At 63.6% G+C, this 55284-nt stretch carries 54 protein-coding genes and 2 tRNA genes (1 of these 56 cut by a window edge); 34 read left to right on the top strand and 22 right to left on the bottom strand.

Annotated features, from left to right (window positions below; translation table 11 throughout):
• Together LHL23_RS00525 and LHL23_RS00520 are read right to left on the bottom strand one after the other, a co-directional pair.
• Positions 1-669 carry the 5' portion of an ABC transporter permease gene (locus tag LHL23_RS00525; protein ID WP_226428408.1) on the bottom strand. Its footprint begins 1749 nt before the window's first position, so 669 of the gene's 2418 nt are visible here — the first part of the coding sequence; the start codon lies at positions 667-669; the stop codon falls past the left edge of the window.
• Positions 666-1322 carry an ABC transporter ATP-binding protein gene (locus LHL23_RS00520; RefSeq protein ID WP_226428407.1) on the bottom strand — a complete coding sequence of 219 codons (657 nt, stop codon included), beginning with the start codon at positions 1320-1322 and terminating at the stop codon, positions 666-668. Before LHL23_RS00520 ends, LHL23_RS00525 begins: the two co-directional genes overlap by 4 nt.
• 197 nt (positions 1323-1519) lie before the next feature.
• Between LHL23_RS00520 and LHL23_RS00515 the strand changes: the two genes are divergently transcribed.
• The gene (locus LHL23_RS00515) at positions 1520-1969 is read left to right on the top strand and encodes a potassium channel family protein (protein WP_222475776.1); all 450 of its coding nucleotides are present in this window, start codon (positions 1520-1522) and stop codon (positions 1967-1969) included.
• On the opposite strand, the gene cls is transcribed toward LHL23_RS00515, so the two are convergent.
• Positions 1966-3381: a cardiolipin synthase gene (gene cls / locus LHL23_RS00510; RefSeq protein ID WP_222476296.1), complete on the bottom strand. Its 1416-nt coding sequence runs from the start codon at positions 3379-3381 to the stop codon at positions 1966-1968. The two genes, LHL23_RS00515 and cls, sit on opposite strands and share 4 nt — an antisense overlap.
• Before the next feature lie 144 nt (positions 3382-3525).
• Here cls and LHL23_RS00505 point away from each other — a divergent pair, with 144 nt between their 5' ends.
• The gene (locus tag LHL23_RS00505; protein ID WP_226428406.1) at positions 3526-4392 is read left to right on the top strand and encodes a YihY/virulence factor BrkB family protein; all 867 of its coding nucleotides are present in this window, start codon (positions 3526-3528) and stop codon (positions 4390-4392) included.
• 129 nt (positions 4393-4521) lie between these two features.
• Positions 4522-4710 (top strand): hypothetical protein, encoded by a 189-nt coding sequence (locus LHL23_RS00500; protein ID WP_222475779.1) that lies wholly within the window; start codon positions 4522-4524, stop codon positions 4708-4710.
• A gap of 6 nt (positions 4711-4716) precedes the next feature.
• Here the strand turns inward: LHL23_RS00500 and LHL23_RS00495 are convergent, their stop codons facing one another.
• Positions 4717-5433, bottom strand: a complete 717-nt coding sequence (locus tag LHL23_RS00495) for an RlmE family RNA methyltransferase (protein WP_222475780.1) — start codon at positions 5431-5433, stop codon at positions 4717-4719.
• Between the two features lie 76 nt (positions 5434-5509).
• Positions 5510-6622, bottom strand: a complete 1113-nt coding sequence (locus tag LHL23_RS00490) for a Ppx/GppA phosphatase family protein (protein WP_222475781.1) — start codon at positions 6620-6622, stop codon at positions 5510-5512.
• Between the two features lie 285 nt (positions 6623-6907).
• Here LHL23_RS00490 and LHL23_RS00485 point away from each other — a divergent pair, with 285 nt between their 5' ends.
• Genes LHL23_RS00485 through LHL23_RS00475 form a run of 3 tightly spaced genes read left to right on the top strand, consistent with a single transcriptional unit; the run spans position 6908 to position 9237 of the window.
• Complete coding sequence (locus LHL23_RS00485) at positions 6908-7204, top strand: virulence factor (RefSeq protein WP_226428405.1); 297 nt, start codon at positions 6908-6910, stop codon at positions 7202-7204.
• A gap of 27 nt (positions 7205-7231) precedes the next feature.
• Positions 7232-8158 (top strand): methylenetetrahydrofolate reductase, encoded by a 927-nt coding sequence (locus LHL23_RS00480; protein WP_226428404.1) that lies wholly within the window; start codon positions 7232-7234, stop codon positions 8156-8158.
• Between the two features lie 17 nt (positions 8159-8175).
• Positions 8176-9237, top strand: coding sequence for a methyltetrahydrofolate cobalamin methyltransferase (locus LHL23_RS00475; protein WP_222475784.1), 1062 nt, complete (start codon positions 8176-8178; stop codon positions 9235-9237).
• Between the two features lie 127 nt (positions 9238-9364).
• Here LHL23_RS00475 and LHL23_RS00470 read toward each other — a convergent pair whose 3' ends face one another.
• Together LHL23_RS00470 and LHL23_RS00465 are read right to left on the bottom strand one after the other, a co-directional pair.
• Positions 9365-9796 carry a BLUF domain-containing protein gene (locus LHL23_RS00470; RefSeq protein ID WP_226428403.1) on the bottom strand — a complete coding sequence of 144 codons (432 nt, stop codon included), beginning with the start codon at positions 9794-9796 and terminating at the stop codon, positions 9365-9367.
• Between the two features lie 269 nt (positions 9797-10065).
• Positions 10066-10155 (bottom strand) — tRNA-Ser (locus tag LHL23_RS00465).
• A 119-nt stretch (positions 10156-10274) separates the two neighbouring features.
• On the opposite strand from LHL23_RS00465, the gene LHL23_RS00460 reads away from it, so the two are divergent.
• The 7 genes from LHL23_RS00460 (at position 10275) to LHL23_RS00430 (ending at position 16581) form a co-directional block, all read left to right on the top strand.
• Positions 10275-11126, top strand: a complete 852-nt coding sequence (locus LHL23_RS00460) for a DUF2059 domain-containing protein (protein WP_226428402.1) — start codon at positions 10275-10277, stop codon at positions 11124-11126.
• Between the two features lie 201 nt (positions 11127-11327).
• The gene (gene rplU / locus LHL23_RS00455) at positions 11328-11891 is read left to right on the top strand and encodes a 50S ribosomal protein L21 (RefSeq protein ID WP_222475789.1); all 564 of its coding nucleotides are present in this window, start codon (positions 11328-11330) and stop codon (positions 11889-11891) included.
• 11 nt (positions 11892-11902) lie between these two features.
• Positions 11903-12172: a 50S ribosomal protein L27 gene (gene rpmA, locus LHL23_RS00450; RefSeq protein ID WP_222475790.1), complete on the top strand. Its 270-nt coding sequence runs from the start codon at positions 11903-11905 to the stop codon at positions 12170-12172.
• 282 nt (positions 12173-12454) lie between these two features.
• The gene (locus LHL23_RS00445; protein WP_226428401.1) at positions 12455-12991 is read left to right on the top strand and encodes a GNAT family N-acetyltransferase; all 537 of its coding nucleotides are present in this window, start codon (positions 12455-12457) and stop codon (positions 12989-12991) included.
• A gap of 120 nt (positions 12992-13111) precedes the next feature.
• Positions 13112-14146, top strand: a complete 1035-nt coding sequence (gene obgE, locus LHL23_RS00440) for a GTPase ObgE (RefSeq protein WP_226428400.1) — start codon at positions 13112-13114, stop codon at positions 14144-14146.
• Positions 14134-15240 (top strand): glutamate 5-kinase, encoded by a 1107-nt coding sequence (proB, locus tag LHL23_RS00435; RefSeq protein WP_226428399.1) that lies wholly within the window; start codon positions 14134-14136, stop codon positions 15238-15240. The genes obgE and proB overlap by 13 nt, the downstream gene beginning before the upstream one ends.
• Before the next feature lie 75 nt (positions 15241-15315).
• A complete protein-coding gene (locus LHL23_RS00430; RefSeq protein ID WP_226428398.1) occupies positions 15316-16581 on the top strand; it encodes a glutamate-5-semialdehyde dehydrogenase in 1266 nt (421 codons plus the stop codon).
• A 63-nt stretch (positions 16582-16644) separates the two neighbouring features.
• On the opposite strand, the gene LHL23_RS00425 is transcribed toward LHL23_RS00430, so the two are convergent.
• Positions 16645-17241 (bottom strand): histidine phosphotransferase family protein, encoded by a 597-nt coding sequence (locus LHL23_RS00425; protein ID WP_222475797.1) that lies wholly within the window; start codon positions 17239-17241, stop codon positions 16645-16647.
• 34 nt (positions 17242-17275) lie between these two features.
• Between LHL23_RS00425 and LHL23_RS00420 the strand changes: the two genes are divergently transcribed.
• From LHL23_RS00420 to tsf, 5 genes are all read left to right on the top strand, one after another.
• Positions 17276-17458 (top strand): DUF3553 domain-containing protein, encoded by a 183-nt coding sequence (locus LHL23_RS00420; protein WP_039145992.1) that lies wholly within the window; start codon positions 17276-17278, stop codon positions 17456-17458.
• 106 nt (positions 17459-17564) lie between these two features.
• Positions 17565-18326, top strand: a complete 762-nt coding sequence (locus LHL23_RS00415; protein ID WP_226428397.1) for a GNAT family N-acetyltransferase — start codon at positions 17565-17567, stop codon at positions 18324-18326.
• Entirely contained in the window at positions 18323-19153 is an 831-nt protein-coding gene (locus tag LHL23_RS00410; protein WP_226428396.1) for a lysophospholipid acyltransferase family protein, read from the top strand. The genes LHL23_RS00415 and LHL23_RS00410 overlap by 4 nt, the downstream gene beginning before the upstream one ends.
• A gap of 188 nt (positions 19154-19341) precedes the next feature.
• Positions 19342-20112, top strand: coding sequence for a 30S ribosomal protein S2 (gene rpsB / locus LHL23_RS00405; protein ID WP_226428395.1), 771 nt, complete (start codon positions 19342-19344; stop codon positions 20110-20112).
• 79 nt (positions 20113-20191) lie between these two features.
• Positions 20192-21067, top strand: coding sequence for a translation elongation factor Ts (gene tsf / locus LHL23_RS00400; protein ID WP_226428394.1), 876 nt, complete (start codon positions 20192-20194; stop codon positions 21065-21067).
• A 474-nt stretch (positions 21068-21541) separates the two neighbouring features.
• On the opposite strand, the gene LHL23_RS00395 is transcribed toward tsf, so the two are convergent.
• Together LHL23_RS00395 and aroQ are read right to left on the bottom strand one after the other, a co-directional pair.
• Complete coding sequence (locus LHL23_RS00395; RefSeq protein ID WP_226428393.1) at positions 21542-22297, bottom strand: LuxR family transcriptional regulator; 756 nt, start codon at positions 22295-22297, stop codon at positions 21542-21544.
• Positions 22294-22743 carry a type II 3-dehydroquinate dehydratase gene (aroQ, locus tag LHL23_RS00390; RefSeq protein ID WP_226428392.1) on the bottom strand — a complete coding sequence of 150 codons (450 nt, stop codon included), beginning with the start codon at positions 22741-22743 and terminating at the stop codon, positions 22294-22296. Before aroQ ends, LHL23_RS00395 begins: the two co-directional genes overlap by 4 nt.
• A gap of 239 nt (positions 22744-22982) precedes the next feature.
• Between aroQ and LHL23_RS00385 the strand changes: the two genes are divergently transcribed.
• Both LHL23_RS00385 and LHL23_RS00380 read left to right on the top strand, forming a co-directional pair.
• On the top strand, positions 22983-24194 hold the full coding sequence (locus LHL23_RS00385; RefSeq protein WP_226428391.1) for a serine hydrolase domain-containing protein: 1212 nt from the start codon (positions 22983-22985) through the stop codon (positions 24192-24194).
• A 69-nt stretch (positions 24195-24263) separates the two neighbouring features.
• Positions 24264-25127, top strand: a complete 864-nt coding sequence (locus LHL23_RS00380; protein WP_226428390.1) for an acyl-CoA thioesterase — start codon at positions 24264-24266, stop codon at positions 25125-25127.
• Positions 25128-25445: 318 nt separating this feature from the next.
• On the opposite strand, the gene LHL23_RS00375 is transcribed toward LHL23_RS00380, so the two are convergent.
• The 5 genes from LHL23_RS00375 to pdxH form a co-directional block, all read right to left on the bottom strand.
• The gene (locus tag LHL23_RS00375) at positions 25446-29090 is read right to left on the bottom strand and encodes a vitamin B12-dependent ribonucleotide reductase (protein WP_226428389.1); all 3645 of its coding nucleotides are present in this window, start codon (positions 29088-29090) and stop codon (positions 25446-25448) included.
• A 723-nt stretch (positions 29091-29813) separates the two neighbouring features.
• Positions 29814-29890, bottom strand: a tRNA-Pro gene (locus tag LHL23_RS00370).
• 43 nt (positions 29891-29933) lie between these two features.
• Entirely contained in the window at positions 29934-30365 is a 432-nt protein-coding gene (locus LHL23_RS00365) for a DUF192 domain-containing protein (protein WP_226428794.1), read from the bottom strand.
• 46 nt (positions 30366-30411) lie between these two features.
• Complete coding sequence (locus tag LHL23_RS00360; protein ID WP_222475815.1) at positions 30412-30951, bottom strand: cold-shock protein; 540 nt, start codon at positions 30949-30951, stop codon at positions 30412-30414.
• Positions 30952-31086: 135 nt separating this feature from the next.
• Positions 31087-31692 (bottom strand): pyridoxamine 5'-phosphate oxidase, encoded by a 606-nt coding sequence (gene pdxH, locus LHL23_RS00355; protein ID WP_226428388.1) that lies wholly within the window; start codon positions 31690-31692, stop codon positions 31087-31089.
• A gap of 134 nt (positions 31693-31826) precedes the next feature.
• On the opposite strand from pdxH, the gene fabI reads away from it, so the two are divergent.
• The 5 genes from fabI to trpE all read left to right on the top strand — a co-directional run bounded on the left by fabI (position 31827) and on the right by trpE (position 38018).
• On the top strand, positions 31827-32630 hold the full coding sequence (fabI, locus tag LHL23_RS00350; protein WP_222475817.1) for an enoyl-ACP reductase FabI: 804 nt from the start codon (positions 31827-31829) through the stop codon (positions 32628-32630).
• Positions 32631-32702: 72 nt separating this feature from the next.
• Positions 32703-33206 carry a xanthine phosphoribosyltransferase gene (gpt, locus tag LHL23_RS00345; RefSeq protein ID WP_174144832.1) on the top strand — a complete coding sequence of 168 codons (504 nt, stop codon included), beginning with the start codon at positions 32703-32705 and terminating at the stop codon, positions 33204-33206.
• A 151-nt stretch (positions 33207-33357) separates the two neighbouring features.
• Entirely contained in the window at positions 33358-34533 is a 1176-nt protein-coding gene (locus LHL23_RS00340) for an aminotransferase (RefSeq protein WP_226428387.1), read from the top strand.
• Positions 34534-34648: 115 nt separating this feature from the next.
• The gene (locus LHL23_RS00335; protein WP_226428386.1) at positions 34649-36490 is read left to right on the top strand and encodes a peptidylprolyl isomerase; all 1842 of its coding nucleotides are present in this window, start codon (positions 34649-34651) and stop codon (positions 36488-36490) included.
• Between the two features lie 16 nt (positions 36491-36506).
• Positions 36507-38018 carry an anthranilate synthase component I gene (trpE, locus tag LHL23_RS00330; protein WP_226428385.1) on the top strand — a complete coding sequence of 504 codons (1512 nt, stop codon included), beginning with the start codon at positions 36507-36509 and terminating at the stop codon, positions 38016-38018.
• A gap of 84 nt (positions 38019-38102) precedes the next feature.
• Here the strand turns inward: trpE and LHL23_RS00325 are convergent, their stop codons facing one another.
• Positions 38103-39650: a divergent polysaccharide deacteylase family protein gene (locus tag LHL23_RS00325; protein WP_226428384.1), complete on the bottom strand. Its 1548-nt coding sequence runs from the start codon at positions 39648-39650 to the stop codon at positions 38103-38105.
• 188 nt (positions 39651-39838) lie between these two features.
• Here LHL23_RS00325 and LHL23_RS00320 point away from each other — a divergent pair, with 188 nt between their 5' ends.
• The 7 genes from LHL23_RS00320 (at position 39839) to lexA (ending at position 45454) form a co-directional block, all read left to right on the top strand.
• Positions 39839-40420: an anthranilate synthase component II gene (locus LHL23_RS00320; protein ID WP_226428383.1), complete on the top strand. Its 582-nt coding sequence runs from the start codon at positions 39839-39841 to the stop codon at positions 40418-40420.
• A complete protein-coding gene (gene trpD, locus LHL23_RS00315) occupies positions 40417-41436 on the top strand; it encodes an anthranilate phosphoribosyltransferase (RefSeq protein ID WP_226428382.1) in 1020 nt (339 codons plus the stop codon). The genes LHL23_RS00320 and trpD overlap by 4 nt, the downstream gene beginning before the upstream one ends.
• Positions 41433-42104 carry a uracil-DNA glycosylase gene (locus LHL23_RS00310; RefSeq protein WP_226428381.1) on the top strand — a complete coding sequence of 224 codons (672 nt, stop codon included), beginning with the start codon at positions 41433-41435 and terminating at the stop codon, positions 42102-42104. The genes trpD and LHL23_RS00310 overlap by 4 nt, the downstream gene beginning before the upstream one ends.
• Positions 42101-42913 (top strand): indole-3-glycerol phosphate synthase TrpC, encoded by an 813-nt coding sequence (trpC, locus tag LHL23_RS00305; RefSeq protein WP_226428380.1) that lies wholly within the window; start codon positions 42101-42103, stop codon positions 42911-42913. The genes LHL23_RS00310 and trpC overlap by 4 nt, the downstream gene beginning before the upstream one ends.
• Positions 42914-42924: 11 nt before the next feature.
• The gene (moaC, locus tag LHL23_RS00300; RefSeq protein WP_226428379.1) at positions 42925-43395 is read left to right on the top strand and encodes a cyclic pyranopterin monophosphate synthase MoaC; all 471 of its coding nucleotides are present in this window, start codon (positions 42925-42927) and stop codon (positions 43393-43395) included.
• Positions 43396-44568 (top strand): molybdopterin molybdotransferase MoeA, encoded by a 1173-nt coding sequence (locus LHL23_RS00295; protein ID WP_226428378.1) that lies wholly within the window; start codon positions 43396-43398, stop codon positions 44566-44568.
• A 178-nt stretch (positions 44569-44746) separates the two neighbouring features.
• Positions 44747-45454, top strand: coding sequence for a transcriptional repressor LexA (gene lexA / locus LHL23_RS00290; protein ID WP_222475832.1), 708 nt, complete (start codon positions 44747-44749; stop codon positions 45452-45454).
• On the opposite strand, the gene LHL23_RS00285 is transcribed toward lexA, so the two are convergent.
• On the bottom strand, positions 45448-47511 hold the full coding sequence (locus LHL23_RS00285) for a ComEC/Rec2 family competence protein (protein WP_226428377.1): 2064 nt from the start codon (positions 47509-47511) through the stop codon (positions 45448-45450). The genes lexA and LHL23_RS00285 overlap by 7 nt on opposite strands.
• A gap of 79 nt (positions 47512-47590) precedes the next feature.
• On the opposite strand from LHL23_RS00285, the gene gltX reads away from it, so the two are divergent.
• Both gltX and LHL23_RS00275 read left to right on the top strand, forming a co-directional pair.
• Positions 47591-48991 carry a glutamate--tRNA ligase gene (gene gltX, locus LHL23_RS00280; RefSeq protein WP_226428376.1) on the top strand — a complete coding sequence of 467 codons (1401 nt, stop codon included), beginning with the start codon at positions 47591-47593 and terminating at the stop codon, positions 48989-48991.
• A 129-nt stretch (positions 48992-49120) separates the two neighbouring features.
• Complete coding sequence (locus tag LHL23_RS00275; RefSeq protein ID WP_222475836.1) at positions 49121-50416, top strand: citrate synthase; 1296 nt, start codon at positions 49121-49123, stop codon at positions 50414-50416.
• A 150-nt stretch (positions 50417-50566) separates the two neighbouring features.
• Here LHL23_RS00275 and LHL23_RS00270 read toward each other — a convergent pair whose 3' ends face one another.
• From LHL23_RS00270 to LHL23_RS00250, 5 genes are all read right to left on the bottom strand, one after another.
• Positions 50567-51346 (bottom strand): enoyl-CoA hydratase-related protein, encoded by a 780-nt coding sequence (locus LHL23_RS00270; protein ID WP_226428375.1) that lies wholly within the window; start codon positions 51344-51346, stop codon positions 50567-50569.
• Between the two features lie 109 nt (positions 51347-51455).
• Positions 51456-51938 carry a cytochrome c-type biogenesis protein gene (locus LHL23_RS00265; protein ID WP_226428374.1) on the bottom strand — a complete coding sequence of 161 codons (483 nt, stop codon included), beginning with the start codon at positions 51936-51938 and terminating at the stop codon, positions 51456-51458.
• Positions 51935-53899, bottom strand: a complete 1965-nt coding sequence (locus tag LHL23_RS00260; protein WP_226428373.1) for a heme lyase CcmF/NrfE family subunit — start codon at positions 53897-53899, stop codon at positions 51935-51937. Before LHL23_RS00260 ends, LHL23_RS00265 begins: the two co-directional genes overlap by 4 nt.
• Before the next feature lie 78 nt (positions 53900-53977).
• On the bottom strand, positions 53978-54553 hold the full coding sequence (locus LHL23_RS00255) for a holin family protein (protein WP_226428372.1): 576 nt from the start codon (positions 54551-54553) through the stop codon (positions 53978-53980).
• Positions 54544-55155 (bottom strand): holin-associated N-acetylmuramidase, encoded by a 612-nt coding sequence (locus tag LHL23_RS00250; protein ID WP_226428371.1) that lies wholly within the window; start codon positions 55153-55155, stop codon positions 54544-54546. The genes LHL23_RS00255 and LHL23_RS00250 overlap by 10 nt, the downstream gene beginning before the upstream one ends.
• Positions 55156-55284: the final 129 nt, after the last annotated feature.

Below are 55284 nucleotides of genomic sequence, written 5' to 3'. Positions count from 1 at the left end.
AGTAAGCCGCGCGGTGTCGGAGGCGGCTGACCGGGCCGCTGCAAGCCTCAGCTCGGGGGCAAGTTCCTTGAGCGGTGACAACCCGGGGCGCTGGTCCGGCAGCACCAGCAGGTAGCTCAGGCTGTCCGGCCGCCGCAGCAGTGTACTGGCGAGACTGATGTCGGCCACGGCCACGCCGCGCGGCAGATCCGCCAAAGCAGTCACCGGGTGCTCAGTCTGGGAGGCCTGCAGCAGAACCGCCGTTTCAGGATGCGCAAAGAGCCGTCCGGGCGGCAGAAGCGCATCCAGGGGCGGAACACCGTCTTGCTCTGCGGCTTCGGACAGCGCGGCTGCCAGCGGGTGCTGCAGCAGGTCAACCCCCATGATATCAAAGCTTTGCCGCTCGAACCTGACAGTGCCTTCCAGCACCGGCGCGAGCAGCCATCCAGCCCGGCGCAATGCCGCATACTGGCCAAGCGGGATCATTCCCGTCTCTGGCATCAGCCGATCCGCCCCTGCGGTGCCAAGCTGTTCCGCCGCCCGGGCATAACTGGCGCGGGCTTCAGTGTTGATCGCCTGCACCGCCGACCACAGGCCGGTCGCCAGCGCGATACCCAGGATCAGAGTTGCCAGCTGCAGCGGGTGCCGCCGCCAGTGCGACAGGATGGCCAGCAGCGCAGCGCTGGTCATTCAGCCAAGCCGTTTTGCAGATGCAGGCTCCGGTCCAGCATTTGCGCAATGGCCGATGAATGGGTCACCAGGAACAGCGCCGTGCCGCTTTCCCGCACCAGTTCCAGCATCAGCTCCATCACCCTGGCGCTGGCCGTTTCATCCAGGTTGCCGGTAGGCTCATCCGCCAGCAGCAGCTTGGGCCGCAGGGCCAGTGCCCGCGCGATCGCCACGCGCTGCTGCTGCCCGCCGGACAGCTGCTCGGGGTAGTGTTCCAGCAGGCCGGAGAGGCCCAGTTGGCTGGCCAGATGCTGCCCCCAGTCCTCGTCCCATCTGTTTCCCAGCCGGGCGTGCAGCGCGATATTTTTTCGGACATCAAGTGAAGGGATTAAATTAAACTGCTGGAAAACAAGAGAAACCTTGTGCCGCCTCAGCGCTGCCCGCTGGCGGTCCCCCAGGCTCGAGAGGCGGGTTCCGTCAATCTCGATTTCGCCGCTGTCGAAGTGGTCCAAGGCCGCAGCCAGATGCAGCAGTGTGCTCTTGCCGGAGCCGCTGTCGCCAGTCAGCGCCAGGCTGCTGCCTGCTGCCAGGTCCATTGACACCCCGCGCAGCACGGCCGTTTCCGCCTGCTGGCCGGGATAGGACTTGGTCACATTGCGGATCGTCAGAACCATTATCGGCAACTTTCCGGGCGCTTGGATTGCACTTGCTGCAAGGGCACTCAATACCCAAGACCCCGGGATGTCCAGCCCGCTACCGGCGCGGCAGCGGACCTGCGGCAAGACGGAACGCGGCAATTTTCGTATTGCAGACAGCGGAGCCAAGGTGCAGCTATGGGTTGCCAGAGCACGATCAGAACGGGAGGTCCGGCATGACGCTGTGGAACCAGCTGCTGTGGGGGTCAATTTATCTCAGCGCCTGCCTGATCCTGGAAATCTCAATCCTGGTCTGGTGCGCCTCTGTGCTGAACAGGTTGTCCTGCAAGTTTGCAAAACCCTACAGGCCCTGGCAGCTTGGCCTGATCCTTGTAGTGGCAATTTTCATAATCCTTGGCAGCCACACCGCGCAAGTCTGGATCTGGTCCTCGGCATTTGTGCTGGTCGGCGCGATCGAGGACTGGAACACCTCGGTTTATTTCTCGCTGGTGACCTATACCACGCTTGGCTACGGCGATGTCGTTTTGGGACCAGCGCTGCGGATATTCGCCGCTTTCGCTGCGGTGACCGGCCTGTTCGGTTTCGGGATCAGCACCGCGTTTCTCGTCAGCGCGATGGGGCGCCTGTTTTCCTTTAACGGCCAGCGTTCTGGCAGCAGCAGTTAAAGCACGGGCGCCAGCAGCCGCGCCGCCGGGGCCAGCAGACGGATTGCAATGGTCTGCTGCTCAAGGCTGGCGGAAAGTTCTGTCGAACGCCTGAAATCCTCGGCCAGCATGTCCGCAATGGCCGATGCCGTCGCCTGGTCAAAAAACAGAGCCATGGTTTCGAAGTTGAGCCGGAAAGAGCGGTTGTCCAAGTTTAAGGTGCCGACACCGCCAATCGTGTCATCGACCACAAAACACTTCTGATGCATAAAGCCGCCCTGGTAGCGCAAGATATGCACGCCGGCCGCCCTTAATTCATCAAAGAATGCGAAACCAGCCAGCCAGGGCAGGTAATGGTCGATTGTCTCTGGCAGCAGTATCCTGACATCGACACCGCGCAAGCCTGCGTGTTTCAGGGCAGCAAAAACGTCCTGGTCGGGCACGAGGTAGGGGGATGCAATCCAGATCCTGGACTGGGCCGCGGTGATTGCAGAAAAGTAGAGCATGGACCCGTTGCCGATAGTGTCGCCCGGTCCGGTGGAGGCAATCAGGGCAGGGCGATCCTGGGGCGACGCCTCAGGCTCCCAGTTCAGCAGATCCAGGATCGGTTCCTGGGTGCGCCAATGCCAGTCTTCGGCAAACGACAGCTGAAGCTGCTGGACAACAGGGCCGGACAGCCTCACATGCGTGTCCCGCCAAGGGCCGAACCCCGGGTCCAGCCCCATGTACTCATCACCGACGTTCAGGCCGCCAGTAAACCCGACGCGGCCGTCTGCAATGACGGTTTTCCTGTGATTGCGGAAATTAATGCGCAGACGGTGCCAGGGGCCTCTTTGGACAGCAGGGTCGATCATGTTGACACCCGCAGCTTCCAGCGCGCGCTTGTACTCGCGGGGGAGCTTCCGGCTGCCGATGCTGTCGGTCATGAACCAGACGGTCACGCCGCGCTCTGCTGCGGCAATCAGCCGGGATTGCAACTGTGCTCCCAGATCGTCAGCGTGCAGAATGTAATATTGTACAAGGACGTACTCTTGCGCGTTTTCAATGGCTTCGAAGATAGAATTGAATGTTTCTGAACCGTTAATTAGCAGCTCCATGCCGTTACCGCGGCAAACCTGCAGACCTGCAATGGCTTCAAAAGGGGCGGTTTTGACGCTCAGCGCCGGCACATCTTCGGATTGGGCAGAGGTGTAATTGCGTTTTGCGATTACCGCCTGTTCCGCCGCCCGTCGGGCTTTCCAGTAACCTCTGAACCGGTGGTGGCCAAAAATCAGATAAGCTGGCAGCGCGAGGACGGGGGCTGCCAGCAGGAATACCACCCAGCCGATCGCCCCCTGCGGGGTGCGCGCAGTGCGGGCCGCGCTGAGCGCGGCAAGCCCGGCAGCCGTCCAGGTTGCGGCCAGGGCGGCGGTGCTGAGAACGATCCCGAACATCGATGGCTCCAAAAACTGCCTTAGAGTCAACCTAATGCCGAATGCAGCTGCCTGCCATACCCGGCGCCGTCGCGTGCAGGGCTGTTTTGCGGAAGGGGTGCTTTGCCGCTGGCATTTTTCCTGCAGTTGTGGAACCTTGCCGCTATGCCGATCTTGCCGCCAATCCGCATGTGGCCAGCCGCTTTGCTGACTGCCGCCCGCCGTTTCAACCGGAAAAACGGCTGGGTGATGAGCAGCCATATTGCCATGTCGATGATGCTGGCGCTGTTTCCCTTTGTTCTGTTTACCGTCGCACTGGCGGGCACGGTGGCCGGGCTGCTGTCGCAGGAATTTGCAATGGAAGCGATGACAGAGCAGGTGTTCAGCGTCTGGCCGGATGCGGTGGCCCGCCCGATCCTGCGCGAGCTGCAATCTGTTCTGGAAAAGTCCAATACGCAGCTTGTCACCCTGGGTGGCCTGTTTGCCCTCTATTTTGCCTCAAACGGGGTCGATGCCGTTCGGACGGCCATGGTGCAGGCCTATCACGACACCGACACGCGGCCATTCTGGCGGTCGCGTGCTTTGTGCATCGGGCTGGTCATCCTGGGCGGGGCCGGCATTCTGGCGGTCACCGTTTTCGAAGTGATCATGCCGCTGTACGTTCGCCACATTACGAAATTGCTGCCGTTTGCCACTGTGCCGCAAGGCTGGGAACCGGGGCTGAGAGGTTTGCTGGCGCTGGCCTTGCCTGTTGGAGCCGTGCTGGCGTTTCACGTCCTGCTGCCGGGCCGCGTGCACCGGTTGCGGCGGATCCTGCCGGGGGCGGTTCTGACACTTGTTCTGTGGCTGGCCTGCGGCAGCGGGTTTGCGGTTTATGTGGGCTCATTTGCACAATATTCCGCCACCTACGCCGGTCTTGCCGGCGCCATGGCGGCGATGATATTTCTGTACCTGAATTCCGCCATCCTGATCCTGGGGGCGGAATTTAACGGTGCGCTGATCGACATGGCCAACGGCATGGGGCGGACATAGCAGCTGCGGCTTACGTGCAACTGTTTCCGTTTATTCAACAATAAGGCAACGTTGCCACAATTGCGCCCATCTGAGATCCCAATTGCCCCTTAGTTCTGCTGGAAAGCAGACGATCCAGAAGGGGCCACCATGACAAAATTGCACAGCAAGCTTCGCCATATGCGCCTGTTCGAACTGATGCGCCAGCGCGGGATGGCCGGCCATGCCAGCCGCAAGCTGCGGGTGTCCCGGCTGACCGAAGAAGAAGGCGAGGAGGCCGTCATGCTGCGCACTCTGGCGGCGCGGTCGCTGACCGTTCCGCACAGCCGCCGGGTCTGATCCGGCTCAGCCGCGGAAACCGGTTGCCACCACGAATTTCTCAGAGCTGTCCGACCGCGAGGAGGGCGGCTTGATGTTCATCACCTTGGTGAACTTCTGCTTCAGCAGCTTCTGCAGCTCACCCTCGGCACCGCCGGCCAGAACCTTGGCGACAAAGGTGCCGCCTTCTTCTAGCACGTCAAAGGCGAAGTAGGCAGCGGTTTCGCACAGCGAGATGATCCGCAAATGGTCGGTCTGCTTGTGGCCGGAGCTGGCCGCCGCCATGTCCGACATCACCACATCCGCCTTGCCGCCAAGCCATTCCTTGACCTGTTCGTCAGCGCCGTCATCCATGAAGTCGAGCTGGTGGAATTCGGCCCCCGCCAGCGGTTCGACCTCCTGCAGGTCGACACCGATGATGCGGCCGACGGCCTTGCCCGGCTTCTCGCCCAGGGAATTGATCCGCTTCACAGCCACCTGCGCCCAGCCGCCCGGTGCGCAGCCAAGGTCGACAACCCGGGCGCCGTTCACCAGAAAGCGGAACTTGTCGTCCAGCTCCATGATCTTGAAGGCCGCGCGGCCACGGTAGCCTTCGGCCTGGGCGCGTTTCACATAGGGGTCGTTCAGCTGCCGCTGCAGCCAGCGGGTCGAGCTGAGCTTGCGCCCGCGCGCCGTTTTCACGTTCACTTTCAGATCGCGTTGCCCGCGTCCCGAAGTATTCTTTCCTGTCGGTGTCTTTGCCATGACTGCCACCATTTGCGCCGGGTGCCCGGAGTTTCGACACCTCCGGCCCGGAAAAATCCAATACTACAGGCCCTGGTTAATAAGGGCCGTCTTCCAGAACGCCATCCGCGCTCATCTGCGCATAAAGCAGACCTTCACGCAGGCCGCGGTCCGCGACCGACAGCCGGTCGGTGGGCCAGCAGCGCAACAGTGCCTGCAGAATGGCGGAGCCGGACATGATCAGCGCCTGCCGGTCCTCGCCGATGCGGGGGTCGCGGCGGCGGCCCTGAGGGCCGAGTTCTAGATAACCGCGGATCACTTTGTCAATCTGATCGCTGGTCATCCGCAGGCCATCGACCTTGGTGCGGTCGTAGCGCTTCAGACCCAGATGCGACGCGGCCACGGTGGTGACCGTGCCGGAGGTGCCGACGATCTGAAAGCCCTCGCGCGCCTGTTCGTCCTTGTAGGGGGCGAAATCGGCGAGGTTCTCCTCGAAGAACCAGCTCATCAAAGCAAAGCGCGCGGCGTCGTCCTCCACATCGTTGAACTGGTCGCGCAGTGTGGCAACCCCCAGCGGCACCGAGATCCAGTCTACCACCTTGGCGGCGGGGAAGGGGCTTTCGGTCGGGTGGAACCCGTTGTGCAGCCGCATGATGGCGGACGGGCGGTCGCGCCGCGGCACAGAAGAGACGTCGATCCAGACCAGTTCGGTGGAACCGCCGCCGATATCGACCACCAGCAGCTGCTCGGTCTTGGTGGAGACCAGCGGCGCGCAGGAGATCACTGCCAGCCGCGCTTCCTCCTCCGGCTGGATGATTTCCAGTGTCAGCCCGGTTTCCCGTTTCACCTGGCGGATGAAGTCGCGCGCGTTTTTGGCCCTGCGGCAGGCTTCGGTCGCCACCAGCCGCATCCGCTTGACCTTGTTGCGCTTGAGTTTCTGCTGGCAGATCCGCAGCGCCTGAATGGTGCGCGCCATCGAGGACCGCGACAGCCGTCCGGTCCGCTCCAGCCCGGCGCCGAGCTGCACCGACTTGGAGAAACTGTCGACCACATGAATGCCGCTGCCCTTGGGCTGGGCGATCAGCATGCGGCAGCTATTTGTACCCAGATCCAGCGCCGCATACAGCGCATCAGGATCGGGACGGGCCGGTGCAGGGGTCTCAACCGCCTTGGGAAACGCGCCCGCACCTTTCGAGCGCCTGGGCGCCATGATTCACGCCCTCCGATTATCGTGTTAACTGTGACAATAGGTGCGCAGATACGGCGGCGCAAGCGCCCCGGAGGCAGAAGTGAAGCAATTTCCGCCGCTTCCCGGAAAACTCATAATCCACATGAATATTTTGGCACCAAGCCGCTGTGGCATTCGCAGGTGTACAAAGCTAGTGTCGCGGCAGCAAAACGTCGCTCAATCCCATCGTGTTGTCGAAAATCGACCAACTTGCGGCGCGCCACCGCACTAGAACGTGGTCTATCCAGGCTAGGAGGAAAGCAAGGCATGCCCGACGTTACGATCGTATACTGGCGCGATATCCCCGCGCAGGTCATCGTTGGCAAAGGCCGCCGCGGCGCCAAACGGCAGCTCGAAGAGCGGTTCGAGCAGGCCATTGACCGCGCGGCCATGAAGGTGAACGCCAAGGACGCAGACGCCTATCTCGCCGAGTGGCGCAAGGCCGAGCCTTTCGCTGCCGAGGGCGAGGCTGCCGAGATTGCCGAGGCCGAAGCAATCCGCCTGGAAACGGAATACGATCAGGACCGCCTGAAGGCGCTGATCGCAAATGACGGATGGGCGTGAGCCTGACACCACTTATGGGAGGCCGTGATGGCTTTGCTGAACTTTAAAAAACGTGACTCTGGCGCTGCCCAGCCCGTCAACCCGCAGGTCGAGGCCTTCCTGCAGGGCTATTCGATCGAGGTGATGCCGCGCACCGCCGAGAAGGTCGACGATTTCCGCGACCTGCTGCCGGCCGGCACCCGCGTTTACATCGCGCACATCGAAGGCACCCCGATCGAGGACATGGTCGCCACTGCCAAGCGCCTGAACGCGGAAGGCTTCCCTGTGATGCCGCACTTCCCGGCGCGCATCATCAAGGACGAGGCCACCCTGGCCGACTGGATTGCCCGCTACCAAGGCGAAGCCGACGTCAAGCAGGCGCTGATGCTGGCAGGCGGCGTTGCCAAGCCGCACGGCGATTTCCACAGCTCCATGCAGCTCTTGGAAACCGGCTTGTTCGACAAGGCGGGCTTCACCAACCTGCACGTTGCCGGCCACCCGGAAGGCAACAAGGACATCGACCCGGACGGCTCCACCAAGAACGTCTCCGAGGCAGTGCAGTGGAAGCAGAAGTTCTCCGAGCGCACCGACGCCAAAATGGCGCTGGCCACCCAGTTCGCCTTTGAGGCCAAGCCGATCATCGAATGGGCAAACGGGCTGAAGGCCGCGGGCGTGGACCTGCCGATCCACATCGGCATCGCCGGCCCGGCCAAGCTGCAGACCCTGATCAAATTCGCCATCGCCTGCGGTGTCGGCCCGTCGCTGAAGGTTCTGCAGAAGCGTGCAATGGACGTGTCCAAGCTGCTGCTGCCCTACGAGCCGACCGATGTGGTTGCCGAGCTGGCCGCCTACAAGGCGGAAAACCCGGACTTCAACATCACCAACGTGCATTTCTTCCCGCTGGGCGGCATCAAGACCAATGCCACCTGGGCCATCAACAACGGCGGCGCCTCGGCAAAGCCGGTCAACTCCTAAGACCCTAAGGATCAAAAATGACCCGTACAGTCGTAGAATCAAAAACCAAAACCGCGATCCTGGGCTTTGATCAGCCGTTCTGCGTGATCGGCGAGCGGATCAACCCGACCGGCCGCAAGAAACTCGCAGCGGAACTGGAAGCCGGCGATTTCTCCACCGTCGAGAAGGACGCGCTGGCCCAGGTGATGGCAGGCGCCAACATCCTCGATATCAACGCGGGCGTGGTCTACAACTCCAACCCGAACCCGAACGAGACCGAGCCGCCGCTGATGACCAAGATCGTCGAGCTGGTGCAGGGCCTCACCGATGTGCCGCTGTGCATCGACTCCTCGGTTCCGGGCGCGCTGGAAGCCGGCCTGCAGGCTGCCGAAGGCCGGCCGCTGCTGAACTCCGTCACCGGCGAGGAAGAGCGCCTGGAGCACGTTCTGCCGCTGGTCAAGAAGTACAACGTGCCGGTTGTGGCGATCTCCAATGACGATACCGGCATCTCGGAAGACCCCGATGTCCGTTTCGCGGTGGCCAAGAAGATCGTCGAGCGCGCGGCCGATTTCGGCATCCCGGCGCATGACATCGTGGTCGACCCGCTGGTGATGCCGATCGGCGCCATGGCGACCGCCGGCCAGCAGGTGTTTGCCCTGGTGCGCCGCCTGCGCGAAGAGCTTGGCGTGAACACCACCTGCGGCGCGTCCAACATCTCCTTCGGCCTGCCGAACCGCCACGGCATCAACAACGCCTTCCTGCCGATGGCAATGGGCGCGGGCATGACCTCTGCGATCATGAACCCGGTGGCGCTGCCGGTGACCCAGAAGGCAATCGCCGAGAAGAAGGCCCTGGTCGAAGCGGCCGGCATCATCCTGCCGGAAGGCATGGACGACGAGGCGTTTGTGACCATGTTTGGCCTGGGCTCGACCAAACCGCGCGCGGGCAAGGAAATGGAGGCCATCCGTGCCGCCAACCTGCTGACCAACAACGACCCGCACGGCGGCGACTGGATCAAGTTCAACAAGCCTCCGGCAGCGGAAGGCGAAGAAGGCCGCGGTCGTGGCGGCCGCGCCGGCGGACGCCGCCGCCGCGCCTGATTTGCCGTCAGCGCAATAAACGAAAGGCCAGGCGGTTTGCCTGGCCTTTTTCGTTTCCGGATAAACCGGTTGCTGCCCTCGTTTTACATGGCATTGTTTTGGCCGTTCGGCGGCCCGATGCCGCCGCCTATCTCAGCGAAAGCAGAAACGTCTTGAGGAAGGCCTTGGTCACAGGATCATTCTCTGCCCGTTTCATCGTGTCGCTGGCCTGCAAGTCCCGGATATTGTGAAAGCTGTCCTGGGCTTCGCGGGATACTTGACTGAACGGGAGCGACGCCATCTCCCATTCGCTAAAAATCCGGCTGTCGACGTCCTTGCTGCCCATCCTGGCGATCTGGTGGTGCCGCTGGTCGCTGACAATCCTGGCGTAGCAGGCTTCCACTGCTGCGCGCGGGCCTTCCAGAACCTGCAGGAAGGATCCGTCATGGAACAGCATAAGCCCGGTGATCCCGTCCTGCGCATTGCGCTGCCGGGCCGTGGCGAGGATCGCTTCGATGTCGGAGTCTGACAGCGCCCGGGCGGCCGAGCTGAGGTAAACAATCCGGTGCAGTATTTCCATCTGTCACTTTGCCTCCGTCTGCGAATTCCTGTCCGCTGCAGCCCAATGCCCTAAGACCGGTCAGGCGAAGCGCCGGTAAGGGTCGGGTCCGGCCAGCAAATTGAAACAGCTTGGACTTAAGGTTGAGTAAAGCCAATTCCTGCAACTAAAAGATAGCTTCGTCGGCTGCCAGCCATGACAAAACCGTCTGATGAAAACAGGCTAGGAGTGAAGGCGTCCGTGACTCCAAGGGCGATATCAAAAAATCAGAAGCGATCTGTAAGGGAAAGTGGCGGAGAGACAGGGATTCGAACCCTGGGTGGGCTTGCACCCACAACGGTTTTCGAGACCGCCCCGTTCGACCACTCCGGCACCTCTCCGCGGGGGGTGAGGCGCGGTTTAATGTTGATTCCGGACCGGCGCAAGGGGCGAATTGCAGCTTTGGCAAAAAAAGCCGGATTTCCGTTGCCAGCCAAGGCTTTTTGCCTAAATTTGCAATATGCAGATGATCCTCTCAATTCCCGCTTTTCCGCTGCGCATCCTTGCCGCTCTGTGCTTGGCCTGCTGGGCAATGGCCCACTCGGCCTTGGCCGCAGACCGCGAGCGGGTCGAGGCGTTTCTGGAGGTCACCGGGTTTGATGTGGCGCTCGACAGCATCGCGCTGTCGGCTTCCAGCGCCCCGGATATGCTGGGCGTCGATGCGGGCGCCTTCGGCAGCCAGTGGACCGAAATGTCTGAGGAAGTCTTTGATACCACGCAGATGCGCGGCCTGGCCCTGGATATCCTGGAAAGCACCCTGGATGACGAGGCGCTGGATCACGCCGCCGCCTTTTATGCCAGCGATCTCGGGAAGCGGCTGGTGCGGGCGGAAAACTCCTCGCACCTGGTGGAGGATGACGAGGTCAAGCAGCTGGCCGGCAACCGCATCATTTCCGATCTGGTCAAGGCCGGCAGCAAGCGGGTCGCGATGTACCAGCGGATGGGATCGGCGATTGATGCTGCCGGCACCGGCGTGAAGGCGCTGCAGCAGATCCAGTTCCGGTTTCTCATGGCGGCAGCTGCGGCGGGCGTGATCGAACTTGAGCTGGACGCGGATGAGCTGCGCGCGCTGATGAAGGATCAGGAGGGCGAGTTGCGGCTCAGCCTGCAGGCGTCAAGCCTTGCCGCAGCTGCCTATACCTATCAGGAATTTACCGATGCCGAGGTTCAGGCCTATGTCGAGGCGCTGGAGGAGGCGCCGATGCAGCGGGTTTACGAGCTGCTGAACGCAGTGCAGTACGAAATCACCGCAAACCGGTTTGAGGAACTGGCCCACCGGATGGCGGAGCTGACACCGGGTGAGGATATCTGAGTTCCGCGGGTTGTTTGAAAAGCCTGTGGAAAACGGTTGACACACCGCTTGTTCCGAACCATAAGCCCGCATCCCGGCCCGGAATCCGTGCGCCGGGGTTTATTTGTCATACGCCCATCCAAGGGCGCGCTGTTCGAGGCGGCATTTGCCGAAACGCCCGCAAGGGGGCCGTAGGACGCGGTTAGAAAAGGAAAGACGCACATGTTTGCGGTCCTCAAGACTGGCGGCAAGCAGTACAAGGTTCAGGCGGGCGACGTGCTCCGCGTTGAGAAACTTGCTGCAGATGCCGGCGACACCATCCAATTCGACGAAGTTCTGATGCTGGGCGGCGACGCTCCGGTTGTCGGTGCTCCGCTGGTTGACGGCGCAGCCGTCAAGGCAGAAGTGATCGAGCAGATCAAAGGCGAGAAGCTGATCCACTTCGTCAAGCGCCGCCGGAAGCACTCCTCCAAGCGCACCAAAGGCCACCGTCAGAAACTGACCCTGGTCCGGATCACCGAGATCCTGGCTTCGGGCGCAACCAAAGCCGCTCCGAAAGCTGCTGCCAAAGCCAAGGCCGCTCCGGCTGCTGAAGCTGCTGCAGGTTCGGACGACCTGACCCAGCTGACCGGCGTCGGCCCCGCAGCTGCCAAGAAACTGGCAGAAGCAGGCCTCACCAGCTTTGCTCAGATCGCAGCCTTGTCCGCAGACGACATTGCTGGTATCGAAGCAATCAAAGTGAAGCCCGAGTGGGTTGAGCAGGCCAAAGAGCTGGCCAAAGGCTAAGGAGAGAGAGAATGGCACATAAAAAAGCTGGCGGTTCCTCCCGTAACGGCCGCGACTCTGCCGGTCGCCGCCTTGGCGTGAAACTCTACGGTGGCCAGGCGGCCATCGCAGGCAACATCATCGTGCGTCAGCGCGGCACCAAGTTCTGGCCGGGCGAAGGCGTGGGCATTGGCAAAGACCACACTCTCTTTGCAACTGCTGACGGTGCTGTAAGCTTCCGCAAGGGCCTGAAAGGCCGCACCTTTGTATCGGTTCTCCCAGTGGCGGAGGCCGCTGAGTAAGCCGACCCGAAGGGTGAAGAAATCTTTAGGGGGATCGGCTATAAGGCCGGTCCCCCTTTCTGTTTTGTAACTTGAGCTTGTGATGAGTTTTCCATTGGTGGCCGTAACCAAGCACAGTGCAGTGTCCCAGCCTGGTGTTCACGCCGGGCAAACGGGAAGTTTTGCAATATTTGAAGGCCGCGTGACTTGCCGTGACGGCTTGGCATGCACATCTGGAATTCGTCGCAACAACAACAAAGGCGTTTGCCGCCACATAAATTTAGGCAGAGGAGGAGCACATCCATGAATTTGGAGCAGATCGTGTGCCAGCAGGTGATTGAAACTGAGCGTTTTGTCCTGCGGCCACTGCGAAAGTCCGACGCCGGCCTGATTGAACACTATGTCAGCGATGCGCGCGTTGCCCGCATGACCCGGTCGGTTCCGCACCCGCTGCCGCCCGGCGCGGCTGAGGCCTTTGTGGCCCGCGCCATGGCGGAAGAGCGGGACGAGGACGTCTGGGTGATCGACGGCACCGTCGAGGGCGATTCCGAGCTGAAAGGCGTCATCGGCCTCAAGCGGATGGACCGCAACCAGTCTGAAGTATCCTATTGGACGGCGCCGCCGTTCTGGAACACCGGGCTTGCCTCTGCGGCGCTGAAGGCGCTGGTTGATGCCAACCCGCAGAAGAACGACGCGATGTTTGCGTCCGTCTTTCAGGACAACCCGGCCTCGGCCCGGGTGCTGATCCATTGCGGCTTTGATTATCTCGGCGATGCCGAAAGCTATTCGGTGGCGCGTGACGCCTCCGTCCCAACCTGGACATACAGCCGAAAACTGTGATTGGCGCGGCGCGCGCTTTGCGGTAAGGCAATCGAAACAGTCCCGCCATGGCCTTGGGCTTTGGCGGGACACTTGTACTGCACGGGCGGGCACAGGGGCCTGCCGCATTAAGGAGCTGTCATGAAATTCCTCGATCTGGCAAAGGTCTACATCCGCTCGGGCGCCGGCGGGAACGGCTGCGTCAGCTTCCGCCGTGAAAAGTACATCGAATACGGCGGCCCGGACGGGGGCGATGGCGGCAAGGGCGGCTCGGTCTGGGCTGAGGTCACCGAGGGGCTGAACACCCTGATCGACTTCCGCTACCAGCAGCATTTCTTTGCCAAGAACGGCCAGTCCGGCATGGGCCGCCAGCGCACCGGCAAGGACGGCGACGATATCGTGTTGCGCGTGCCTGTGGGGACCGAGATCCTGGACGAGGATGAGGAAACCGTTCTGGCGGACCTCACCGAACCCGGGCAGCGCGTGCTGCTGGCCAAGGGCGGCAATGGCGGCTTTGGCAACCTGCACTTCAAATCCGCCACCAACCAGGCGCCGCGACGCGCAAATCCGGGGCAGGAGGGTGTCGAGCGCACCATCTGGCTGCGGCTCAAGCTGATCGCCGATGCGGGCCTCCTGGGACTGCCGAACGCGGGTAAATCGACCTTCCTGTCGGTCACCTCCAACGCACGTCCCAAGATTGCGGATTACCCCTTTACCACGCTGTACCCGAACCTGGGCGTGGTCGGCATCGACAACACCGAATTTGTGGTGGCTGACATCCCGGGCCTGATCGAAGGCGCGCATGAGGGCAAGGGGATCGGCGACCGGTTCCTGGGCCATGTGGAGCGCTGCGCGGTGCTGCTGCACCTGGTAGACGGCACCTCCGACACTGTGGTCGAGGATTACGAGACCATCATCGGAGAGCTGGAGGCTTATGGCGGTGTTCTCGCCACCAAGACCCGGATCACCGCGCTCAACAAGGTTGATGCCATCGACGCGGAAGAGCTGAACGAGAAACGTGCCGCCCTGGAAGCGGCCGTGGGCGGTCCGGTTTATCTGATGTCCGGCGTCAGCCGCGAAGGGGTGAACGAGATCCTGCGCGCCCTGCGCAATGAGATCGACGACGACCGCCTGCGGATGAAGCCCGCCGAGGAGGAAAAGCCTTGGCAGCCCTGACGTCGGCAAAACGGATTGTCGTCAAGATCGGCTCGGCCCTGCTGGTCGACCGTGACAGCGGCGAATTGCGCGCAGGCTGGCTGCATTCGCTGGCCAATGACGTTGCCTGGCTGAAGTCGCGCGGCACCGATGTGGTTCTGGTTTCCTCCGGCTCCATCGCCCTGGGCCGCGGCGTTTTGGGCATGCCGCGCGCCGACCTGCCTCTGGAGCAATCCCAGGCTGCCGCCGCGGTTGGCCAGATCCGTCTGGCCCGCGCCTATGAGGAGGCGCTGGCGCCGCACCGGATCACCACGGCGCAGGTGCTGGTGACGCTGGAGGACAGCGAAAACCGTCGCCGCTACCTGAATTCCCGCGCGACGCTGGAAACGCTGCTGGCAATGGGGGCCGTGCCCATTGTCAACGAGAATGACACCATCGCCACGGATGAGATCCGCTATGGCGACAACGACCGTCTGGCGGCGCAGGTCGCGGTGACGGTCGGGGCCGACTGCCTGATCCTGCTGTCCGACGTTGACGGCTTTTACAGCGCCAACCCGGCGCTGAACCCGGACGCCAAGCGTTTTGACCGGATTGACGCGATCACCCCGGAGATCGAGGCGATGGCCGGCGATGGCGTCTCCGGCCTGTCCAAGGGCGGAATGATCACCAAACTGCTGGCCGCCAAGATGGCAACCGCCGCAGGCTGCGCCATGGCGATCACTGAAGGTTCTCCCTTGAACCCTCTGAAAACACTTCAAGAAGGCGCGCCTTGCACCTGGTTTGCAGGGCAGGGTGATCCGCAGGCCGCGCGCAAGCACTGGATTGCGGCGATGAAGACCCGCGGCGTGCTGACGATCGATGAGGGCGCCGCCCGCGCGCTGATGTCCGGCAAGAGCCTGCTGCCCGCAGGTGTTCGTCATGTGGAGGGTGACTTTGGCCGCGGCGATCCGCTGGCCATCCTCGGCCCAGACGGGCGCAAACTGGGGCAGGGTCTGTCGCGCTACACCGCCGATGAGGCCCGTGCCATCCAGGGGCGCCAGTCGCAGGAGATCGAGGCCACGCTGGGCTATCCCGGCCGCGCCGCGCTGATCCACCGCGATGATATGGCGCTTTGACCGCATCCACTGATGGTTTATTCCAGCCGGGACGGCACCCAGTGCCAGACAGGGACCGGCAAGGGCACGAGACATATGAAAGAAAATGAAAATATCCCCGCCGTGATGGCGGAGCTTGGCAAACGGGCAAAGCAAGCGGCGCAAATCCTGGCGACAGCTAGCGCGGAACGCAAACACGCGGCGCTGATCGGCGCCGCAGAAGCGGTCTGGAGCCGCCGAGCAGAGATCATCGCCGCAAACGCCAAGGATCTTGAGTTCGGCCGCGGCAAGGGCCTGTCGGACGCGATGATGGACCGGCTGATGCTGGACGAAGCCCGCATTCAGGGCATCGTCGACGGTTTGCGCGCGGTCGCGGAACAACGCGACCCGGTGGGCGAGGTGATGGAGGAGTGGGAACAGCCCACCGGCCTGAAAATCCAGCGCGTCCGCACCCCGCTGGGCGTCATCGGCGTGATTTATGAAAGCCGTCCCAATGTGACCGCCGATGCCGGCGCGCTGTGCCTGAAATCGGGCAACGCGGTGATCCTGCGCGGCGGCTCCGAAAGCTTCCATTCGTCGCAAGCCATCCATGCCTGCCTGGCAGAGGGATTGAAATCCGCAGGCCTGCCGGAAGACGCCGTGCAGCTGGTGCCGACCCGCGACCGCGCTGCGGTGCAGGAGCTGCTGACGATGACGGACTATGTCGATGTCATTGTTCCCCGCGGCGGCAAGGGGCTGGTCGGCCTGGTCCAGCGCGAGGCGCGGGTGCCGGTCTTTGCCCACCTTGAAGGCATCGTGCACATCTACCTCGACAAGGCTGCCGATCCTCAGAAGGCGCTGGATGTGGTCTTGAACGCCAAGACCCGCCGCACCGGCATCTGCGGCGCCGCGGAATGCCTGCTGATCCATCAGGACATTGCGCCGACGCTCGGCAAGATGGTTCTGGAGGCTTTGGCCTCTGCCGGCGTTGAAATCCGTGCCGAGGCGGGGATGCCCGGACCGGACGGCATGACCGCTGCCACGGCCGAGGACTGGGGCAAGGAGTATCTGGATTCCATTATTGCTGCCAAGCAGGTGGCAGGCATTGATGAAGCGATCCAGCACATCCGCACGCATCACTCGCAGCACACCGATTGCATCATCACCGAGGACGAGGACGCGGTTCAGAAGTTCTTTGCCGAACTCGACAGCGCTATCCTGATGCACAACGCTTCGACCCAGTTTGCCGATGGCGGCGAGTTCGGGATGGGGGCGGAGATCGGCATTGCCACCGGCAAGATGCATGCCCGGGGTCCGGTCGGCGCAACGCAGCTCACCAGCTTCAAATACCTGGTGCGCGGCAACGGAACCACCCGCGCCTGACCAGCACAAAAAGCAAAACGCCGGGCGGGCAGCCCGGCGTTTCCATGCAGGGGATCCGGCTGCTCAGAACTGCAGCGTGATCTTCTCCAGGTTCAGCTCCAGCCGCACCGTGCGGTCGGCTTCCTTGGCGGCCTCTGGCAGCAGCGCAAATTGCACCAGCGCCGGGGTGATTTCCGCGTTCGAGGTGCCGCCGCTGACCCGCGCCCACAGCTCATCATCGACGGTCACTTTGCGGCCTTCGCCCACCACGGTCCATTTGCCGTCTGCGGAGAAGATCTTGACCGTGCCGCCATATGGCAGGGCCGATTCCAGGCACAGCGCCGACAGCAGCGCCAGCCGTGCTTCGCTTCGGGTGCAGCCCTCCAGCGGCGACCACTGGTACTGGATCCGTCCGCCCTTGCTGACGTCCTCCAGAACCGAAACCACCTCGGCCCGGCCCATCTGCTGGTCGCCCGCGGCGCCAAAGGCGATGCGGAAGAAGCGGATGCGGGCATTGGCGTTTGCAACGCTGTCGGAAATCAGCTCCAGCTCCGGCCCCGACATGCTGCCGGCCATACCCAGAAGTTCCAGGCCGTTGTTGATGGCGCCGACAGGGCTGATCAGATCGTGGCAGATCCGGGACCCTACCAATGCGGCCAGATTGGCGTTATCTACACCCATAACGTATACTTCCTCCGAACTGGGCCACCCGCATATGAATGACCTTAACGCTATTTTAGCCCCCGGCATGTTTGTCCGGCACCCGGACCACCCCGAATGGGGCGTCGGCCAGGTGCAGTCGAACGCGGGCGGCAAGATCACGGTGAACTTTCCCGATCAGGGCAAGCTCGTGATTGACGGAGCGCGTGTCTCCCTTATTCCCGTCTTTGATCCATAACGGTTTATGAAGAGTTAACGAATTCCCTCAAATTCTCCCGATTTGCTGCGCGTTCTTTGCCTCATTGGCGGAAGGCGCTCAAGCCTGAACTACGCTAGGTGACCGAATGCCAGACGCCGCCCCGGAATTTTCCGTAAAGATCGCCGAAACGGAGGACGAGCTGCAGGCCGCGCAGGCGCTGCGGTATGACGTGTTCGTGCGCGAACTGGGCGGCGGCGGCGAGATGGTCGATCACGAGGCCGGGCTGGAGCGGGACCGGTTCGACCCGTTCTTTGACCACATGCTGGTGACGGATGAAGCCAGGGGTGCAGTGGTGGGCGTGTACCGACTGTTGCGCGATGACCAGGCGGCAAGGGCTGGGCAGTTCTACTCCGAGGATGAATACGACCTGAGCGTTCTCAAGGCTTCGGGCCGACGTCTGCTGGAACTGGGGCGCTCCTGCCTGCACCCCGATTACCGCGGCGGCATGGCGATGTTTCACCTCTGGTCCGGCCTGGCGGAGTATGTCGAGCACCACGGGATCGAGATCCTGTTCGGCGTTGCCAGCTTCCATGGCACCGATCCGCAGCAACTGGCCAATCCGCTGGCCATGCTGCATCACAACCACCTGGCGCCACCGGAGCTGCGCGTCAGGTCGAAAGCGTTGCAGTCCATGGACTTGGTTGCCGCTGATGATCTGGACCGAAAGCGCGCGATGGTGGATACGCCCGCGCTGATCAAGGCCTACCTTCGGCTTGGCGGATTTGTTGGCGAGGGTGCCTACATTGACCATGCGTTCAACACCACCGACGTCTGCCTGATCCTGGACACCGCGCGGATGAACGAGCGGCAGCGCAAGATCTATACCGGCGGAAAGGGACGCGGATGAGTATCAGCTGGCAAAGCGAGGACAGGCCTGATCCGGTCCGGATCAGGCCGCTGGGCTGGGTTCTGGTGCTGCTGCGCGGCCTGCCGCTAGCGCTGCTGGTGTTCGGCGGGCTGCTGGTTTTGCTGACCGTGCGGCTGGCCGAGCGGCCGCTGTTCGGGCACCAGCGGCCGGTCACACCGTTCATCACCCAGTTCGTCTGCCGTAATGCCTTCCGTATCATGGGGATCCGCTACCAGACCCGCGGCACGCTGATGCGGCAGCGCGGGCCGGTCGTTGCCAACCACTCCTCCTGGCTGGATATTTTCGCCCTGAACGCGCGAAAGCGGATTTACTTCGTGTCCAAGGCCGAGGTTGCCGGATGGCCGGGCATCGGCTGGCTGGCGCGGGCCACCGGCACCGTGTTCATCGAGAGAAACCCAAAGAAAGCCCGGGAGCAGGCAGAGTTGTTCGAGCAGCGGCTGCAGGCAGGGCATAAGCTGCTGTTCTTCCCGGAGGGCACGTCGACGGACGGATTGCGGGTTCTGCGTTTCAAAACAACACTCTTCGCCGCGTTTTTCACCGATCAGCTCCGCAACGGCCTGTTTGTTCAGCCGGTTTCCGTGGTGTACCACGCGCCAAAGGGAGCGCCCGACCGATTCTACGGCTGGTGGGGGGAGATGGACTTCGGCCCCCATCTTCTCAAGATTCTGGCCGCCCCGCGCCAAGGCGGGGTGGAGCTGATCTATCACCCGCCGCTGAAGGTGGCGGATTTCCCGGACCGCAAGGCGCTGGCTGCCCGGGCTGAGGCATTGGTGCGCAGCGGTCATCAAGAGGCCCTGAAGGCCTGAAATGCGGGGCAGGGCGCCGATTTCTGCGGGACGGCCCTTGCCAGCCGGCAATTTCTGATCTATAGGCGCGCCTACGAACCCGCAGGCGGGGTTTGGCCTGATCAGGGGAGACATCCCTGACGGACCCCCGGTTGGAGCAAATGCTCTGAACCCCCGCCGAGGATAGAAACCGGAAAGGATAGAATAGCATGGCTCTTCCCGAGTTCACCATGCGTCAGCTGCTGGAAGCTGGCGTTCACTTCGGCCACCAGACTCAGCGCTGGAACCCGCGCATGTCGCCGTTCATCTACGGCTCGCGCAACGGCATCCATATCATGGACCTGACCCAGACTGTTCCGATGCTGGACCAGGCTCTGCAGGTTGTCCGTGACACCGTCGCCAAAGGCGGCCGCGTGCTGTTCGTCGGCACCAAGCGTCAGGCAGCCGGCCCGATCGCCGAAGCCGCCGAGAAGTCCGCTCAGTACTACATGAACCACCGCTGGCTGGGCGGCACCCTGACCAACTGGAAAACCGTTTCCCAGTCGATCAACCGCCTGAAGGAAATCGACGAGAAAATGGCGGGCGGCGCCGAAGGCCTGACCAAGAAAGAGCGTCTGGGCATGGAACGCGACCAGGAGAAGCTGCAGGCCTCCCTGGGCGGCATCCGCGAAATGGGCGGCGTGCCGGACCTGCTGTTCGTCATCGACGTGAAAAAAGAAGCACTGGCAATCGCCGAAGCCAAGAAACTGGGCATCCCGGTTGTGGCCGTCGTCGACACCAACTGCTCCCCCGATGGCGTGGACTACATCATCCCGGGCAACGACGACGCATCGCGCGCCATCTCGCTGTACTGCGACCTGGTTGCCCGCGCAGCTCTGGACGGCATGTCGGCTCAGCTGGGCGCAGCAGGCGTTGACCTGGGCGCGCTGGAAGAGGCACCGGCTGAAGAAGCCGTGGCTGAAGAAGCCGCCGAAGCCTGATCCGTCCTGTCACGGAACTGACATGCGGGGCAGGGTATCACCTGCCCCAAATCTGTTTTTGAATTGAGGAGAGCCTAAGATGGCAATCACTGCAGCAATGGTGAAAGAACTGCGCGAATCCACCGGCGCAGGCATGATGGACGCGAAGAAAGCACTGGTCGAAAACAACGGCGACATGGAAGCCGCTGTTGACTGGCTGCGTACCAAAGGCCTGGCGAAAGCCGCCAAGAAATCCGGCCGCACCGCAGCCGAAGGCCTGGTGGCCGTTGTCGTCGAAGGCGGCAAAGGCGTTGCTGTTGAGGTGAACTCCGAAACCGACTTTGTTGCCAAAAACGGCGAATTCCAGGAAATGGTCGGCAAGATCGCCACCGCAGCCCTGGGCGCCGGCGACATCGAAGCGCTGGCCGCTGCCGACCTGGGCGGCAAATCCGTTGCCGACACCCTGACCGACAAGATCGCCACCATCGGCGAGAACATGTCGCTGCGCCGCATGGAGAAGCTGGAAGGCGAAACCGTCATCTCCTACGTCCACAACGCGGCGACCGCCGGCATGGGCAAGATCGGCGTTCTGGTTGCCATGAACGGCGGCGACGAGGCCATCGGCAAGCAGGTTGCAATGCACATCGCAGCCGTGAACCCGGCCGCGCTGTCCGAAGCTGACCTGGACGCGTCCGTTGTTGAGAAGGAAAAGCAGGTCCAGATGGACATCGCCCGCGAATCCGGCAAGCCGGAGCAGGTGATCGAGAAGATGATCGAAGGCCGCATGAAGAAATTCGTGGCTGAGTCGACCCTGCTGAACCAGCAGTTCGTGGTGAACCCGGACCTGACCGTGGAAGCCGCTGCCAAGGAAGCTGGCGCCACCATCACCGGCTTTGTCCGCGTGGAAGTGGGCGAAGGCATCGAAGTCGAGAAAGAAGACTTCGCAGCCGAAGTGGCCAAGGCTGCCCAGGGCTGATCGGCCCCGGAAATCCGGAAATGATAGGCCGGCGGGACATCAGTCCCGCCGGTTTTTTTGTGCGCATACGGCCGCCCGTTCCGCACGAGGACCAGCATGCCTTGATTGGATGTGTCTTGGGAGAAGAGCGAGGGGCCCCGCTGATGGGGATGGGCAGGGCCCCTCAAATATCGGGGCAGGTCGCGGATCTATACGCGCCTGCCCCCGATCAGGTAGGAGAGCCTTGTAATCGCAAGGTTCGATACCCAAAGTTCCTTGGCCAAAGCCACCACTCACGGAACATGTGCAAATTGCAACGAATTACCCTTTAGCGGTAGTACAGAAAACCATACTTTTTGACGCTAATTGGCGTCTTGTTGAAAACAGCACTGGGCCGCGCCAGGGAAAGCGCTGCGCAACACCGGAAAAACGTTGTAATTACAAAATACTGCGCCGCAAAGGTAAGGTCCGCGGTGCCGCTGCGTATCCGCGTGGTCAAGCGTCCATAGGATACATCTGGTTGTGCAGCGCCGCCTTCAGAACCGCCTGCGCTGTGGTCTCCACCGACAGGGATTCCCGGGCTAGCCGCAGGTGCTTTTCGATGGTCGCGGGCGTCAGTCCCATCAGCAAAGCAATGTCCTGTGTGGTCTTGCCGTCGCCGACCCATTGCAGAACCTCCCGCTGCCGCTTGGTAAGGCTGCGGTTCGGCGCAGCGTAGGGCAGGGTGAGGATCTTCAGGTGGGCGACATTGTTCATCAGCACGATGTCATCGCCTGCGTCCAGCCACACGGCGTCCACCTGATCCTGTGTCATGCCCGGCCGGGCGGCCAGAGAGATTGCCCCCTTGAAACGCGGCGAAGCCGAGGAGAAGCTGACCGTGTATCCGGCTGTCAGGCCCAAGGCCTGATTGAACTCATGAACCTTGCTGGCTGCCGCGCCTAGCTTGCCGCTGGCGGCCAGTTCCTGCACGATCCGCCAGCTGCCGGCGCCTTCGTTTTCCAGCGCCCAGCGGAGCATAGGCGCCTGGGAGTAAAGCCCCTGGTGCAGGAAGCCTTCCAGATAGGCGCTGTCGTGGTTTGACAGGATGACAAAGTCATCCGGGTCTCCCAGCGACGTCTCGGTCTTGTAGCGGGTATGGCCGTAGATCAGCCTGTCGAACCCGTATTCCGCCATTTGCCGGACGTGGCCGTCCCAAAGCTCCTCTAGGCTTTGCGCGCTGCAGACAAAGCTCAGATAAGATTTAAAGTTCATGCTGCGGGGGCCTCATTCAGCCGCGCTGCCAGTGCATCCAGCGCCAGCAGGTAACCCTGGGCGCCAAAACCGCAGATCTGCCCCAGTGCCGCCTTGGAGATATAGGACGTATGGCGGAACGGCTCCCGCGCGTGAATGTTTGAGAGATGCACTTCAATGGCCGGAATCTCAACGGAAATCAGCGCGTCCATCAGCGCGACCGATGTGTGGGTATAGGCGCCGGCATTCAGAATGATTCCCTGATGCTGACCCTTGGCATCGTGGATGGCGTCGATCAGGGCGCCCTCATGGTTGGACTGCAGGCAGGCCACGTCCAAACCCAGTTTTTTGGCGTGTTCCGCACAAGCTTCTTCTACCATGGCCAGAGTGACCGAGCCGTATACTTCCGGCTGTCGGGTTCCCAGCAGGTTCAAATTGGGTCCGTTCAATACCAGAATACTCGCCATCAGATTAATTTCCTTGCCGTCTTTCCCTTTGAACTACTAAGACAAATTTGTTTCGAAAGCGAATACACAAACGCACGCGGCAGAAAAAAACACTGCGTAACCTGCTCTGGGTTGCAGAAACTTGCGGGCGCTTCAGCGCGCTCGGATTTGTGCGTTTTTCGCTCGACGCGGCTGGTCCGTATCCGCATCATCCCGGAACTTCCGGACACGCTCAGGCCGGCAGACAGCAGGAGGCAGTAATGATTTCAGAGCGGTTGAACAGGATCAGGTCCTGGCAGCAACGCTATGTGGCCGAACGGAAATATGCTGGCAGCGCGCTGCTGATCCGGCGCGGCGGAGAGGAGATCTATTTCGGCGCTGAGGGCCTGCGCAACATTGAAGAGAACCTGCCGTTCACCCGCGACACGCTGGTGCGCCTGTATTCGATGACCAAACCGGTGACATCGGTTGCAATCCTGATGCTGCTGGAGCGCGGGTTGTTTCACCTGGACGCGCCGCTGAGCGACTTTCTTCCGGAATTCAATAACATGCGAGCTCTGGTTCCTGGGGCAACGGCCATTGATCAGACCGAAGCCTGCCCACCGCCGACGCTGCATCAGTTGCTGACCCATACCAGCGGGCTGAGCTATCCGTTCAACCCGGGCGTCCTGCCGGAGGCTATGGCGGCGGAGGATCTTCTGTTCAAACCGGACCACGGACCGCTGTCCGCCATGGTCACACGGCTGGCAGAGCTGCCGCTGGCTTTCCAGCCTGGCACCCGATGGGAGTATTCGGTTGCAACCGATGTGCTTGGCCGGGTTGTCGAGGTGGTGGCCGGAAGGCCGCTGGGCGCGTTTCTTGCTTCGGAAATCTTCGAACCCTTGGGCATGGCGGACACCGGGTTCCGGGTGCCGGACGGGACAGGGAACCGCTTTGCCTCCCTTTACACGCCGCTTGAAGGCGATGCGATGGCGCTGAATTCCGCCGAAACCGGAAGTGACAGCCTGCGTCTGACGGATCACTGCGGCAACTCTCCGTTTGAGCAGGCCGCGATGCACTCCGGCGGCGGCGGGCTGGTCGGCACAATTGACGATTACATGAAGTTCGCCGAGATGCTCCGGCGCCGCGGCGGCTATGACGGCGGCTTCATTATCAGTCCGCAAATTGCTGATATCATGATGCAAAATCACCTTGATGGCGACATCGCGTCAATGGGGCCCAGCAGCTTTGCCGAACAACCGATGGAGGGCATGGGCTTCGGGCTTGGCGGTGCCGTTGTGCTCAATCCGGCGCGCGCCCGCTGTCCCGGGTCGGTTGGTGATTTCAGCTGGGGCGGCATTGCGTCGACCTTTTTCTGGATAGACCGCCAGCTTGATCTCTCGGTGGTTTTTCTGACCCAACTGGCGCCGTCCAGCTCTTACCCGTCGCGGCCCGAACTCAAGGCACTGGTGCACGGTGCCATGACAGCTTAACCTCCAGGCGCAGCACACCCGGCCGGGACGCAAGGCCCGCTGATGGCCGGTCAAAGGACGATGATGCACATGACAGATACCGCCAAAGCTCTGCTCGATCTGCTGGATCTAGAGACGCTGGATACCAATCTCTACCGCGGCTCCGGATCTGGCGGCGAAACTCCGACGCGCATCTACGGCGGCCAGGTGATCGCGCAGGCGCTGACAGCGGCATATGCCACTGTTTCCGGCAGGTTATGCCATTCTCTTCACGCGTATTTCATTCGTCCGGGCGACCCGTCGCGGCCAGTGATCTATGAGGTTGATCCGGCCCGCGACGGCCGCAGCTTCACGACGCGGCGGGTGGTTGCGATGCAGAACGGCAAGCAGATCCTGAACCTGGCGGCGTCTTTCCATGCCCGGGAAGACGGCTGGGACCACCAGCACGCCATGCCGGATGTCCCGGTGCCCGGCGGATTGGAGCCGCGCCACGAGATCCTCAAACGAAACGCCAGCCGTTTTACGCCGGAGAAACAGGCCGAACTGCTGCGGCCGCGGCCGTTTGAAATCCGGGAGGTCGAACCGCGCGATCCCTTGGCACCGGAAAAGACCAGCGATGCCAACCAGATGTGGATCCGTATGGAAGCGGCGCAAGGCGCAGGGCCTGAGCTGCAGCACATCCTGCTGGCCTATGTGTCGGACTTCGGGCTGCTGGGGTCGTCGATGCGCCCGCACGGGCTGACGTTTCACAATCCGGAAGCGATGACGGCCAGCCTTGACCACGCCATGTGGTTCCACGCGCCGGTGCAGTTGCAGAACTGGCATCTGTATTCGATGGATGCGCCATTCACCGGCAGCGCCCGCGGTTTCAACCGCGGATCTATCTATACCGAAGACGGGCAACTGGTCGCCAGCGTGGCCCAGGAAGGTCTTCTGAGGCCGTTAAAACGCTGATTTTATGTGGAATTGGCTGTCACAGCTACGCTGACCGCCTCACCATTTAACATAATTCTGATTATAAGAATGTTGAGTGGACCTAAAACAGAGCCTCCCTAAAAAAAGAAAATGGCTCCCTCTGATCCAGAGGAAGCCAGTTGTCACCGGTCAGGCTCCTTCATTGACTGCCCGAAAGTATTTTCTTACCTGGGCCATCCCGGTGTTCAGAACGGGCGCACCCGTTCCTGATTTCGTCAAAAGCAGAACCGCTTCCGCTTCAGGTCATTGGTTGCGGCGCCGTCGGGGGTTGCTGACCGGCGCCGCAGGCGAAGGTCCTCAGCTGCAGCCAGAGGTTCCCCCGCAGGTGTTGCATTTCATGCAGGTGCCGTTGCGCACCAGCGTGTAGTTGCCGCATTCGCCGCAGGCTTCGCCCTCATAGCCTTGCATTTTTGCCTTGGTGCGCGCGTCCATGCCGCCGGTGGCTTGCGCCGGTGCTTCTGTGGTTTCCGGCACCAGGGTTTGCAGTGCCGCCACCGGATCGGTTCCGGTGCCCAGAACGCCGGCTTCCGGCTGGCCGCCCTGCAGCACCACCAGTTCCTGCGGCAGGCGCTTGCGCAGATAGCCGGTCGAGGAGATCTGCTTCAGCACTTCCAGCGACCGGGTCGCCGCGGTTTCGCTCAGTTCGGACAGGTTCGACACGCCTTCTTCCTCGCCGCGGCCCAGATCGTCGAACGTCGCGCCCTCCGGCTTCACATGCGCCAGATCGGTGCGGTCGAGATACGATACCGCCAGCTCGCGGAACACATAGTCGAGGATCGAGGTCGCGTTCTTGATCGAGTCGTTGCCCTGGACCATGCCCGCGGGCTCGAACTTGGTGAAGGTGAAGGCGTCGACAAACTCCTCCAGCGGCACGCCGTACTGCAGGCCGACCGACACTGCGATGGCGAAGTTGTTCATCATCGCCCGGAAGCCTGCGCCTTCCTTGTGCATGTCGATGAAGATCTCGCCGAGGTTGCCGTCCTCGTATTCGCCGGTACGCAGATACACCTTGTGGCCGCCGACAACCGCCTTCTGGGTATAGCCCTTGCGCCGCTGCGGCATCTTGGTGCGGTGCGATTTCAGCACCTCCTTGATGACCACTTTCTCGACGATCTTCTCGGCCAGCACTGCTGCCTTCTCCTGCGGAGCACCGCTTTCCAGCACCTCCGCCGCATCGTCGTCATCCTCGACCAGCGCCGCCGCCAGCGGCTGGCTCAGCTTGGAGCCGTCGCGGTACAGGGCGTTCGCCTTGATGCCCAGGCTCCAGCTCAGCTCATAGGCCTTCTGGCAGTCCTCGATGGTCGCCGAATTCGGCATGTTGATGGTCTTGGAGATCGCACCGGAGATGAAGCTTTGCGCTGCCGCCATCATGCGGATGTGGCTGTCAACGCTCAGGAAACGCTTGCCTTTCTTGCCGCAGGGGTTGGCGCAGTCAAAGATCGCGTAGTGCTCCTCCTTCAGATGCGGCGCGCCTTCCAGGGTCATGGTGCCGCAGACATGGTCATTGGCGGCCTCGATGTCCTTCTTGGTGAAACCCAAGTGACGCAGCAGGTCGAAGGTCGGGTCGTTCAGCTTGGTTGCCGGGATGCCCAGCACGCCGGTGCAGAAGTCCTCGCCCAGGGTCCACTGGTTGAACACGAACCGGATATCAAAGGCAGATTCCAGCGCCGCATCCACCTTGGCCAGCTCATTGGGGCCAAAGCCGTGGCCTGCCAGCGAGGTGTGGTTGATGCCCGGCGCGTTGCCGATGGAGCCATGGCCCACCGCGTAGGACACGATTTCCTCGATCTGCGAGGAGCTGTAGCCCAGCCCCTCCAGCGCCGACGGCACCGAGCGGTTGATGATCTTGAAGTAGCCGCCGCCGGCCAGCTTCTTGAACTTCACCAGTGCAAAGTCCGGCTCGATCCCGGTGGTGTCGCAGTCCATCACCAGGCCAATGGTGCCAGTCGGTGCGATCACCGTGGTCTGGGCGTTGCGGTAGCCGTGCTTCTCACCCAGTTCCAGCGCTTCGTCCCAGGCGCTGGCGGCCAAATCGGTCAGCAGCGCATCAGGGCAGCTGGCGATATCCAGCGGCACCGGCTTGACCGACAGCGCTTCATAGCCGTCAGCATTGCCCTTTGCAGCGTTGCGGTGGTTTCGGATCACACGCAGCATGTGGTCCGCGTTTTTCGCATAACCCGGGAACGCACCCAGCTCCGATGCGATCTCGGCCGAGGTGGCATAGGCCACACCGGTCATCAGCGCCGTCAGCGCACCGCAAAGCGCCCTGCCCTCATCCGAGTCGTAGCTGTAGCCCATGTTCATCAAGAGGCCGCCGATATTGGCATAGCCCAGGCCCAGGGTGCGGAAGTCGTAGGAGCGCTGCGCAATTTCCTTGGACGGGAACTGCGCCATCATCACCGAGATTTCCAGCGTCAGCGTCCACAGGCGGCAGGAATGCATGAAGTCATCCGCCTGGAACTGCCCGTCCTTCAGGAAGCTCAGCAGGTTCAGCGACGCCAGGTTGCAGGCGGTGTCGTCCAGGAACATGTATTCCGAACAAGGGTTTGAGCCTCGAATCTCACCGTCTTCCGGGCAGGTGTGCCACTCGTTCACGGTGTCGTGGAACTGGATGCCCGGATCGGCGCAGGCCCAGGCCGCGTGGCCCACTTTTTCCCACAGGTCGCGGGCCCTGATCACCTTGGCGACCTTGCCGTCGGTGCGGTTGAACAGCTCCCAGTCGGCGTCTTTTTCGACCGCATGCAGGAAGGCGTTGGTGACCCGGATCGAGTTGTTGGAATTCTGCCCGGAGACAGAGCTGTAGGCCTCCGAATCCCAATCGGTGTCATAGGTCGGGAACTCGATCGAGGTATGGCCCTGCTTGGCGTAATCCAGCACCCGTTTGATGTAGGTTTCCGGGATCGCAACCTTCTTGGCTTCGCGGATGGCCTTCTTAAGCCCGTCGTTGACCGCCGGGTCATAGGCATCGGCCTCAGCCCCGTCCCAGCTGCGGATCGCCTCGAAGATACCGTTCAGCATCTTCTCGTGCATCTTGGAGCCCGCGACGATGGACGCGACCTTCTGCTCCTCGATCACCTTCCACTGGATGAAGTCTTCGATATCCGGGTGATCGGCGTCGACGATCACCATTTTTGCTGCCCGACGGGTTGTGCCGCCTGATTTGATGGCGCCCGCCGCGCGGTCGCCGATTTTGAGGAAGCCCATCAGGCCGGAGGATTTGCCGCCGCCGGACAGCGGCTCGCCCTCGGCGCGCAGATGGGAGAAATTGGTGCCGGTCCCGGAACCGTATTTGAACAGCCGCGCCTCGCGCACCCACAGGTCCATGATGCCGCCGTCCTTGACCAGGTCATCAGAGACCGACTGGATGAAGCAGGCGTGCGGCTGGGGGTGCTCATAGGCGCTGTCCGACTTGGTCAGCTTGCCGGTCTTGTAGTCGACATAGTGATGGCCCTGCGCCGGGCCGTCGATGCCATAGGCCCAGTGCAGGCCGGTGTTGAACCACTGGGGCGAGTTCGGCGCCGAGCGCTGGGTCGCCAGCATATAGCGCATCTCGTCGTAATAGGCGCGCGCGTCCTCCTCGGAGGAAAAATAGCCGCCCTTCCAGCCCCAATAGGCCCAGGCGCCCGCCAGACGGTCGAACACCTGCTTGGAGGAGGTCTCGCCGCCCAGCTCGGCGCCCTCTTCGGGAACAGAGCGCCACAGGAACTCAGGCACGCCTTTCTCGCGGACCTTCTTCAGGCGGGACGGCACACCAGCCTTGCGGAAGTACTTCTGGGCGATGACGTCGCTGGCCACCTGGCTCCAGGACGCGGGAATTTCGATGTTGTCGAGCCGGAAAACGATGGTCCCGTCCGGGTTGCGGATTTCCGAAGTGGCCGAGACAAAGGCCAGTTCGGAATAGGCATCCTGGCCGGGTTTGGTGAATTTCCGTTCGATCTTCATGCTCTGCCCCTTCTCAAGCACACATCGGTCAAGTGTCACGGTGCCCCCGCACCAGCCATTCCCGGCCGCAGAACGCGCAAACAGCCTGTGCCCGCCGCATCTGGCGCACTTGCGGCCCTCGCCGGCCATTCTTCCAGGACTGTGTGCTGTTTTCAGCGTTGTTGCTGCGGCTCTGGAACCCACCAGATCTAGTGCCGATGCAACCGGTGAACACAATTTGGCGTATTCTGACACAAGGGGTCAACGCTAAATTTACCTGTTGGCAACGATCTTTGCTGTTGACGCTATCCGCGGATTGCCGGGTCCCGGCCGCAGCTACGATTCATCCACAGCCCGCCGCCGTTGCATCCGTCTCGGGCGGATACTTGAGTGAACCGGATTTATGCCGCCCAGCGAGTGACTTGCTGCCTTGCAGAGAGGTGAACAGGAGCGCCGGGCCGGCAGATAGTGCACAATCTCCGTGCACAGCATGCAGAGCGAATCCGGACTCTCCTTAATGTTGAACTGTTGCGGGATTGATGCTGCCTTCCCTGCACCGGGCGCGCCTGCTTGCGCATTCTGATGCGAGTCAGCGGCATTTGGTTAAGAGTGTATTAACAGGCGGTTAACGGGCTGTTAATACTTGGGATTGCAGGCGCGGAAATCAGCACGCCCTATGCGCGAAGAGAGTCTTCTCCCAGATTTTAGGTGAGCGGAGATTCGCTGCAATCTTATGGAGAGAAGTGGTCGGGGCGGCGAGATTCGAACTCACGACCCCCTGTACCCAAAACAGGTGCGCTACCAGACTGCGCCACGCCCCGGACCGTGCGCCTTCCTATCTCCGGCGGAATGATTTGAAAACCCCTAACAGGGCCAAACTGCGCCGCTGGCGGAAAAAATTTCGTGGCGCATCTCAGTACCTGCGGTGATGCCATAGCGGCGTGCCAGCCCGCCATTGATTTCCAGCACGGCAAACACATGATCCCCGCCCGGGATCGGTGTCAGGTCGCCCGGCCTGGCGTTCTCGTGAACCGAGGTCACCTGGCCGCTTTTGTCCAGAAAAATGATGTCGAGCGGGATCAGCGTGTTTTTCATCCAGAACGCGGCAGGCTGGGGGCGGTCGTAGACAAACAGCATCCCTGCCCCGCGCGGCAGGTTCTCCCGGAACATCAGCCCCTGGGCGCGTTCCTGCTCGTCATCGGCGATTTCAACGGAAAACCCGGTCTGCCCCCAACTGCCACGCAGATCCACTCTGCCAGACTGGCAGTCCGCGGCAAGGGCCGGGGCGGCAATCAAAGCGGCGGCGGCGAAACTCCAGCAAAGAAGGCGCCGCAGCATCTGCTCAGTCCTGGCTTTCGGCCGCCAGCGCGGCTTCCCAGGCCAGCACCTCGACCGCCATGCGGCCGCGCTTGCCGTCGATCACCCGCATAGCCAGTGCTTCGCCGGGCTGCAGGTCGGCAAGGCCCGACTGGCGCAGAACCTCGACATGCAGGAACACGTCCTCGCTGCGGCCGAACACATTGGCAAAGCCGAAGCCCTTGCCCTTGTCGAACCATTTCACCCGGGCAGGCTCCAGCGGCTCGTTTTGCAGGCTGTCCATGTCCAGCTCGGCAAAGTCGCTCAGCACCGGGGTGTCCTCGCGCTCCGGCGGCTGGATGGAAATCACTTCGACGGCCTGAACGCCGCGGCCGGTCTGATGGGTGACGATCTCAATCCGGGCGCCGTCTGCAACCGAGCTTTGCCCGAAATTGCGCAGCACGTTCACGTGCAGAAGAATGTCCGGGCCGCCAAGGTCGGAAACGACAAACCCATACCCTTTGGCGGGGTCAAACCATTTCACCAGCCCCTGAATTTGCTGCAAGCTGCTGAGATCTTCTGCCACGTTAATTTCCCTACCGCGTTTCTTGTTTTTTTGCTTGTGCCCTGATGCGCCAATCTGACCTTGGAATTCAAGCAAAAAAGTCTTGAAAATGTCATGAAACAGGGGTTGACCCTAGGTAAGCCCCGGTTGATTCAGTCAGGGATTGAGCCGGACAATTTCCCATTCGTCGTTAGCGTTCCTGCGCCGCCAGCGGAAACGGTCGTGCAAACGGAACGCGCCATCGGCCCAAAATTCAATCTCAACGGGCACCAGCCGGTAGCCGCCCCAGAACGGCGGCCGCTCCGGATTGGGGCCCTTCATGGCAGTTATCTTGGCCACTTCCGCCATCAGCGAGCCGCGGCTGTCCAGCGGTTGCGACTGCTTCGATGCCCAGGCACCCAGGCGGCTCTTGAGCGAGCGCGACTTGTAGTATTCATCCGCCTGCGGGCCGTCCTCGCGGGTGATGGCGCCGCGCACCCTGATCTGGCGGCGCAGCGATTTCCAGTGCATCACAAAGGCTGCCTTGCCCGCGTGGTCCAGCTCCTGCGCCTTGGCGCTCTCGTAGTTGGTGTAGAACACAAAGGCGCCGTCCTCGATTTCCTTGAGCAGCACCATGCGGCTGTTCGGCAGCCCGGTTTTATCCACCGTTGCCAGCGCGATGGCATTGGGATCATTGGGTTCGGCTGCTTCCGCTTCCTTCAGCCAGGACCGGGCAATGGCAAACGGGTCCTCACCTGCGAAAATACCTGTACGGTCTGACATCTGGCACCTCTCCGGGGGATTTTGCAGCAACCTATGCAGCTTACTGCCCTGCGGCAAGGGGATGCGCTCTTGAAGCGGCCCGCCCAGCATATTAAACACCGTCTAATTCAAGAGATCACAGGCGGAGAACCTGCATGTCTAGTCAACTGATGGCCGGTAAGCGCGGCCTCATCATGGGCCTGGCCAACGACAAATCCATTGCTTGGGGCATTGCCAAGGCCTGCGCCGACGCCGGCGCCGAGCTTGCCTTTTCCTATCAGGGCGATGCGCTGAAGAAGCGGGTCGACCCGCTGGCCGAACAGCTGGGCAGCAATATCGTCCTGCCGTGCGATGTGTCGGACGAGGCGTCCATCGACGCCCTGTTCGCCGAGCTGGAAGCCAAATGGGGCAAGCTGGATTTTGTTGTCCACGCCATCGGCTTTTCCGACAAGAACGAGCTGCGCGGCCGTTACGTCGACACCAGCCGCAGCAACTTCCAGATGACCATGGACATCTCGGTGTTCTCCTTCACCGCAGTTGCCAACCGCGCCGAGAAGATGATGAAGGACGGCGGCTCGCTGCTGACTCTCACCTATTACGGTGCCGAGCAGGTGATGCCGCATTACAATGTGATGGGTGTTGCCAAGGCCGCGCTGGAGGCGTCGGTCAAGTACCTGGCCGAGGATCTGGGCAAGGACGGCATCCGTGTCAACGCAATTTCCGCCGGCCCGATCAAGACCCTGGCCGCGTCGGGTATTGGCGATTTCCGCTACATTATGAAATGGAACGAATACAACTCGCCGCTGCGCCGCAACGTGACCATCGACGATGTCGGCAATTCCGCACTGTATCTGCTGTCCGACCTCAGCTCCGGCGTCACCGGCGAGAACCTGCATGTGGACGCAGGCTACCACGTCGTCGGCATGAAGGCGGTGGATGCACCGGATATTTCCAAGTAACTGAAAACGGCGAAGCCCGGGCAGGCGCCCGGGTTTGCGCCAGCTGACGCGACACCGCGGGGAGCACCAAAAATGACCGATCGTCTGCCGCACGAAAAAGGCTTTCACATCAGCTGGGACCAGATCCACCGCGACAGCCGCGCGCTGGCCTGGCGCCTGGACGGGCAAGGCCCTGACGATGGCGCCTGGCGCGCCGTTGTGGCGATCACCCGCGGAGGCATGGCGCCGGCCATGATCGTCAGCCGCGAGCTGGACATCCGCACCGTTGACACCATCTCGGTGCGCTCCTACCACCACCAGGCCCAGGGCGAGGCCGAGGTGCTGAAATCCCCCGATGCGGGCCTGATGGGCGACGGCGAGGGCGTGCTGATCATCGACGACCTGGTCGACAGCGGCAAAACCCTGGAGCTAGTGCGCGAGATGTACCCCAAGGCGCATTTCGCCACCGTCTATGCCAAGCCCAAGGGCCGCCCGATGGTGGACACCTTCATCACCGAGGTGAGCCAGGACACTTGGATCTTCTTCCCCTGGGACATGGCCCTGCAGTATGTCGAGCCCTACCGCGGCAAGGACTGATCCGGCCCCGTGTTTGAATTTCAAAGGCGCGCATCACTGCGCGCCTTTTTCTTTGGCCGTTCCCGCTTGAGCCGTCCGGGCCGCCGTGCCAGACATACGCAGGCGCGCACGCCGGCGCGCCGCAAGTTTCTGCCGCAGCCCGGAGCCGCCCATGTCCCTGCCCCGCACCCAAGCCACCTTTGTGTCGCCCATCGTCGAATCGCGCCGCTGGGTGGCTGGGGCGGCATTCCCGCCGGACCGCCCGCTCCTGAATGTCAGCCAGGCCGCCCCGGCAGAAGCCCCGCCCGAAGGGCTGCGCCAAGCGCTGGCCGATGCCGCGCTGAACGACGTCTCCGCTCATCTCTATGGACCGGTGCTGGGCAATGACCCGCTGCGCCGGGCGCTGGCGGGCCAGATCTCCGCCCATTACCGGGCCGACGTCCAGCCGGCGCAGGTCGGCATCACCTCCGGCTGCAACCAGGCCTTTGCCGCCGCCATCGCGTCGCTTTGCGGCGAAGGCGATGAGGTGATCATCCCTGTGCCCTGGTACTTCAATCATAAAATGTGGCTGGACATGGCGGGCGTCACCGCCGTTCCGCTGCACGTCGGCGAAGGCATGCTGCCGGACCCGGCCGCCGCCGAGGCCCTGATCACGGAGCGCACCCGCGCCATCGTGCTGGTCACTCCCAACAACCCCTGCGGAGTCGAATACCCGGCGGGCCTGGTGCAGGCCTTCTTCAGCCTCGCCCGCGCCCGCGGCCTGGCGCTGATCGTGGACGAAACCTACCGCGACTTCGACAGCCGCGAGGGTGCGCCGCACGGGCTGTTCCGGATGCCGGAGTGGGACCAGACCCTGATCCACCTCTATTCCTTCTCCAAGGCCTACCGGCTGACCGGCCACCGCGTCGGTGCCATCGCCGCCTCGACGGACCGCCTGTTCGAAATGGAGAAGTTTCTGGACACGGTCACGATCTGCCCCTCGCAGCTGGGCCAGGCCGGCGCGCTGTGGGGCATCGAAAACCTGCAGGAGTGGCTTGGCGGCGAACGCCAGGAAATCCTCGACCGCCGCCTCGCGATCGAGGAAGGCTTTCCGGTGCTGGCGGCGAAAGGCTGGAAACTGCTCGGCTGCGGCGCCTATTTCGCCTATGTCGAACACCCTTTCGATCAGCCGTCGGAGGAGATCGCCCGCAAACTGGTGGCAGAGGCTTCCGTCCTGATGCTGCCGGGCTCCATGTTCATGCCCGCCGGCGACCCGGACGGCGCCCGCCAGTTCCGCATTGCCTTTGCCAATGTGGACCGCGCAGGCATCCGGACGCTGTTTGACCGGCTCGCCGCCTTTAATCCCTGATCATCCAGCAGTTTGATCCGCAATCATCTTGCCCCTCTGCGGGCAGCCGCGTATTCAGTCAGCGGCATTTCCCGCTGCCCGCATATAGGGGCAGCAGAACAATAAAGAGGGCATCATGGCCGCAGGCATGAAACACCTATCCAAAACCTTTGTCTGGATCCTGATGGGGATGCTGATCGTCGGCCTTGCCGGATTTGGCGCGGTGAACTTCACCAGCTCGTCCTCCTCGATCGCCACAGTCGGCGATGAGGAAGTCAGCATCGGCAACTATGTGCGCGAGTTGCAGCGCGAACAGCGCGCGATGCAGGCGCAGACCGGCCAAGCCGTTTCCTTGGCGCAGATGACCGCCTTCGGCCTCGACCGCGTGGTTCTGGGCCGCCTGATCTCGCTGGCAGCGCTCGATCACGAGGCCAAGGGGCTGGGCCTGTCGCTGGGCGATGAAAACCTGATCGAAGAGCTCGCCGCCATTGACGCCTTCCAAGGCGTGAACGGCCAGTTCGACCGCGAAGCCTACAGTTTTGCCCTGCGCAATGCGGGCCTGTCGGAAAAGGAATTCGAAGAGGACCTGCGCCGCGAGGCCGCCCGCACCATCGTGCAGAATGCGGTCCTGTCCGGCACCAAGATGCCTGAAACCCTGACGGAAACCCTGACCGGTTTCATCGGCGCCCGCCGCAGCTTCTCCTATGTGCAGATCAATGCCGCGGATATCGCGCTGACCGCCGAAGCGCCCTCCGACGCGGATCTGAAGGCCTTCTACGAGGCAAACCAGGACCAGTTCATGCTGCCGGAAACCAAGGTCATCACCTATGCCGCCCTGCGCCCCTCCATGCTGCTGGACGAGATCGAGGTGGACGAGGTCCAGCTGCAGCGCCTGTTCGAGGACCGTTCGGACCAGTACCAGGTGCCGGAACGCCGCTTGGTCGAACGGCTGGTGTTTCCCGATGACGAGGCCGCTGCCAGCGCCAAGGCGCAGCTGGAAACCGGCGGCGCCACCTTTGAAAGCTTGGTTGAGGGCCGCGGCCTCAGCCTGCAGGACATTGACATGGGCGACGTGACCATGGGCGATCTGGGTGCGGCCGGTACTGAAGTCTTCGCCGCTGAGGTCGGCACCGTGGCCGGGCCTCTGCCCTCCAACCTTGGCCCGGCGCTGTACCGCGTGAACGGCCGCCTGGAGGCGCAGATCACCACCTTTGAGCAGGCCGAGCCGGAACTGCGCGAAGAGCTTGCCTCCGACCGCGCCCGCCGCCTGGTCGAAACCCAGTCTGAGGACATCGACGACATGCTGGCCGGCGGCGCCACGCTGGAGGAGCTGGCAACCGAAAGCGGGCTGGAGCTGGCCCAGATCAACTGGACCGAAGAAAGCAGCGACGATATCGCCGCTTACGAGGCCTTCCGTACCGCTGCCGCCGCCGTCACCGCCGACGATTTCCCGGAGGTGGGCTTCCTGGAGGACGGCAGCCTGTTTGCCCTGCGCCTGGACGACACCCTGCCGGAGCGCCCGGAACCTTTTGCAGATGCCAAGGACAAGGTCTTGGCTGCCTGGCAGGCCGACCGCCTGGCCGGCGCACTGACAGCGCTCGGCGAAGATCTGCTGGCCAAGGCTGAGGCCGCGGGCAGCTTTGCGGAGGATGCCGAGGTGAAAACCGAAAGCGGCCTGACCCGCACCGCCTATATCGACACCGTGCCGGCCGGTCTGGTCGCCGGGGTGTTCGAAATGGAGGTTGGGGATTTCCGGCTGGTGCAGGACGCGGACTCTGCCGTGGTTGTCCGTCTCGACGCCATTCTGCCGCCGGAGCAAAGCGACGACATGACCCTGCTCACCCAGGCGCTGCAGGCGCAGCTGGACCAGTCGCTGGCCCAGGAGCTGTTTCAGGCCTATGTGCAGGACGTCCAGATCCGCGCCGAACCCCGTGTAGACCAGCAGGCGCTGAATGCAGCGCAGGCAAACTTCCAGTAACCAAGGCACCCGACCCATGGCCCTGACCCCCGATTTCGACACGTTCGCCAAGGCCTATGAAGCCGGCGAGAACCAGGTCGTCTACACCCGCCTTGCCGCCGACCTCGATACGCCGGTGTCGCTGATGCTCAAGCTGACCGGCGCCCAAAAGGACGCCTTCATGCTGGAATCGGTGACCGGCGGCGAGGTGCGCGGGCGCTATTCGATCATCGGCATGAAACCGGATCTGGTCTGGCGCTGCCATGGGGAGCAATCCGCCTTGAACCGCTCGGCCCGATTTGATGCGGATGACTTCACCGCGCAGGACGGCAACCCGATGGACAATCTGCGGGCGCTGATTGCCGAAAGCAAGATAGCCCTGCCCGATGATCTTCCTCAGGCCGCGGCCGGTCTCTTCGGCTACCTCGGCTATGACATGATCCGCCTGGTCGAACACCTTCCGGACGTCAACCCGGACCCGCTGGGACTGCCCGATGCGCTGATGCTGCGCCCCTCGGTCATCGCCGTTCTCGACGGGGTCAAGGGCGAGGTGACCGTGGTGTCCCCTGCCTGGGCCAGCGACGGCCAGACCGCCAAGGCGGCCTATGCCCAGGCCGCGGAGCGGGTGATGGACGCGGTGCGCGACCTGGAACGCGCCATGCCCGCCGAAAGCCGCGACCTCGGCGACGCGGACGAAGTTGCCCCGCCGCAGTCGAACTTCACCAAGGAGGGCTATATGGCCGCGGTGGAGAAGGCCAAGGATTACATCCGCGCAGGCGACATCTTCCAGGTGGTGCCGGCACAGCGCTGGACCCAGGAATTCCGCCAGCCGCCTTTCGCGCTCTACCGCTCGCTGCGGCGCACCAACCCGTCGCCCTTCATGTTCTACTTCAACTTCGGCGGCTTCCAGGTGGTGGGCGCCTCCCCTGAAATCCTGGTCCGCGTCTTCGGGCAGGAGGTCACCATTCGCCCGATCGCAGGCACCCGCCCGCGCGGCGCCACCCCGGAAGAGGACAAGGCGCTGGAGGCCGATCTGCTGGCGGACAAGAAGGAGCTGGCAGAGCACCTGATGCTGCTGGACCTGGGCCGCAACGACACCGGCCGGGTGTCCAAGATCGGCACCGTGCGCCCAACCGAGAAATTCATCATCGAACGCTACAGCCATGTGATGCACATCGTCTCCAACGTCGTTGGAGAGCTGGCAGACGACAAGGACGCGCTGGACGCCTTCTTTGCCGGCATGCCCGCAGGCACCGTTTCCGGTGCGCCCAAGGTCCGGGCGATGGAAATCATCGATGAGCTGGAGCCGGAAAAACGCGGCATCTACGGCGGCGGCGTCGGCTATTTCTCGGCCGGCGGCGACATGGACATGTGCATTGCGCTGCGCACCGCCATCGTCAAGGACCAGAACCTCTATATCCAGGCCGGCGGCGGCGTTGTTTACGACAGCGACCCTGAGGCAGAGTATATGGAGACGGTGCACAAATCCAACGCCATCCGCCGCGCCGCCGCCGACGCGGCCCGGTTCACCGGCAACGGCAACCGCTAGCCTTGAAAGGGCCGTCCCCCGGCCTTCTGCTTTGCCGAAATACTCCAGCCGGAGACTGCGGCGCCCGCATATCGGGCGCCGTTTTTACTTGCCCGGCAGCAGCGACACCAGGCTGGCGGACACCGGCGCCAGCGCAACCCGTGCGGCGCGGTCCTGCAAGCCCCACAGCAGCAGTGCCGAAATCGTGTCCGGCCGCAGCCGCCCCAGCATGATCACCGCGCCCTCCTGTCCGGCCCGGAACGCCGCTTGATCCAGGAACCGCCGGATCGCCCGCTGGTCCTGGCCCGCGCCGTCGAAATCGCGGAACACCACGCCTGCCGGCACGCCATCGCGCAGCGCCAGCTTCTGCACGGTGTTGAGGCCGCTGTCCTGCGTCACCAGCCCGTAGCCGGCAGCGGCCGCATACGCTGCCACCTGATCCGCCAGCGCCCGGTTGCCCTGCACGCCGGTCTCCACCCCTTCCAGGATCGCCACCGCTTCCGGCAATTGCCCGCGCCAGACTTCAAAGGCGGTCTCCGCATCCTGCGGCGAGGCCTCGCGCGGCAGGTCGGCCAGCATCAGCACCTCGAACCCGGCTGCCCGGCGCGCCGCCATCTTTTCAGCGGCCTGCGGATCCTCGGGGTCGATGGCAAAGGTCAGGGGATAGGGGAAATCCTCCAGCGCTTCAGAGCCAACAGCGCCAGCGCCGTCAATCAACACGATCGACATCAGAGGCCGGTCTTCCGGGTTGAAGAACGGTTCCGCATAGGCCGTGAAGGGGGAAACTCCCGGCAGCCCGGCGCCAAGGCCCTCCGCCTCGTCCCGTTCGGTAAGCGGCACCACCGGCGTGCCGATTCCGGGTGACAGCGGCGCAGCTTCCTCCGCTTGCACGGACAGCTCCGGTTCAATGTCTTCAACGGTTTCGATGCCGGGTTCCCCGGCGGCCGCCTCAGGTGCTGCGCCGATCACCGGCAGAGTCGTCGCCAGCGGCGCGCTGCCGATCTCCGGGGCCTGCACCGCCGCGGCGGATGGTGCCCCTGCAACCCTGGGCGCAGCGGCCTGCTCCAGCGGTTCCGCCGCGCCAGCTGGTTCTGCGGCATCCTCAGGCTCCTCGCGCGCCCCGGATTCTTTCGCGGGTTCCGGCGCAGGCTCCGTTGCCGCGACCACTGCGCTTTCGCTGCCCGGCGCAGCAGGCACCGCGGGCTGGACAGCTTGCGGCTGGTGCCGCTCCGTCACCGCGGCAGTGCCCGGTGCCGATGCGGGGGTGAGGCTTCCGGCCCCGGCGACTTCCGCCGCCAGTCCAACCTTGGGTTTGCCTGCCGGGGAGGTATCCGCGCCTGCCAGCGCTCTCAGATCATCATCCGCGCTTGTCGTTTCGGGCGCCTCCGGCTGCACTTCGGCGAGGTCGGCATCCGGCCCCTGGGCGCTGGCAGGCGCCTCCACCGCCTTGCTGCCCCCATTCGGCATTGATGGGGCGTCGCCCGGATCGTGCGCAGCGGGTTCCGGTGCCTTGCCTGTGCTGTCCGCCGCCGGCTCCGGCGCCATCTCCTGCACCGCTCCGGTGTCCGGAAGCGGCACCGACAAAGAAAGCATCGCCAGCCCGCCCGCGGCCAGCAATGCCCCGACACTCACGCCGCCCAGAAATCCCCGCATGCCCGTTTTGCCTCTCAATCTTTCTGCCGTGCTGCGCCGTCCCGGCCTGCCTGCGCGCCCCTTGTGCCGGTTCGCCCCTGCATTCGCCTATCCTGCCCTTGACGCTGCCCCGTATCCCTGAACAAGTATGTTGCGACCACTATACTGCGGCGCGCACCCCGCCCGCCACCCTTAAAAGAGCCCGCAAGATGCTGCTGCTGATCGATAACTACGATTCCTTCACCTACAACCTCGTCCACTACCTCGGCGAGCTTGGCGCCGAAATGGAAGTGCACCGCAACGACGCCATCAACGTGCAGGAAGCAATGGCGATGAAGCCCGCAGGCATCCTGCTGTCGCCGGGGCCCTGCGACCCGGATCAGGCAGGCATCTGCCTTGCCCTGACCGAGGCGGCGGCGGAGACCCGCACGCCGCTGATGGGCGTCTGCCTCGGCCACCAAACCATCGGTCAGGCCTTCGGCGGCAAGGTGGTGCGCTGCCACGAGATCGTGCACGGCAAGATGGGCATGATGCATCACAAGGACATCGGCGTTTTCAAAGGCTTGCCATCGCCTTTTGAGGCAACCCGCTACCACTCCCTGGTGGTGGAGCGTGAAACCCTGCCCGAATGCCTGGAAATCACCGCTGAGCTGGAAGACGGCACCATCATGGGCCTGCAGCACAAGGAGCTGCCGATCCACGGCGTCCAGTTCCACCCGGAATCGATTGCCTCGGCGCACGGCCACGCGCTCTTGAAGAACTTCCTCGACGTGATGCAGGTGCCGGCATGAGCGACCAGCTGAAGCCGCTGATCGGCGCCGCCGCCGAGCGTTCCCTGACCCGTGAAGAAGCCGAGAAGGCCTTCACCCTGCTGTTCGAGGGCGAAGCCACCCCAAGCCAGATCGGCGGCCTGCTGATGGCGATGCGCACCCGCGGCGAGAGCGTCGACGAATACGCCGCAGCCGCCGCCGTGATGCGCGCCAAATGCCACCCGGTGAAGGCGCCTGCCGGCGCCATGGACATCGTCGGCACCGGCGGCGACGGCAAGAACACCCTCAACATCTCCACCGCCACCGCCTTTGTTGCAGCGGGCGCCGGCGTTGTGGTCGCCAAGCACGGCAACCGCAACCTCAGCTCGAAGTCCGGCACTGCCGACATGCAGTCCCAGATGGGCATCAACGTGATGGTTGGCCCGCAAGTTGTTGAAAAGGCAATCAATGAGGCCGGGATCGGTTTCATGATGGCGCCGATGCACCACCCGGCGGTGGCGCATGTTATGCCGACCCGGCAGGAACTGGGCACCCGCACCATCTTCAATATCCTCGGCCCCCTGACCAATCCGGCCGGCGTCAAGCGGCAGCTGACCGGCGCCTTCAGCCGCGAGATGATCCGTCCGATGGCGGAAACCCTCAAGGCCCTCGGCTCCGAGCGCGCCTGGCTGGTCCACGGCTCCGACGGCACCGACGAGCTGACCATCACCGGCGTCAGCTGGGTCTCGGCGCTGGAGGAGGACGGCGAAATCCGCGAGGTTGAACTGCACCCGGAGGACGCAGGCTTGCCGGTGCATTCCTTCGACAAGATTGTCGGCGGCACCCCGGAGGAAAACGCCATGGCCTTCCGCGTGCTCCTGCAGGGCACCCCCTCGGCCTACCGCGACGCGGTGCTGCTGAATGCCGCCGCCGCGCTGGTTGTTGCGGGCAAGGCTGCCGATCTCAGGGATGGCGTCGCCCGCGCTGCGGAATCGATCGACAGCGGCGCGGCCAAGGCCAAGGTCGAGGCGCTGGCCCGGATCACCTCAGCCGCATGACCGACCTGCCGCCGGGGCTGGGCACATGGTCCAGCCTGCCTTTTTTCAACGACCGCTGGCCCGGTATCTCTGCTGCAATCGCAGCAGATGGCCGGGTCATCCTGCCGCCCGCGCACCTGCGGTTTGCGGCGCTGGAACTGACCCAGCCTGAGGATACAAGGGTGGTGATCCTCGGCCAGGACCCCTATCCGACACCCGGCCACGCCCACGGGCTGGCCTTCTCGGCGGAACCGCATGTGCGCCCGTTTCCCCGCTCCTTGTCCAATATTTACAAGGAGCTGCAGGAGGATCTTGGCGTAACCCCTGCAAGCGCCGACCTGCGCCCCTGGGCGCGTCAGGGCGTGCTTTTGCTGAACACCGCCCTGTCGGTCCCGGCAGGCGAAGCCAACGGCCACAAGCACCTCGGCTGGCACCATCTGGTGCACCAGGTGCTGGCGCTGACCTCGGAAACCCCAACGGCATATATTCTCTGGGGAAATGCCGCGCAAAAGCTTGAAAAACATATCAAACCGGGCGATCACCTGATCCTGAAAACCGCCCACCCCTCGCCCTTGTCGGCGCGGCGCGGTTTCTTCGGGTCCCGGCCCTTTTCAAAAGTGAACAATTGGCTCGCCGCCCGCGGTGAAACTGCCATAGACTGGAACGCAGGAACGGAGACGCCGGTATGACCGAAAACGTGCTCGACAAGATCAAGGCCTACAAGCTTGAAGAAGTGGCCGCAGACAAGGCCGCCAAACCGCTGGAAGCGGTCGAAGCCGAGGCGCGCGAGGCCTCCCCGGTGCGCGGCTTTGCCGAAAGCCTGATGCAGGCCAGCCGTACCGGTTACGGCCTGATTGCCGAGATCAAGAAAGCCAGCCCCTCCAAGGGTTTGATCCGCCCCGATTTCGAACCGGCGGAACTGGCCAAGGCCTATGAGGACGGCGGCGCCACCTGCCTGTCGGTGCTGACCGACACTCCCAGCTTCCAGGGCGCCAAGGAATTCCTCACCCAGGCCCGCGAGGCATGCTCCCTGCCCGCATTGCGCAAGGACTTTATGTATGACACCTACCAGGTGGCTGAAGCCCGCGCGCTTGGCGCCGACTGCATCCTGATCATTCTCGCCTCCGTCTCCGACGCCCAGGCGCAGGAACTGGAGCAAAGCGCCTTTGAATGGGGCATGGACGTGCTGCTGGAGGTGCATGACGCCGAAGAGCTTGAGCGCGCCTGCAATCTGAAATCGCCGCTGATGGGCATCAATAACCGCAATCTCAAGACGTTTGAGACGACGCTGGACACCACCCGGACCCTGTCCCGCATGGTGCCCGCTGACCGCACCATCGTCTGCGAAAGCGGTCTCTTCACGCCCGCGGATCTCAGCGACATGGCCCGCTACGGCGCCCGCACCTTCCTGATCGGCGAGAGCCTGATGCGCCAGGACGACGTTGCCGGCGCCACCCGCGCGCTGCTCGCCAACCCGCTGATGCCGGGCATGATGTAAGGGAGGATCCCATGAGCCTCACGCATTTTGACACCAAGGGCGACGCCCATATGGTCGATGTCTCGGACAAGGCGGTGACCTCGCGCATCGCCACCGCCGAAGGCCACATCACCATGGCGCAGGAAACCTATGATATTATTGCCGAAGGCCGCGCCAAAAAGGGTGATGTGCTGTCGGTGGCCCGCCTGGCCGGCATCATGGGCGCCAAGAAGACGCCGGACCTGATCCCGCTCTGCCACCCGCTGCCTGTGACTAAGGTCGCGGTGGAGCTGACGCTTGATCCGGACCTGCCGGGCGTGCGGATTGAGGCAACCGTCAAGACCACCGGCCAGACCGGGGTCGAGATGGAAGCGCTCACCGCCGTTTCCACCGCCGCGCTCACCGTCTATGACATGGCCAAGGCAGTGGACAAGGCGATGCAGATCGGCGGCATCCGCGTCACACTGAAAGATGGCGGGAAATCAGGCAGGTATGAGGCGTAAATGATCCCCGTCAGCGAAGCCCGCGCGCATCTTCTGGCGCTTGTCAGCCAGCTGGAAACCGAGGAAGTGCCGCTGGACCAGGCCGCAGGCCGGGTGCTTGCCAGCGATGTGCAGGCCCGCCGCGACCAGCCGCCGTTCTCCGCCTCCGCCATGGACGGCTATGCGGTCAACGCCGCCGAGGTTGAGCTGCACGCCATGTTCAAGGTGATCGGCGAGGCCGCGGCCGGCCACGCTTTCGCTGGCCGTGTGGGCGCAGGCCAGGCGGTGCGGATCTTCACCGGCGCCCCGGTTCCGGAAGGCGCAAGTTTCGTTGTCATTCAAGAGGATGTGACCCGCAACGGCGACCTCATCACCATCACGGATGAGCCCGGCAGCAACCACAATATCCGCCCCCGCGGCGGTGATTTCACCGATGGCCAGACCGTCAGCGCACCTAAGCTGCTGACGCCTGCGGACATCGCCCTGCTGGCCGCGATGAACATTCCCTCGGTCCCCGTCACCCGCCGCCCGGAGGTCGCGCTGATCTCCACCGGCGACGAGCTGGTGATGCCCGGCGGCACGCCGGGGCCGGACCAGATCATCGCCTCCAACACCTTCGGTCTCAAGGCGATGCTCGAGGATCTGGGCGCCCGCGCCCGCATCCTGCCGATCGCCAGCGACACCGAAAGCTCCCTGCGCACCGCGTTTGAGCTGGCTGAGGGCGCTGATCTGGTTGTCACCATCGGCGGCGCCTCGGTCGGCGATCACGATCTGGTCGGCAAGGTGGCGCAGGACCTCGGGATGGAGCGCAGCTTCTACAAGGTTGCCATGCGCCCCGGCAAACCGCTGATGGCAGGCCGCATGGGCAGTGCTGCAATGGTCGGCCTGCCCGGCAACCCGGTTTCCGCCATGGTCTGCGGCCATGTGTTCCTGGCGCCGGTGGTCCGCACCATGCTGGGCCTGCCGGCGGAGGCCCAGCAGCTGCGCACAGCCGCCCTGGCGGCCCCCCTTCCGGAAAACGGCCCGCGGGAGCATTACATGCGGGCGCAGGTCGAAAACGGGCGGCTGACCGCCTTTGAAAATCAGGACAGCTCGCTGCTCACCATTCTGGCGGGCGCCAACGCCCTGCTGGTGCGCCCACCAAGCGACGGCGCCCGCCCAGCCGGCGAAACTGTGCAATACCTGCCGATCTGATCCCTCCTCTTCTTTGCACAAATACTCTTGCCCCATTGCCCGGCAGGCGGCTTTGCCACCGTAAGGGAAGCACGCGCCCTTGGCGCGTCCTCCTGCCTTTCCAGCAATACAGCCATGTTGACACAAAACGTGAACATGCGTAGAACAAAAGAAAACACGAGGCACGGAGGGAGCGGCGATGCTCACAAAGAAGCAACTTCAACTGCTGGAATTCATTCACAAACGCCTGCAGCGCGATGGCGTGCCCCCCAGTTTTGACGAAATGAAGACCGAACTCGACCTCAGGTCGAAATCCGGCATTCACCGGCTGATCACGGCGCTGGAGGAGCGCGGCTTCATCCGCCGCCTGCCGCACCGCGCCCGCGCGATCGAAATCATCCGTCTGCCCGAAAGCCTTGGCGGCACCGGCGAGCCGCAGGGCTTCGCCCCCAAGGTGATCGAGGGCGGCCAGGCGAAAACCACGGCGCCGGCCCCGGCATCAGCAGACCCGCTGCGCCAGGCTGCGGTCGAACTGCCGGTGATGGGCCGCATCGCCGCCGGTGTCCCGATCGAGGCGATCAGCCAGGTTTCGCACCAGGTCTCGGTGCCCGGCGGCATGATCGCTCCTTCCGGCCAGCACTACGCATTGGAGGTCAAGGGCGACTCGATGATCGAGGCCGGCATCAACGACGGCGACATTGTGGTGATCCGCGAAACCTCGGCGGCGGACAATGGCGATATCGTGGTGGCGCTGGTCGAGGGCCAGGAGGCAACGCTGAAGCGTTATTTCCGCGAGGGGTCGATGATCGCGCTGGAGGCCGCCAACCCGGTTTATGAAACCCGCCGCTACCCCGAGGATATGGTGGAGGTCCAGGGCCGCCTGGTCGGGCTTATCCGCACTTACTGACCTCCCGCGCCGGTCAGCAGCTGCCGCAGGCGGCGGATTTCCCGCCCCTCCGGCTGCCAGCCAGTCCAGGGGCGCTCGCCCGCCGCATCCCGCGCTGTCAAAAGTTTGCCTTTACGGGTCAGGGCCAGGCTGCCGGTCTGCCGCATCACCTCCGGTGTCAGCAGCAGGCAGCTGCTCGAGCCCGGCACGGTGGAAATAACGATATCCCTGTCTTTGCAACCGGTTACAGCCGAAAGTTTGCGCTTGCCCGGCGCATGTATAATGCGGAATCCGTCGCCCTGCCAGACCGGCAGGCCGTCCACTTCGGCGGCCCAGCGGGACGCGGAAACGGGCTGAGAGGCAGGATCGCCGTCATTCTCCAGCCAGATCTCCGCGGTGAAGCCCTGCCCCTTGGCCCGTGACAAAGCGCGGCCTTCCGCCTCTATCACCCCGACAAGCCCTCCGGACTCGGCGATCAGGATGTCCGGCCGCTCCGCCATGGTCCACATCCAAAGCGCCGCCGCGGCAGGCAGCAGCCCTGCCAGCCGCAGGCGTCCCTGCCAGACCACCGCAAAGACAAAACCGCCGGCCAGCAGCGGCAGCACCCAAGGCCCCGGCGCCGCCACATGGGAAACCGCGCCGTCAAAGCCGGAGACACTTCGGGCCACCCACAGGATCCAGTCCATACCCCATTGCATCAGCGCAAGGCCGATCCACTGCAGCCCGAATGGCGCCAGGCACAGCGCCAGCACCGCGGCGGGAATCACCACCGTGCCCATCACTGGAACTGACAGCAGGTTCGCCAGCAAACCGTAATGCGGGATGGTGTTGAAATGCGCCGCCGCAAAGGGGGCCGTTGCGGCCCCGGCCACGGCGGAGGAGATCACCAGAGCCGCAACGGGCCGCAGCCAACGCGGCCCCAGCGGCACCTCCCCGTCCCTGATCGCGGCAAACACCGCCACCAGCGCGGCGGTGGCGGCAAAGCTCATCTGAAAGCCGGGGCTCAGCAGGCTTTCGGGACGCCTCAGCAGCACGATCAGCGCCGCCACCGCCACTGCGCGCAGGGTGATCGCCCGCCTGTTCAGCAGAACAGCGCCAAACATCACCGCCACCATGACAAAGGCGCGCTCTGTCGCCACATTGCCACCCGACAGCAGCAGATAACCAGCCCCGGCTGCCAGCGCCGCCGCGGCGGCCAGTTTCTTGACCGGCCAGCGCAGCGCAATCCACGGCACCAGGCACATCAGGCTGCGCAACGCAGCAAACACAAACCCCGTGAGCAGCCCCATGTGCAGGCCGGAAATTGCCAGCAGATGCGCCAGGTTGCTTTTCCGCAGCGCGGTCAGTGTCTCCTCGCCGACGCCGCTGCGGTCGCCGGCTGTGACGGCAGCGGCAAACCCGCCGGTCTCCCCAGGTATTTGCTGTTGCAGATATTGCGCCAGCCTGCGGCGCAGCTGCTCAACCGGCACCTCGCTGCCCGGCGCTTCCGCCAGCAGCACCGGCACCCTTGTATAGCCCAAACCTCCAAGCTGCTTGAACCAGGCGTGGCGGCGGAAATCGAAGCCGCCGGGCTCCGCCGGGCCCTGCGGCGGCAGCAGATGCGCGGTGGTCATAACCCGCGCGCCGGGCGGCGGTATGTCTGTCTGCCCCTTCAAGGAAACCCTGACCCGCGCAGGCGTGTTCAACGGCGGTACCCGGTCCAACCTGACCTGATCAAGGGTCAGCCGCAGCGCATCCGTGGGCGACCGGTCCACTGCCGCCACCCGCCCCTCAACCGGGCCGTAATAGCGGAAATCCAGAACCGGGGCCGCCACCAGATGCGTCCGCGCATAAGCTAGGCAAATCCCTGCCGCCAGAAGTGCAGGCGTCCAAAGCAGAAAGGCCAATGGGCGCCGCAGAAGCGCGCCCGCGCAAAACAAAAGAGAAACGCAACCCAGACCCGCGACCGCTGCGGCGTTTGGTTCGGCTTTCAGGCTGAAATAGGCCCCGATCCCCGCGCCCAGAAACACCGGCACCCAGGGAAACAAGCTGCCGCGCTGTGCTTGCAGAACGTCGCTGATGGCAGTGCCAAGGCGCATGCTTGCCCCCCGCCTTCTGGCCCGGTAGACAGGCGGAAACACTACGCCTCACATGGTTTCCAAAAGGTAAATCCTGCACATGACCCAACCGGTTGTCACCCGTTTCGCGCCCTCTCCCACCGGCTATCTGCACATCGGCGGCGCCCGCACTGCGCTGTTCAACTGGCTTTACGCCCGCGGCCGCGGCGGCAAATTCCTGCTCCGGATCGAGGACACCGACCGCGAACGCTCCACGCCGGAGGCCACCGCCGCCATCTTGAAGGGCATGGAATGGCTGGGCCTTGACCATGACGGCGAAGTGATCAGCCAGTTCGAGCGCGCAGACCGCCACGCAGAAGTCGCGAAACAGCTACTGGCCGAAGGCAAGGCTTATAAGTGCTTTGCCACCCAGGAGGAAATCGCCGCCTTCCGCGAGCAGGCCAAGGCCGAGGGCAAATCCACCCTCTACCGCTCTCCTTGGCGCGACGCCGATGAAGCCAGCCACCCGGACGCGCCTTACGTGATCCGCATCAAGGCGCCGCAGGACGGCGCCACCGTGATCAAGGACGAGGTCCAGGGCGATGTGACCATCCGCAACGACCAGCTTGATGACATGATCCTGCTGCGCTCCGACGGCACCCCGGTCTACATGCTGGCGGTGGTGGTCGACGACCACGACATGGGCGTGACCCATGTGATCCGCGGCGACGACCACCTGAACAACGCCGCCCGCCAGATGATGATCTACCAGGCGATGGGCTGGGACGTGCCGGTCTGGGCCCATATCCCGCTGATCCACGGCGCCGACGGCAAGAAGCTCTCCAAGCGACACGGCGCGCTTGGCGCGCAGGAATACCAGGCGATGGGTTATCCGGCCGCAGGCATGCGCAACTATCTGGCGCGTCTTGGCTGGTCGCATGGCGATGACGAGTTTTTTACGGACAGCCAGGCCAAAGAGTGGTTTAATCTCGCTGGCATCGGCAAAAGCCCGGCCCGGTTCGACACCAAGAAGCTGGAGAATCTCTGCGGCCAGCACATTGCTGTTAGCGATGATGCCGCACTGCGGCAGGAAATCAGCGCCTATCTGGCAGCTGCCGGGGAACCCGCCCTGACTGACGCGCAGTCACAAGGGCTGGAACGTGCGATGTATTGCCTCAAGGACCGGGCGCGCACTTTTCCTGAACTGCTTGAAAAAGCGCATTTTATCCTTGCTTCACGGCCTCTTGAACGGGATGAGAAGGCAGAAAAGGCCCTGTCTTCTGTATCCGATGGTATACTGGAAGAATTGACGCCGCAGCTGCAAAATGCTAGCTGGGTCCGTGACGATCTGGAGGCGCTTCTGAACGCATTTGCAGAAGCCCATGATACCAAGTTCGGCAAGCTTGCAGGCCCCTTGCGGGCAGTGCTGGCCGGCCGGGCGGTAACGCCTTCGGTGTTCGACATGATGCTGATTCTGGGCCGCGAGGAAACTCTCGCCCGGCTCAAGGACGCAACAGGCTGACTGCGGTTCTGACACCCGGGCGCGCCTGTTTTTGAGACGACAACCCCTGCGCGGTTCCGCGCAGGCGCTGCCCCGCATGAGGCCGCCCGAACGGGGCAGCCTTCGTGCCCGCAACAGGAAGGGACATCTATGACCGAGACACAGAAATCTGCCAAGCTCAGCCTCAATGGCGAAACCTACGAGCTGCCCATTTTCTCACCGACGGCCGGGCCAGATGTTCTCGACATCCGCAAGCTTTACGCGCAGGCAGGCGTGTTCACCTATGACCCGGGGTTCACCTCCACTGCCAGCTGCGACAGCACCATCACCTTCATCGACGGCGACAAGGGCGAGCTGCTGCACCGCGGCTACCCGATCGACCAGCTGGCGGCGAAGTCGCATTACCTGGAAGTCTGCTACCTGCTGCTGTACGGCGAACTGCCGACCGCGGCACAGCTGGAGGACTTCGAGACCCGCGTGACCCGCCACACCATGGTGCATGAACAGATGCACAACTTCTTCCGCGGGTTCCGCCGCGACGCGCACCCGATGGCGACCCTGGTGGGTGTTGTCGGCGCGATGTCGGCCTTCTACCACGACTCGCTGGACGTGACCGACCCCTGGCAGCGCGAAGTTGCCGCGGTGCGCCTGATCGCCAAGCTGCCGACCATCGCGGCAATGGCCTACAAGTACTCGGTCGGCCAGCCGTTCGTGTATCCGCGCAACGACCTGGATTACGCCGCCAACTTCCTGCACATGTGCTTCTCGGTCCCGGCCGAGGAATACCACGTGAACCCGATCCTCAGCCGGGCGATGGACCGCATCCTGACCCTGCACGCGGATCACGAACAGAACGCATCGACCTCCACCGTGCGCCTGGCGTCCTCCTCCGGCGCCAACCCGTTTGCCTGTATCGCGGCCGGCATCGCCTGCCTCTGGGGTCCGGCCCACGGCGGCGCCAACCAGGCCTGCCTGGAGATGCTCAAGGAAATCGGCACCGTCGACCGCATTCCGGAGTTCATCGCCCGCGCCAAGGACAAGAACGACCCGTTCCGCCTGATGGGCTTTGGCCACCGCGTGTACAAGAACACCGACCCGCGCGCCAAAGTGCTCAAGCAGTCCGCGGACGAGGTTCTGGAACTGCTGGGCGTCGACGACAACCCGCTGCTGCAGGTCGCCAAGGAGCTGGAGCAGACTGCCCTCAATGACCCCTACTTCATTGAGAAGAAGCTGTTCCCGAACGTCGACTTCTACTCCGGCATCATCCTGGAGGCGATGGGCTTCCCGACCTCGATGTTCACCCCGATCTTCGCGCTGTCGCGCACTGTCGGCTGGATTTCGCAGTGGAAAGAGATGATCGCCGATCCGCAGAACAAGATCGGCCGCCCGCGCCAGCTGTACCTTGGCGAGACACTGCGCGACTACGTGGACATCGAAAGCCGCTAAGCGCCCGCCGTAAAGCAAAAAACGCCCCGCACATTGCGGGGCGTTTTTCTGTTTGGGAGCGTACTGTTTGGGCCAGGGTTCGGGGCGGCCCGGAAGCGCTGCGGCGGCGCTTCCAGGGACCTGGGCAAAACAGGCGGCCTCTCCCGGGCGTCAGCGCCCCTCGAATTTCGCAGGGCGTTTTTCCATGAACGCGGTCACCCCTTCCAGGAAATCGCGTGTCTTGCCGCATTCCCCCTGCAGATGCGCCTCGACCGAGAGCTGCTCGGCCAGGGTGCGGCCGTAGCTTTCGCGCAGCGCGGATTTGGTGGCGGCAAATGCTTTGCTGGGGCCGCTGGCCAGATAGGCCGCGCGCTGGCGCCAATGGGCCTCGAACTCCGCGTCCGGCACCGCCTCCCAGATCATGCCCCAGTCGCTGGCCTGCTGCGCGCTGATGCGGTCGGCAAACAGCGCCGCGCCCATCGATTTGGCTAGGCCGATCTGGCGCGGCAGGAACCAGGTGCCGCCGGCATCCGGGATCAGGCCGATCCTGGTGAAGGCCTGCATGAAGAACGCGCTTTCGCAGGCGATCACCACATCTGCTGCCAGCGCTAGGTTGGCCCCGGCCCCGGCTGCAGCGCCGTTGACCGCTGCCACCACCGGCACCGGGCAGTCATAGATCGCCTGCAGCATCGGCAGGTATTCGTCGCGCAGGGTGCGTTCCAGGTCCAGCGCGCCGCCGCCGCTGCCCGCGTCGCTCAGGTCCTGACCGGAGCAGAAGGCATCGCCTGCGCCAGTCAGCACCACGGCCCGCGCCTCGCGCGCGGCCAGCCCCATGGCATGGGTGATTTCCGAACGCATCTGGCTGGTCAGCGCGTTCTTGCGCGCTTCCCGGTTCAGCGTGACGACTGCCAGCCCGTCCTCTATCGAAAACAGGATTTCTTTGTATTCCATCGGATTGCCCCAACTAAAGTCCAATTGGCCGGCAGGATTGTTTAAACCCCGCAGCCGGTTGGCAGGCATGGTGACGCAAAGCGGGCTGGCCGGAAAGACAGACCCGGCGTCAATCCTCGAGGATTTTCCGCAGCCGTTCCTGCTCTTCTTCGCTCAAGCGCTGTTCGGCCGCCTTGGGCTTTCTGGCCCGGCCGCGGACATAGAAGATGCCGATGACCAGTGCTGCCAGCAGCATCAGCGGCCCTGCCGCCCACAGCAGCCAGTTGGCGCCGCTGGTGGTCGGGCGCAGCAGCACGTACTCGCCGTAGCGGTCGACGATGAAATCCATCGCTTCCCGGTCGCTGTCGCCGGCCACCAGCCGCTCCCGCAGCAGGACACGCAGGTCGCGGGCCAGTTCGGCGTTGGATTCATCAATGCTTTCGTTGCGGCAGACCAGGCAGCGCAGGTCCTTGGACAGCTCCCGCGCACGGCCCTCAAGCACCGGGTCGGCCAGCACCTCATCCGGCTCCACCGCCAGCGCAGGCGCCGGAACCACCAAGGAGACAGCCAGCACGCCGGCCAGGGCAAGGATCAGATAACGCAGCAGTTTCATTCCGCAGGCACTCCCGCCGATGGAGTCTTCCGCGCGCCCGCCGCGACCCGGAAGCGCCGGTCGCTAAGGCTCAGCAGGCCGCCCAGCGACATCAGGATGCAGCCGGCCCAGATCCAGTTGGCAAAGGGTTTGATATAGGTGCGCATGGTCCAGCTGCCGTCCGCCTGCTCGTCTCCCAGCACCACGTAAAGGTCGCGGGTCACGCGGTAGTCGATGGCCGCCTCGGTGGTCGGCATCCGGCTGACCGGATAGTCGCGTTTTTCCGGGAACATCACCGCCTCCGGGCGGCCGTTGCGGGTGACTTCGACCCGGCCCTTGGTGGTGAAATAGTTCGGCCCCTGCTCGCGGCTCACGTCCGTCAGCACCAGGGTGAAGGCACCGACCTCAAACGGCGCGCCGATGCGGGCCACGCGGATATCCTCCTGCTCCCAGGCAGTCAGGCCCGCAATGGCAAAGATGGTGATGCCCAGGCCGCCATGGGCCACGGCCTTGCCCCAGTCCGCCCGCGGCAGCCGCAGCATGCGGCCAAGGCGGTTTTCGCGGCCGCTGCGCAGCCACAGGTCGGCCAGCGCGCCGAAGACCATCCAGGAGCCGAGGAACAGCCCCACCGGACCCAGCGCGGAACGGCCGGTCTGCATCGCCCAGGCCAAGACGCCCAGCGACACCGCCAGCAGGAACATGTAGCGCAGCTGCCAGGCCACCCGGCCGATCCGGCCGCGCTTCCACGGCAGCATGGCGCCAACCGGCATGATCAGACCCAGCACCACCATGAACGGCGTGAAGGCAGAGTTGAAGAACGGCGGGCCGACGCTCAGCTTGCGGGCAAAGACCATCTCCGCGACGATCGGCCAGACGGTGCCGAAGAACACCACGAAGCAGCTCACGGCCAGCAGGATGTTGTTCACCACCAGCGCGGTTTCGCGGCTCACCATGCCGAACAGCCCCTTGGCCTCCATCGCCTGGGCACGGGCGGCAAACAGGGTCAGCGCGCCGCCGGTGAAGAAGGCGAGGATGAACAGGATGAACACGCCGCGTTCCGGGTCGTTGGCAAAGGCGTGCACGCTGGTGATGATGCCGGAGCGCACGATGAATGTGCCGATCAGCGAGAAGCCGAACGCCAGGATCGCCAGCAGAATGGTCCAGCTCTTCAGCGCCTCGCGCTTCTCCACCACGATGGCGGAGTGCAGCAGAGCGGCGGCCAGCAGCCAGGGCATGAAAGAAGCGTTTTCAACCGGGTCCCAGAACCAGAAGCCGCCCCAGCCAAGTTCGTAATAAGCCCACCAGGACCCCAGCGCGATGCCGATGGTCAGGAACACCCAGGCCGCCAGCGTCCAGGGCCGCACCCAGCGGCCCCAGGCGGCGTCGATGCGGCCTTCGATCAGGGCGGCGACGGCAAAGGAGAATGCCATCGAAAGCCCCACATAGCCGAGGTAGAGGAACGGCGGGTGGAACGCCAGCCCCGGGTCCTGCAGCAGCGGGTTCAGGTCCTGGCCGTCAAACGGCGGCACCATCAGCCGCAGGAACGGGTTGGAGGTGAACAGGATAAAGGCAAAGAAGGCCACCCCGATCGACGCCTGCACCGCCAGCACGCGGGCCTTGAGCGTCGGCGGCAGGCCTCCGCCAAAGACCGAGGCCATGGCGCCGAACAGGCTGACGATCAGCACCCACAGCAGCATCGAGCCCTCGTGGTTCCCCCAGGTGCCGGAGATCTTGTAGAGCATCGGCTTGGCCGAATGGCTGTTGAGCGTCACCAGCTTCAGCGAGAAATCCGAGGTGATGAACGCCCACATCAGCGCGCCAAAGGAAAAGGCGGTGAACAGGAATTGCGCCTGCGCCGCCGGCTCTGCCACGGCCATCCAGCCGGGCCAGCGTTTATGGGCGCCGATCAAGGGGATAACGGCCTGCACGATGGCGATCATGAAGGCGAGGATAAGGGCGAAGTGGCCAAGCTCTGTAATCATGGGTTTTCCTATACGCCTGTCTGCCGGGGGGGCCAATGGCAAACGCCGCGCCACGCCGCCGCAGAGGGCAAATTGTGATCAGCTGCGTCGGGTTTTCCAGGCCTCCAGCGCAGGATTGGCATCGGCAGCGGTGGTTTCCAACCGGGCAGCCGCATCGGTGCCGGTGCTGGCTGCTGCCGGTGAGTCTGACCGCAGGCGGTTGAGCACCGCAATCTCCTTCGCCACCTGAGGCACCCGCGCGATACTGGCCGCCAGCCCTTTCTGGAACTCCTGGCTTTTCACCTGGTGGCGGGCGCCGAAGTAGAAGGAGACGATGACGCCCAGGAGCCACCACAACGGTTCCGGCACCAGCGCCAGCCCCTGCATCCGGGCGGCGAACCAGACCGGATCGCTGAGGGCTGCAGCCAGCAGCGCCAGGGTTCCCAGAGCCAGCATCGGCCGCGGCAACCGGTTCACCCCGTCCATGAACCGGTCGAACCGGCTCTTGCCGCCATATTGGAATTCCGCCGCCAGCTGGCTCAGCGCGGCGGACTGCATCTGATGCGCCCGCGCCGCGCCGGCCTCTGTGTTCTCGCGGAACACTTCAACGGTCTCCCGCAAGACATTGCGCGGGCTTCCGAAAATCAATCCCAAGACATTTGCAATCAGCCCCATGCCGCGGTCCTCCGCTGAAATGCCTGGCGGCTCAGATGGTACTGGGCGGAGATGAACTCCTCGGCCCGGGTGATCCAGCCGCCCTTGGTGCCGCCGCGGGTGCGGGCGTATTTGCGGCTGGCCGCGCGGCGGTCCGCGAGGCGGAAGTAATAGTTGCGGCGGGCAATGCCATAAGCGTCGCGCAAGGCGCCTGCATCCACCGCTGCGGCCTGATGCGCGGCGCCGGCGGTCTGCGGGCCGATGGCGCCGTCCACCGCAACACCAAATCCCATTTCCTTCAGCAGCCGCTGCAGGATTCGCACCGCGTTGCTGCCCGCGTTCACATACATGTCGAAGACTGTCGCCTGCAGGCATGCGGGAAGGCGGCCGATGCCGGGAGCCTCGAAATAGTGGCGGACGAAAAGGTCCGTTGCCTGTGCCCGGCTCAGCGCCTTCACATCCGCAACCCCGACCTGCCCGTCGCCGGTCAGGTCCAGGCCCAGCCGCCGCAGGGTGCCGATGGTTACCCCGTGTTTGGTGGCGCCGCCCGGGTCATCCGGATCATTCACAAAGCCGCCTTCGCGCGCCACGATCTGTTCCGCAATTTCCGTTACTGTCTGCATGTCACCTCACCACTTCCAACCAAAACAGGATGCCGCAAAGGCGCTAATATCCCCTGACACCACCGTGCGCCGGCTGCGCAACACCCTGGTTCTGTGTGCTGGTGAGCCCCGAGGCGATGAGCCCGGCAG

The sequence above is a fragment of the Leisingera sp. McT4-56 genome (assembly GCF_020514995.1).
In the GTDB taxonomy this organism is placed as follows: Bacteria; Pseudomonadota; Alphaproteobacteria; order Rhodobacterales; family Rhodobacteraceae; genus Leisingera; species Leisingera aquaemixtae_A.
This window is presented reverse-complemented; position numbering and strand designations above follow the sequence as displayed.

What these genes read in the sequence shown, in the direction of transcription:
- LHL23_RS00520 (WP_226428407.1), bottom strand. Translation starts at nt 1,322, where the DNA reads ATGGTTCTGACGATCCGCAATGTGACCAAGTCCTATCCCGGCCAGCAG.
- LHL23_RS00515 (WP_222475776.1), top strand. Translation starts at nt 1,520, where the DNA reads ATGACGCTGTGGAACCAGCTGCTGTGGGGGTCAATTTATCTCAGCGCC.
- cls (WP_222476296.1), bottom strand. Translation starts at nt 3,381, where the DNA reads ATGTTCGGGATCGTTCTCAGCACCGCCGCCCTGGCCGCAACCTGGACG.
- LHL23_RS00505 (WP_226428406.1), top strand. Translation starts at nt 3,526, where the DNA reads ATGCCGATCTTGCCGCCAATCCGCATGTGGCCAGCCGCTTTGCTGACT.
- LHL23_RS00500 (WP_222475779.1), top strand. Translation starts at nt 4,522, where the DNA reads ATGACAAAATTGCACAGCAAGCTTCGCCATATGCGCCTGTTCGAACTG.
- LHL23_RS00495 (WP_222475780.1), bottom strand. Translation starts at nt 5,433, where the DNA reads ATGGCAAAGACACCGACAGGAAAGAATACTTCGGGACGCGGGCAACGC.
- LHL23_RS00490 (WP_222475781.1), bottom strand. Translation starts at nt 6,622, where the DNA reads ATGGCGCCCAGGCGCTCGAAAGGTGCGGGCGCGTTTCCCAAGGCGGTT.
- LHL23_RS00485 (WP_226428405.1), top strand. Translation starts at nt 6,908, where the DNA reads ATGCCCGACGTTACGATCGTATACTGGCGCGATATCCCCGCGCAGGTC.
- LHL23_RS00480 (WP_226428404.1), top strand. Translation starts at nt 7,232, where the DNA reads ATGGCTTTGCTGAACTTTAAAAAACGTGACTCTGGCGCTGCCCAGCCC.
- LHL23_RS00475 (WP_222475784.1), top strand. Translation starts at nt 8,176, where the DNA reads ATGACCCGTACAGTCGTAGAATCAAAAACCAAAACCGCGATCCTGGGC.
- LHL23_RS00470 (WP_226428403.1), bottom strand. Translation starts at nt 9,796, where the DNA reads ATGGAAATACTGCACCGGATTGTTTACCTCAGCTCGGCCGCCCGGGCG.
- LHL23_RS00460 (WP_226428402.1), top strand. Translation starts at nt 10,275, where the DNA reads ATGCAGATGATCCTCTCAATTCCCGCTTTTCCGCTGCGCATCCTTGCC.
- rplU (WP_222475789.1), top strand. Translation starts at nt 11,328, where the DNA reads ATGTTTGCGGTCCTCAAGACTGGCGGCAAGCAGTACAAGGTTCAGGCG.
- rpmA (WP_222475790.1), top strand. Translation starts at nt 11,903, where the DNA reads ATGGCACATAAAAAAGCTGGCGGTTCCTCCCGTAACGGCCGCGACTCT.
- LHL23_RS00445 (WP_226428401.1), top strand. Translation starts at nt 12,455, where the DNA reads ATGAATTTGGAGCAGATCGTGTGCCAGCAGGTGATTGAAACTGAGCGT.
- obgE (WP_226428400.1), top strand. Translation starts at nt 13,112, where the DNA reads ATGAAATTCCTCGATCTGGCAAAGGTCTACATCCGCTCGGGCGCCGGC.
- LHL23_RS00430 (WP_226428398.1), top strand. Translation starts at nt 15,316, where the DNA reads ATGAAAGAAAATGAAAATATCCCCGCCGTGATGGCGGAGCTTGGCAAA.
- LHL23_RS00425 (WP_222475797.1), bottom strand. Translation starts at nt 17,241, where the DNA reads ATGGGTGTAGATAACGCCAATCTGGCCGCATTGGTAGGGTCCCGGATC.
- LHL23_RS00420 (WP_039145992.1), top strand. Translation starts at nt 17,276, where the DNA reads ATGAATGACCTTAACGCTATTTTAGCCCCCGGCATGTTTGTCCGGCAC.
- LHL23_RS00415 (WP_226428397.1), top strand. Translation starts at nt 17,565, where the DNA reads ATGCCAGACGCCGCCCCGGAATTTTCCGTAAAGATCGCCGAAACGGAG.
- LHL23_RS00410 (WP_226428396.1), top strand. Translation starts at nt 18,323, where the DNA reads ATGAGTATCAGCTGGCAAAGCGAGGACAGGCCTGATCCGGTCCGGATC.
- rpsB (WP_226428395.1), top strand. Translation starts at nt 19,342, where the DNA reads ATGGCTCTTCCCGAGTTCACCATGCGTCAGCTGCTGGAAGCTGGCGTT.
- tsf (WP_226428394.1), top strand. Translation starts at nt 20,192, where the DNA reads ATGGCAATCACTGCAGCAATGGTGAAAGAACTGCGCGAATCCACCGGC.
- LHL23_RS00395 (WP_226428393.1), bottom strand. Translation starts at nt 22,297, where the DNA reads ATGAACTTTAAATCTTATCTGAGCTTTGTCTGCAGCGCGCAAAGCCTA.
- aroQ (WP_226428392.1), bottom strand. Translation starts at nt 22,743, where the DNA reads ATGGCGAGTATTCTGGTATTGAACGGACCCAATTTGAACCTGCTGGGA.
- LHL23_RS00385 (WP_226428391.1), top strand. Translation starts at nt 22,983, where the DNA reads ATGATTTCAGAGCGGTTGAACAGGATCAGGTCCTGGCAGCAACGCTAT.
- LHL23_RS00380 (WP_226428390.1), top strand. Translation starts at nt 24,264, where the DNA reads ATGACAGATACCGCCAAAGCTCTGCTCGATCTGCTGGATCTAGAGACG.
- LHL23_RS00375 (WP_226428389.1), bottom strand. Translation starts at nt 29,090, where the DNA reads ATGAAGATCGAACGGAAATTCACCAAACCCGGCCAGGATGCCTATTCC.
- pdxH (WP_226428388.1), bottom strand. Translation starts at nt 31,692, where the DNA reads ATGTCAGACCGTACAGGTATTTTCGCAGGTGAGGACCCGTTTGCCATT.
- fabI (WP_222475817.1), top strand. Translation starts at nt 31,827, where the DNA reads ATGTCTAGTCAACTGATGGCCGGTAAGCGCGGCCTCATCATGGGCCTG.
- gpt (WP_174144832.1), top strand. Translation starts at nt 32,703, where the DNA reads ATGACCGATCGTCTGCCGCACGAAAAAGGCTTTCACATCAGCTGGGAC.
- LHL23_RS00340 (WP_226428387.1), top strand. Translation starts at nt 33,358, where the DNA reads ATGTCCCTGCCCCGCACCCAAGCCACCTTTGTGTCGCCCATCGTCGAA.
- LHL23_RS00335 (WP_226428386.1), top strand. Translation starts at nt 34,649, where the DNA reads ATGGCCGCAGGCATGAAACACCTATCCAAAACCTTTGTCTGGATCCTG.
- trpE (WP_226428385.1), top strand. Translation starts at nt 36,507, where the DNA reads ATGGCCCTGACCCCCGATTTCGACACGTTCGCCAAGGCCTATGAAGCC.
- LHL23_RS00325 (WP_226428384.1), bottom strand. Translation starts at nt 39,650, where the DNA reads ATGCGGGGATTTCTGGGCGGCGTGAGTGTCGGGGCATTGCTGGCCGCG.
- LHL23_RS00320 (WP_226428383.1), top strand. Translation starts at nt 39,839, where the DNA reads ATGCTGCTGCTGATCGATAACTACGATTCCTTCACCTACAACCTCGTC.
- trpD (WP_226428382.1), top strand. Translation starts at nt 40,417, where the DNA reads ATGAGCGACCAGCTGAAGCCGCTGATCGGCGCCGCCGCCGAGCGTTCC.
- LHL23_RS00310 (WP_226428381.1), top strand. Translation starts at nt 41,433, where the DNA reads ATGACCGACCTGCCGCCGGGGCTGGGCACATGGTCCAGCCTGCCTTTT.
- trpC (WP_226428380.1), top strand. Translation starts at nt 42,101, where the DNA reads ATGACCGAAAACGTGCTCGACAAGATCAAGGCCTACAAGCTTGAAGAA.
- moaC (WP_226428379.1), top strand. Translation starts at nt 42,925, where the DNA reads ATGAGCCTCACGCATTTTGACACCAAGGGCGACGCCCATATGGTCGAT.
- LHL23_RS00295 (WP_226428378.1), top strand. Translation starts at nt 43,396, where the DNA reads ATGATCCCCGTCAGCGAAGCCCGCGCGCATCTTCTGGCGCTTGTCAGC.
- lexA (WP_222475832.1), top strand. Translation starts at nt 44,747, where the DNA reads ATGCTCACAAAGAAGCAACTTCAACTGCTGGAATTCATTCACAAACGC.
- LHL23_RS00285 (WP_226428377.1), bottom strand. Translation starts at nt 47,511, where the DNA reads ATGCGCCTTGGCACTGCCATCAGCGACGTTCTGCAAGCACAGCGCGGC.
- gltX (WP_226428376.1), top strand. Translation starts at nt 47,591, where the DNA reads ATGACCCAACCGGTTGTCACCCGTTTCGCGCCCTCTCCCACCGGCTAT.
- LHL23_RS00275 (WP_222475836.1), top strand. Translation starts at nt 49,121, where the DNA reads ATGACCGAGACACAGAAATCTGCCAAGCTCAGCCTCAATGGCGAAACC.
- LHL23_RS00270 (WP_226428375.1), bottom strand. Translation starts at nt 51,346, where the DNA reads ATGGAATACAAAGAAATCCTGTTTTCGATAGAGGACGGGCTGGCAGTC.
- LHL23_RS00265 (WP_226428374.1), bottom strand. Translation starts at nt 51,938, where the DNA reads ATGAAACTGCTGCGTTATCTGATCCTTGCCCTGGCCGGCGTGCTGGCT.
- LHL23_RS00260 (WP_226428373.1), bottom strand. Translation starts at nt 53,899, where the DNA reads ATGATTACAGAGCTTGGCCACTTCGCCCTTATCCTCGCCTTCATGATC.
- LHL23_RS00255 (WP_226428372.1), bottom strand. Translation starts at nt 54,553, where the DNA reads ATGGGGCTGATTGCAAATGTCTTGGGATTGATTTTCGGAAGCCCGCGC.
- LHL23_RS00250 (WP_226428371.1), bottom strand. Translation starts at nt 55,155, where the DNA reads ATGCAGACAGTAACGGAAATTGCGGAACAGATCGTGGCGCGCGAAGGC.